Below are 57,671 nucleotides of genomic sequence, written 5' to 3'. Positions count from 1 at the left end.
CTGATTGCATGTGCAACACCATCAGTTTCACCCATGATGCTTGAGTACTTCTCACCCATAATTCCTTGAAGTTCAGGGAATTCGTCAACCATGTTAGTTACTAAGTCAAATTTATAAATATCGCTGGCACGTAATAAGTCTTTCTTTTCATCAGCTGATAATTCGAAAACATCTGCCAAGTAATCAGCAATTTGATGTACACGTTGCATCTTTTCGTACATCGTACCGATCTTAACGTGGAAGTTAACTGTCTTAAGTTTATTCACGTAATCAGCAATGCTCTTCTTTTGATCTTCTTTAAAGAAGAAGTCGGCATCTTCTAGACGAGCAACTAACACCTTTTCGTTACCAGAAACAACATTTTCGATAAATTCAGAGTTTCCGTTACGAACAGAGATAAAGTCAGGTGCTAGTTTGCCGTCTTTTTGGCGAACGTCGAAGTATCTTTGGTTATCTTTCATCGAAGTGATCAACACTTCTTCTGGGATCTCAAGATACTTTTCAGCAAACTTGCCGTGGAAAGTAGTTGGATATTCGACTAAGTTGTTAACTTCTTCCAAGAGGTCCTCATCAACATCAACGATCCAATCATTATCAGTCGCAATAGTGTTAATTTGGTCTCTAATTATATCCTTTCTTTCTTTAGCGTCAACAATTACGAATTGGCTACGCAATGTTTCGACGTAATCTCTGACGCTCTTGATATCAACTGTTTTTCCTAAGAAACGATGTCCTCTAGTAGAACGTCCAGCTTCAACATCAAGCACTTTGATTGGAACAATTTCATCATCTAATAATGAAACGAGCCAATGAATCGGACGAATATATTCAAAGTCATAACTATCCCAGCGCATTCTCGTTGGGAAAGTTAAGTCAGTGATCACGTCAACGATATCTGCTAGTACATCTTTAACATCTTTACCTGTTTCGTGTTTTTGAATGTAGGCATACTCAGTACCCTTTAATTCTTCAAAAAAGATATCATCAGCAGACATGCCTTGTCCGCGGGCAAATCCTTCAGCAGCTTTTGTCCAATTACCATCAGCATCTTGAGCTATTTGTTTTGAAGGACCCTTAGCCTTAACGTCAATATCTGTTTGTTTATCAGCGATGTCTTCGATCATGACAGCTAATCTTCTAGGAGTAGAATACTTTTCGATTTTTGAGAAAGAAATACGATTATCTTTTAAAAATGCGGCTGTTTTTTGAGCTAATTGATTGATACTAGGAGTTACCACGTGAGCTGGCATTTCTTCTAATCCAATTTCTAATAGGTAATTTTTAGTCATTTGCTTTCTCCTTTACATCTTTAGCATTCTTGCTAGCTAATAATGGGAAACCTAATTTTTCACGTTCATCAACGAAGGCAGCTGCCACTTTGTTAGCCATTCTTCTGATCCGTGATAAGTAAGCAGCTCTTTCGGTAACTGAAACTGCACCACGAGCATCTAACAAGTTGAATGTATGTGAACATTTCAAAATGTAGTCATATGCAGGATGAACTAATCCTAAGTCCATTAAACGATTTGCTTCTTTTTCGTAATCATTGAAAGCTTGGAAAAGCATATCTTGATTACTTTCTTCGAAGGAGTATTTTGAGTGTTCGTATTCTGGTTCTTTGAAGATATCACCGTAAAGTACTCCGTCACCCCATTCAAGGTCGTAAACTGAGTTAACGTCTTGGATGTATTCAGCTAAACGTTCCACACCATATGTGATCTCACTAGTTACAGGATGGCATTGAAGGCCACCAACTTGTTGGAAGTATGTAAATTGAGTAACTTCCATTCCGTCGAGCCAAACTTCCCAACCAACACCGGCACAACCCATTGATGGGTTTTCCCAGTTGTCTTCTACGAATCGAATATCATGTTCAAGTGGTTCAATACCTAAAGCACGTAATGAATCAAGATAATATTCTTGAATGTCTTCTGGAGCTGGTTTCATAACTACTTGGAATTGGTGATGTTGATACAAACGGTTAGGGTTCTCACCGTAACGACCATCAGCAGGTCTTCTTGATGGTTCTACATATGCGGCGTTCCAAGGTTCTGGTCCGATAGCACGCAAAAATGTATAAGGACTCATCGTTCCGGCACCTTTTTCCGTATCGTAAGCTTGCATTAACATGCAGCCCTTTTCACCCCAAAAACGTTGAAGTGTCAAAATCATATTTTGAATATTAAGCTTCTTTGTCATAGTTTCTCCCTCCGGACAGATAAAGACAAAAAAATCGTCCACTTGCAAACATAAACAATATGCTGCAAGGGACGATTTCTCGCGGTTCCACCCTTATTCAGAACCTAAGTTCTGCTCTTTTATTTATAAGTTTAAAGAAGTACGCCATAAAAATTGTGGCTTTCACCATTCCACATCGCTGTTTACATAAATATAATGATAGTCACTTTTCAATCAGTTGTCAACGCTACAAATGCCAGCTATCCATCTTATCGATGAAAGATTTACTTTTCGGATAATATCCCACCGATCCTAGATAGATCGCATCGATAGCTTTTTGAATCAAATGCTTATTTTCAGACTTTAATTCCACACTATGTACTTGGTCCAAATTGATCTGACTAAACATCCGTAAAAAATATAACGTTTGTGGCAACAAGTGCAGTCGATTGGGATCATTTGAGAAATGTTTCGAACAAATCAAACCACCTAAGACGACTGAAAAATCAAATTTTCCTTCAGTCTCACCACCGACAACGCAACGATTCATATTCGGTTCAACGCCAAAGACTTTGAGCAAGTGCATCTGCAAAATATTAACGATTATTTGTGCATCAAAGCCATTATCGATATAACGTAAGGCTTTAAAAACCGTCGTATACCAGTCGAGCGGTAATTTATCTTCCATAAATGCATTGTGGACTAAATCGAATAAAAAAGTCGCATATGCATTTAATTCGATGTCCAAAATAATTTGTTCAAATTGTTTGATATTGCTGGCAGAATTCAAATAAGACAGTCCGTCTTTTTTGACTAGCCCACTGTAGTCTCCGTAAGAAAATGGGATCACAGCCCCGGAAATTTTTGATTTACCGTTTTGAGTACCACGGACTAAAAAAGTTCGGAAGCCGTATTCCTTCGTCAAAATGGTTACCAATGCATCGTGTTCTCGATAGCGCTGGCGTCTGACGACCATTCCAAAAAAGTTACTAGTATTTCGATTCATTACTTAAGATCCTTCAAGGAGTATCCTGCCTTTGAAAGGAATAGTGGATCATCACGCCAGTTCTTCTTAACTTTGACCCAAAGCTTGAGGTTGATCTTTTCTCCCAACAAATGTTCGATCTTGATACGTGAACCAATACCAATATTCTTCAACATGCTGCCACCTTTACCAATAACGATGGCTTTTTGACTATCACGTTCAACATAAATGGTTGCTTCAACTTGTAACTTGCCACGTTCATTACGTTGATTCATCGATTCAACGATAACCGCTACAGAATGAGGAATCTCATCACGAGTATCTGACAAGATCTTTTCTCTAATTAGTTCACCCACGACAAAGTACTCAGGATGATCTGTGATCTGGTCTTCATCATAATACTTAGGTCCTAAAGGCAAATGCTTAGTCAATGAATCGATCAAGTCTTCAACGTTGTTTCCGTTAGTAGCTGAGATCGGAATAGCCTCGGCAAAATCCATCAAATCTTTGTATTCATCGATTTGTGGTGCCATTTCATCTGGATTGATCAAATCGATTTTGTTCAAAATCAAAAATACTGGAGCTTTCACATTATTGAGTTCATCTATAATGAACTTGTCACCAGGTCCAGCTTGTTGACCAGCTTCTGTCATGAATAAGACCGCATCGACTTCTTTCAAAGCTGACAATGCTGCTTTGTCCATGTATTGATCCAAGTCGTTATGTGGCTTATGAATACCAGGTGTATCTAAAAAGATGATTTGTCTTTCATCATCTGTATAAATACCTTGGATCTTATTCCGGGTCGTTTGAGCTTTTGGTGATGTGATTGCTACTTGTTCCTTGATGATCCGATTCATAAAAGTTGATTTCCCGACGTTTGGGCGACCAACGATTGCTACGAATCCTGAGCGAAAATTATTATCCATATTATTTATCCATGTCCTTATCACTGAATGCCAATGGCAAAATTTCTTTAAAGGTATACTCTTTAAAATTATTATCTTTATCGGCCAAATAAACTTGACTATCTGGTCCCATAAATTCACTCATCACTTGTCGACAAGCCCCACAAGGCTTAGACATTTCTGAAGTTGCATTGACAATGATTATTGTCTTAATTTGCTTGTACCCTTCTGAGACTGCTTTAAAAATCGCAGTTCTTTCGGCACAGTTAGTTAATCCATATGAAGCGTTCTCAATATTGCAACCAGTGTAGACTGATCCGTCTTCAGTCACCAAGGCTGCTCCCACCGAATAATTTGAATATGGTGCATAAGCTTGGTTCATTGCTGTAATTGCTTTTGAAAATAACGTTTTTTCATCGATTGTCAATTTGATTACCTCTTATTTTTGTAAGCCGTAGGCGCTTAATATCTTTTCTTGAAGTCCGATCATAACTTTCTCGTCTTCCGGTTCAATGTGGTCATAACCGTTGAGATGCAAGATTCCATGAACGATCGTATAACCTAATTCGCGGTCAAAAGAATGTTCATATTCATCAGCGTGTTCTTTAACGATCTCAACACTGATGAACAGATCTCCTAAGTCAACTGGAAGATCAGGGATTTGTTGCTCCAAATAATCCAATGAGTCTTCGCCGTCGTTGATAGCAAAACTGATCACATCCGTTGCTCGGTCAACATCACGATATTTCTTATTGATCTCGTGGATTTCATCTTTAGTCACAAAATGGATCGACAATTGTGTATTGTCGGCCAATTCCAAATCTGTGGCCGCAAAATCTGCCAAGTCTTCGACCCATTTTTGTCGAGCTTCATCTATTAAATTATCATCATTAAAAATTTCTAGATCCATAACTAACTCCGTTTATTTTTCTTTTGAATCAGTATCATCATAAGCATCGATAATCTCAGCAACAACTGGATGACGAACAACATCCGCTGAAGTAAAATTAACAAATTCAATATGTGGTAAATTTTGTAAAATCTTTTCGGCTTGAACTAATCCACTACGTCCATGACCAGGTAAATCGATCTGAGTAGCATCACCGTTAACGATCATCTTGGAATCAAAACCTAGTCTAGTCAAAAACATCTTCATTTGTTCTCTAGTAGTATTTTGAGCCTCATCCAAAATAACGAATGATTCATCCAAAGTCCGACCTCTCATATATGCTAAAGGAGCAACTTCGATCACGCCACGTTCCAACAAACGATTAGTGTGGTCAGCTCCCATAATTGCATAAAGAGCATCGTAGATAGGTCTCAAGTATGGATCGACTTTTTCTTTAAGATCACCAGGCAAAAAACCGAGGCTTTCACCGGCTTCAACAGCTGGACGTGTCAAAACGATCCGTTGAACTTTACCAGCTTTTAAAGCAGCTACAGCCATAACAACAGCCACGTAAGTTTTACCAGTACCAGCAGGTCCGATACCAAAAGTAATATCATTATGTCTAATTGCGTTTACATACTGTCTTTGACCAAAGTTTCTAACTCTAACAGGCTTACCACTAAAGTCTTTGATCAATTCTTCCTTATACAAGTCGTCAAAATAGTCTAAAGTGCCTCTCTCAGCCATTTTCAGGCCACTGACAATGTCGGCTGAGCCAAAAGTAATTCCATTGTTAGATAGCTTAATAAGCTTGCTGATCAGTGTATTAGCTTTACTAACGTCACTGCCTTCACCAACAATATCGATCGAATCACCAAAAGCATGAACCTTAACGTTCAAACCTTCTTCGATCAAATTCAAATTGCCATCATTAACTCCAAAAATATTGATCGCATCTTGCGGATCATTAATCTGAATAGTTTTCTTAGTTTGTTGCTCATTTTCAGCCAATAAATCACACCCCTGTCGTTACTTTGAATGATACCATAAGGTAGATGAAAACTTGTAGGAAAAGAAAAAAGAACACTAAGAAAATCAGCATTCTTCAGTCTTTTTTAAAAAAATCCATTAAAAAAACCATATCCAATGGATATGGCTAATTTATTAACGACGCTTCTTATTACGCTTACGAGCAGCCTCTGATTTTAACTTTCTCTTAACACTTGGTTTTTCGTAGAATTCGCGTTTTCTGTATTCTTGAAGTGTACCACTCTTTGAGACAGAACGTTTAAAGCGACGAAGAGCATCATCAAGCGACTCATTTTCATGAACGATAGTTTTTGCCATATGATATCCCTCCTTCCGATATTGAACGTAACTGCCTATTTCTTTCACAGTTCATATGTTATTATAACAAAAAGAGCTTAATGTTCAAACTATTTTTTCATTTTTTTAGGAGGAGTTTTCATGACAAAAGAACAAAATATCTTCATTTTATCCGATGCAGCTGGTGAAACCGCTGAAAAAGTGGCTCAAGCAGCCTTCACACAGTTTCCAACTTTAGATACTAAATACACGAAATTTCCCTTTATTAAAAATGATTCGACGCTAGAACACATACTGGACATGGCGAAAGAAAAGGATGCCGTAATCGTCCATACTATAGTTTCAAAAGACACGATCCATACGATCGAAGACTTTTGTCAAAAAAATGATATCACATATTACGACGTAATAAACCCAATAATTGGAACTTTTTCTCAAGTTAAGGGCGTAGAACCAATCAGAAAGAAAGGTTTAACGCACAATTTGGACTCAAATTACTTCGACATGATCTCAGCCATGGAATTTACACTAAATAATGACGACGGTCAAAATCCAAAAGGATTCTTAGAAGCTGACCTATTACTATTAGGGATCTCAAGAACATCCAAGACTCCCCTTTCCCTTTACTTAGCCAACAAGGGATTAAAAGTAGCCAACCTACCACTAGTACCACAAGCCCAGATCCCGGACGAACTGTGGAAAGTAGACCCAAGCAAAGTCATCGGGTTGACGACTGATACTAATGTCTTATTAAAGATCAGACGTCAAAGAATGCTAGCTTATGGCTTGGATCCTAATAATATGTATTCGGCTGAAGACGAGATCAAAAAGGAGCTCGACTTTTCGAATAATATTTACGATAAGATCGGCTGTTATGTTATTAACACAGCAGACAGATCAATTGAGGAAACAGCAGCACTAATAATGGAACAATTAAACTTCAACGGTTTTCATAAGGGGTAGCATATAGATGCTGCTCCTTTTTATTTTATGGTGGTAGTATGTTGGGTTGAGGTTCACTGCCGGTTCCGGGTCGGGGCGCTATATGGGATTGGAACGTAGCCGACATCGATTTGAACTACCCGGGAAGACCACCCGTGCATTTCAAATACGAGTCTTATTCTAAGCGGTAAACCGCTAAGAATAATTTGGCTACTGAACCCATATAGCGCCCCGCCCCTCCACCTAGATTTGAGCATCAATATGCTTTGGTGGATGGGTGGCTCCACTCTAGTAAATGCAAGTTGGCTGTATTTGTGCTCCTTATTTATCACTTGTCTATCTCAAATATCACCTTGATAGTAAAATCAAAAACGTAAAACCTTAGGACCAAAATATAAAATCCGAAATGATATATTGATTGTTATAATCTAACGAAATGGCAGCCGTTGATTTTATCACAAATATATATACAAGATCGGTAAGCTTCCCAATATCCTAGAACTTAATATAAATAGGTCTGAATGTTAAATCAAAACAGTTTTCAGATATAAAGATAAGTACCGTATCCCCCACCAACAAGTGATTTTTGTACTAACTTAGGTCCTGTGGGGGTGGAGGGAATTCGCCGTCAGCCGCGAAATTTTCGTTTGCACGGCATGGGCCGTGCTTACGAAAAGGTCAAGCTTTGAGATGTCCAAGGCGGTCTTCCTTGGATAGCTCAAAGTTGGCCCGCAGCGTTCCACGGCGCAATTCCCGGAACCCCCACAGGACCGGGAACAAACCTCCAACCAACATACTTCCTCAAAAAACATCAAACACAAACAAAAAAAAGCTAGCAAAAAACGCTAGCTTTTTTTTATTTTGCCATCAGCTTATTTTTCATCTCTGGATCAAACTGTTGGCTTCTTAGCATGTCGATTTCTTCTTTAAAGGCTGGGACTCCCTTTTTGTCGTTTTCATCTTTCTTGACGTATGGAGTCTCCATGATCTTTGGTACTTGTTCTAATTGTGGGTGATGTGCCACGTAATTTAAGGCGTCAAAGCCGATTGTTCCGAATCCTATGTCGTCGTGACGGTCTTTGTGTGAGCCTTGTTCATTCTTTGAATCGTTTAAGTGAACTACGGAAATTTTGCCGATTCCTAAGATGTGATCGAACTCATTTAGGACTCCGTCAAAATCGTTTTTAATGTCGTAGCCGGCGTCACTCATGTGACAAGTATCGATGGTTACTGATAACTTGTCATTTTTTTGACAGTGGTCAAAAATTTGAGCAATTTGTTCGATGCTGGTTCCTACTTCGGTCCCTTTTCCTGCCATGGTTTCGATGGCGATGCTGACGTTTTGGTTTTCGTCAATTATCTCATCCATCGCTTCTGCAATTTGCTTCAAAGCTACGTCTGGACCTTTGCCTAAATGAGCTCCTGGATGGAAGCTTAAAGCTTGAATTCCCAGTGCGTCACAGCGCTTGATTTCTCCTTGCATGAATTCGATCCCGAATTGTAGATTTTGTGGCTTAACGGTGTTGCCAAGGTTGATGATATAAGGTGCGTGACCAATGATGTTGTTGATTCCGTATTCCTCGAGTAATTTCTTACCTTCTTCGATCTTCATTTCTGAAGTATCTTTTCGGCGCGTATTTTGAGGAGCTCCGGTGAAGATCATCATCGCATTGGCTCCATAACTGTGAGCTTCTTGCGCCGATCCTACTAACATTTTTGGTGCCTTCATGGCAACGTGTGACCCTATAATCATTCTTGACCCTCCATTAATAGATATGTTTCTGATAAAATCTGCCCAATACTTTGACGGTGTCAGTGACACTGACAAAAGCGTGGGGATCTGATTCGTACATAGCATTTTCTAGTTCGTGTTGTTCTGCTCGTGAGATAACCGTGAACAAAATTGTTTTTTGTTGATGCTTGTAGGCACCTTCAGCATCGTGAACGATCGTAATACCACGACGCATTTCGTTTTGGATCTCTGTGATAACACTCTTTGGCTTTGAAGTGACGATCATAACTTGCAACTTTTGATCCTTGTTATAGATCATGTCGATCACTTGTCCATTAATGAAAATACTTACCGCACTGTATAAAGCGTGGACCCAACCGAATAAAAATCCGGCAAAAGCAATGATCATTAAGTTGAACATAATATTGATCGTACCAACACTCTTTCCGGTTCTCTTCCGTAAAACTATCCCAATGATATCAATACCACCAGTTGAGATTCCGTTACGCAATGCCATACCGGTACCAAATCCGTTGACTACCGCACCGAAGATCGCACAGACCAATGGGTCAGCCGTGATCTCTAGCGGTGGTATCCAGTGCATCATGAACGATGATAAAATGACGGCCACAAACGTGAACATGGTAAATTTGTGCTCGATCTTCGTCCAAGCTAAAACAAATAGTGGTGCATTCAGTACAACCAGCATAATAGCCGTTGAAATATGAAATGGGAACCAACGCTCAGTGATAGTTGAAACTAACTGAGCGGCACCAGTGATACCAGAACCATAAATTCCACCTGGCGTCCAAAACATATTAACGGCTATTGATACAGTAATTGAATATAAAAAAGCAACTGATAATTTCGATAAGCTTTGATGTCTTTCAATCAACTTATCCAGTTCATCCATGAAAAATTCTCCTGTTATTCGTTAATAATATACGTTGTAATCTTACCACAAATACCGAAGAATACTCACGGAATACGGTCACTTTTGATGTTTTTGAAGAAATGCGGCACGACCACCCATTTCTTCCATTTGATATCTTTCAGGATTCTTCTTGTAGAAATCTTGATGATAATCTTCTGCTACATAAAACTCTTTAGCTGGAAGGATCTGTGTGACGATCGGGTCATCAAATTCTCCGGATTCAGCTAATTGTTTCTTAGAAGCTTCAGCAATTTCTTTTTGTTCATCATTTGCGTAATAAATAACTGGACGATAACTGTCACCACGATCTTGGAATTGACCTGTTGCGTCAGTTGGATCAGCAACCATCCAATAAATTTCAACTAATTCTTTGTACGAAATAACATCGGCGTCATAAGTGATCTTGACAGCTTCAGTGTGTCCAGTGGTTTCAGTACAAACTTGTTCATAAGTAGGATTGGGAACATGGCCACCAATATAACCGGAAATAACCGAGATGATACCAGGTTGTTGATCAAATGGATGAACCATGCACCAGAAACATCCCCCTGCGAAAATCGCTGTTTCTTCCTTCATTATTTGTCCCCCTCATCAACAAATTGTTTGTATTCGCCATAGCCTTTTTCGTCCATTTGGTCATATGGGATAAACTTCAAGGCTGCAGAATTAATACAATATCTCAATCCACCTAATTCTTCAGGACCATCAGTGAAGACGTGGCCTAAATGAGAATTGGCTGATCCACTACGTACTTCTGTTCTTTCAATACCGATCGAAGTATCGCGGTTTTCTTTCAATTTAGCAATTGGCTGACTGAATGAAGGCCATCCACATCCAGCGTCGTATTTTTTAGCTGAAGAAAATAGAGGTTCCCCACTAGCAATATCAACGTAAATACCTTTTTGATAAAAATCATCATATTCCCCGCTAAAAGGTCTTTCAGTTGCAGCGTGTTGAGTAACCATGTACTCCATTTCATTCAGATCCTCTGTGTTTTTCTTGTATTCGTCTGCCAATTAAATCACTCCTTTGTATATAAAATAGTATAAACAACCACATATCGTTTACTAATATTTTGCTCATAAATCTTAAAAAAATTTCAAGCACTTTTCAGTAGAATACTGTCATGGCAATATATAATCCAAGAATATTTTTTACTAAAAAAGCACTCTGATTTTTTATCAGAATGCTTTCAATCTATTTCTTGTCTTCATCTGCTACTTCGATACCAAGTTCTTGCAATTGTTCGTCAGAAACACGAGCAGGTGCATGTGTCATTGGTTCAGTAGCATTCGAGTTCTTAGGGAAGGCGATGACGTCACGAATGTTACTCTTACCTGACAGTAACATAGCGAATCGATCGAGCCCGATAGCTAAACCACCATGTGGTGGGCAACCGAATGTCAAGGCATCTAGTAGATAACCGAATTCTGCATTGGCTCTTTCTGGTGTGAAATCAAGTGCTTTAAGCATCTTTTCTTGGATTTCACGATCATGGATACGGATCGAACCTCCACCTAATTCATAACCATTCAAGACGATATCATAACTTTGTGCGTATGCTTTGTGTGGGTCTTCTCCATCATTTAAGTAGTGCACATCTTCTTCGTTTGGCATTGTGAATGGATGGTGAGCAGCAGTCCATCTTTGAATACCTTCATCGTATTCGAATAGTGGCCAGTTTACGACCCAGCAATATGCGAATTCATTTTCATCATACAAGTGTAAGTTCTTAGCGATGTCAGTTCTCAACCAACCTAATGCGTCAGCAACGACTTTTTTACGGTCAGCAACAAAGAGTACTAAATCGTTGTTTTCTAGTCCTAAACGGTTTACTAAGTCTTCTTCGTGAGAAGTGATGAACTTAGCAACTGGACCTGTTAACTTATCGTCGTTGTATTTTACCCAAGCTAGACCTTTAGCACCAAAACGTTTGATGTATTCTGTGTATGCATCAATGTTTTTACGTGAATACTTGTCAGCGTTGTTCTTAACAACAATGGCCTTAACTTGTCCACCATTATCAATGGCACCTTTGAAGACCTTAAATTCTGAGTCAGCAAAAATATCATTTAAGTTTTGTAATTCCATACCGAAACGGATATCTGGTTTATCTGAACCGAAACGGTCCATGGCGTCATCCCAGTTGATTCTTGGGAATGGCAATTTAACATCGATGCCTTTTTCGTCCTTCATAACACGGGCAATCAAGCCTTCGGTTACTTCTTGGATCTCTTCTGCAGACATGAAACTTGTTTCAATATCGATTTGAGTAAATTCTGGTTGACGGTCACCACGAAGGTCCTCATCACGGAAACAATGAGCCAATTGGAAGTAACGATCAAAACCACCGACCATCAATAGTTGTTTGAATAATTGAGGTGATTGTGGCAAAGCATAAAAACTACCTGGGTAAACACGTGAAGGAACCAAATAATCACGAGCACCTTCTGGAGATGATTTACCTAAGTTAGGAGTTTCAATGTCAATAAACCCGTTGTCATACAAATATTCGTTTACTGAATGTTTGATTTGAGCTCTAGTTCTTAAGGCTTTTTGCATGACAGGACGACGGAAGTCTAAATAACGATATTTCAACTTAGTTTCTTCAGTTGTATCAATGTCGTCAGCAATTTCGAATGGAGGTGTCTTTGATTTGTTCAGAATTTCAAGTTTTTCAACTAAGACTTCGACCTTACCAGTCTTCATGTCTGGGTTGATAGCTTTTTCACCACGCAATTGAACTTTACCGATGGCGTTGATGACATATTCTGATCTCAATGTCTCAGCTTGATTGAAGATCTCGCCTTCATCATTATTGAAAACTAATTGGACGATTCCTTTATAATCACGAAGATCAACGAAGATCAAACCACCCAAGTCACGGCGACGTTGTACCCAACCGTCTAGAGAAACTGTTTGTCCAACGTATTTTTCATCGATATTTCCGCAATAGTCTGTACGTTTTTCCATTATTTTTCCTCGATTCCTTTAAGTTCTTCAGCTAAGTTTTCTAATGATACTGGATGTTCTTCCCCTGTTGCCATGTTTTTGACATTAGCTGTATCATTTTCCAACTCATTGTCACCAATAGTTACAGTGTATTTAGCATTCAAATTGTTGGCTGACTTAAATTGAGCTTTTGTTTTACGGCTCAAGTAGTCTTTGTCTGCTGAAAATCCAGCAGCACGTAAGCCGGCTAAGATCTTAATTGATGCCTTTTCGGCTTTTTCACCGATAGTAACTAAGTAAACATCTAAATCAGTCGTTAAATCTAGTTCGTTATCGATCAAAAGCAACAGTCTTTCAACTCCAAGTCCAAAACCGATACCTGGTGTTTCTGGTCCACCTAATTCTTCAACTAAGCCGTTGTATCTACCACCAGCTAAAACAGTTATTTCTTTGTTGTTGAAAGCTGGGTCTGTGACCATGAATTCAAAAATAGTGTGATTGTAGTAATCAAGACCACGTACCATTGTTGGATCAACTTCATAGTTGATATCAAGATCATCTAACAATGACTTCAAATATTCAAAACGTTGCGCTGAAGCATCGTTTAAATAATCTAAAATCGAAGGTGCATCTTTAACGATCTCTTTATCGTTTTTATCTTTACTATCTAAAATACGAAGTGGATTCTTTTCCAAACGAACTTTGGAATCATCGCTCAATTGGTCCTTAAACGGTGTAAAGTAATCGACCAAAGCTTGATGATAATTAGCACGTGATTCGGGATCACCTAAGGTATTGATAGCTACTTTAAGATTCTTGATTCCTAATTCGTTCAAGAATGCCAAACCCATGGTAATGATCTCAACATCTAATTCTGGAGAATCTGAACCAAATGCTTCAACACCAATTTGGTGGAATTGACGTTGACGACCAGATTGAGGACGTTCGTATCTAAACATTGGTCCCTTGTACCAAACTTTGTAAGGTTTAACATGTTCTGGTCCATAAAGCTTGTTTTCAACATAAGAACGAACAACTCCAGCTGTTCCTTCAGGACGTAGTGCTAAATGACGATCACCCTTGTCTTTGAAATCGTACATTTCTTTTGAAACAATATCAGATGTGTCACCTGAAGATCTTTCAAAAACTTCATAAGATTCAAAAATCGGTGTGCGGATCTCGGAAAAACGATAACGGTCAAAAACATCTTTTGCGACGTTTTCAACATATTGCCACTTACTTGATTCACCTGGCAAAATGTCCATAGTACCTTTCGGCTTTTGATAACGCATATTGAATACTCCTTTAAAAAAGTTTAGAGAGCGGAAGGCGACGTTCAGTTACTGAGGATTTAAACACATAGAGCACAGCGAGGTTGGTCAGCTGCTGAGTCTCGGAACTCGTTTCAGCATCCATGAGGATAAAGATAAAAAACACTATCCAATTGCAGAAAGTTTAGCAAATATAAATAGATAGTGCTATCTATACATCTAAATCAGTGCCTCGACCACCTGTGTTAACAAGAGGCTACTGTCACCTAGAGCTTGACTCAAAAAAAAAGCATCCTCGTCTAAAACGACAAGGGTGCTTTTTGGCACGGTACCACCTAGTTTATTTCTACAGTTAACGCCTGCCAAACGTTTGTGTTTCGTCACGAAGACATTTACTGCCTGGTCTCAGCTTACAGGCTCTCTGTGTAGTAAATTTGTTTGATTAAATAATATAATTCTAAATTAATCAAAAATTGCCCAATTGTCAAGTTTCTTTCGCTTAATGAAAAGGTTTTCTTGGTATTTTCACCCTACAATAAATATTTTTATTTGATAAATAGTCAAATTTTCTATAATTATTGCTAATTACGCGCAAAATTACTGGATTTTTTAGTAATATATTAAGTATGAGGAAAAGTAACTTATTTTTGCGACCTAAAAAAGGAATGTTTTACATGAAAAAAATACTTCTAATGGTTCTCGCATTTTTACGCAAATATAAAATCATTATCGCCCTCGCCTTTTTATTGGCGATCTCAAGCATTTCCACTGTGGCTCTTGCTAACGCAAACTCAGTGGTAGTTCAGTCTGAATCGGTCAATGTCCGCATCGGACCTGGCTTGTCGTATGCCAATATGGGACAAGTTAAAAAAGGTGATAAATTATCGATCATCAGCGAAAAGAATAAATGGTATGAAGTCCGTCTAGCTGGCGACAAGATCGGCTGGGTAGCTAGCTGGCTCTTAGATAATACGACCGTGAGTTCAACCGCTAATAAAGTCGGGATTATTAAAGTCCAAAATACCACCGTGTTCAAGAATGCTGATTCTTCAAGTGACGTATTAGGAACTGTTTCCCAATCACAGAAAGTCTCGATCATGTATCAAGAAAGTGATTGGACACAAATTTTATACAAAGGGACTGCTGGTTGGGTCAAGACTGAGTTCATTCAAGGAACTCAAGAAACATCTGGACCAGAAAGTGCCCATAAATCCAAGAGTAATAAAGATGGCGTTAAAACTGTCACGGTAACCCAACCAAGTACTAAACTTCGGATCGAACCTAATTCCAATAGTCGAATCGTTAAGAGCGTCAACGTTGGTAAGAGTTTCGACTACCTAGGAAAAGATGGTAAATGGTACAAAGTTCGTGATAGCGATGGATCAGTCGGCTATGTGGCTAGCTGGGTCGTAACAGTGACAGGAACCAAAAATCCAGTAAAATCCGCCGCAACTAATATTTCCGAGTCAACGATCATCATTGACCCTGGACACGGTGGCGACGATACAGGTGCCCTATCACAAAAGAAAACATACGAAAAGAACTTTACTTTAGAGTATGCTCAAGCAATTAAGCACGAATTACAAAAAACTGGTGCTAGAGTAATCTTAACTAGAAATGGTGACCAAACAGCTTCACTAGGACAAAGAGCTCGTCAATCAAGTAAGATTGAAGCAGACGCCTTCATCAGCCTGCACTTCGACTCAACCGAATCAGCAAGTGCCGGATCAGGGATAACCACGTATTATTACCAAAAGAACAAAGACGGCAAACTAGCCAAAGACATCAACGACCAACTAAAAAGCGTCCAAATCAAAAACAAAGGCACCAACCAAAAAGACCTTTACGTACTACACTACAACAGCCAACCTTCAGTACTACTAGAACTAGGCTACATCAACTCAAAATCAGACTATAAACACATCACATCTGAAAAATATAAAGAGCAAATCGCTAAAGCTGTTACTGCCGGATTGAAGAATTACTTTCAGTAAAACACAGAGAGTGGAGGCACACGGGTAGCTGCTGAGGATTTAGGGACTGTCGGCACCAAAGGTGCGGCGAAGCCGTGCCTGCCGACAGTTTCTAAACCGGAGGCCGCTGTGTGCCGGAACTCGTTTTCGCATCCTTGAGTATAAAACATAAAAGCACTATCCAATTAACTGCAATTTTAACCAGCAAAAAATGGATAGTGCTATTTTGTTGCAGCAAATTTAGCAATCCAAAATAGATAACACGATCCCCTGCACCCAAAATTCACACGTAACCAAAATAACAACGTTTAATTCAAAAAACCAAACAAAAAAAGCCCCCCAACAAAACTACGGGAAGCTTTTTGACTATCAAATTTCATAAAAGCCAAATTAAATCAAACCAACTCCAAAACCCCAACAAGATCCCCAACAACAAAATCCTGTCCAAATTCAGCATTAACATCCGAATACAAAACACACTTAGCTCCAACAGAACGGCCAAAATCGATATCGATCTGTCGGTCACCAACAACAAACAATGAGTCGGTTGACAATGAATATTTTTTCATCAAATATTTCAGCATGTTAGGATCTGGCTTACGAATAAAATCATCTTCAACACTGACGATTTCGTCAAAGAATCCATCGATCCCTAATTTCTTAGCGATGTCATAAATCGACTGATCACGATGAGTCACAATAAATTGTTGAACGCCCTTTTCTTGTAATGCTTTAAGTGTCTTCAAGGCATGGGGCATTAAAACGATATCGTCTTGATGTTGTTGTTCGATCAACTTGTAATCGTGATAAAAAGTTTTAACGTTTGCCTCAACGTTTTCCTTGGTGCTCTCTTCTTCAGTAAACAATTCTTCAACATAGTTTCTGATTGAAGTTTTTTTAATATCCTTAAAAATCGTGTCTCGTGAAAGATCGATTTTAAAATTATCTTTTAAAGACTTTTGAACTGCCGTAACCATACCTGGATAACTATTGGCTAAGGTCCCATCAAAGTCCCATACAATACTTGTCATATTATCGCTCCATGATGATGGTTACTGGTCCCATCATTAGTTATATCAATTTGCACATTGGCGCTGAGATCATCAGCTCGTATGCTCACCATCAGCATACAAGGTAAATTGAAAAATTGACAATATTTTGTCACCGATATTATTTATTAAGCATCGAACCTTCAAAGAGTATTATTTTTTCAATTTTGTTGGCTTTGAACGTTTTAAACTCATAATAAATCGTCAAATAATTCTCTTCATTTCCTTTGGTCAGTAAAGCCAAAAAGAAAGCTTGCTTGCCGTGAGAAACAGATGCGACTGAAGTTATAGTATCTGCTTCGATACTCAATTTCTCGAGCTCAGCTAAATTATCGGTCTCCGTCCCATCAAGCAAAGTTATCGAGATGTCATTTGCCGAATCAGCTCTTAACTCAGATAAATTTTTGGTCAAAAGATTAATGGAATAAGTTTCAACAAATTTATTCTTGGGAGAATTATTGCAATTTTCATTTGGAATAATCTTCATTTTACCGCTCCATGATAATGGTTACAGGTCCATCATTAGTCAAATCAATTTTCATATCAGCACCGAATTCACCTGTCTCAACTTCAAGATCATGGTCTTGCAAAGCTTGGTTGAATTGGTCATATTTCTTACTTGATGTTTCAAAATTACCTGCACCAGTGAAACTTGGCCGGTTTCCATGCTTGGTGTCAGCATACAAGGTAAATTGCGAAATTGACAATATTTTGCCACCGACATCTTTGATCGACAAGTTCATTTTGTCATCAGCATCTGAAAAAATCCTCATGTTAGCAATCTTTCGAGCCATATATTCAATTGTTTCATCTGTGTCTTCATCGGCAAAAGCTACAAGCAAACAAAATCCTTGATCGATCTGACCAAGGATTTTGTTATCAACCGTAACCTTCGCTTGCGAGACACGTTGGATAACTACTTTCATTATTCAATCGTCCTCTTTACTTGGTATACATCTGGTACACTATTTAGTTTTGAAATGATCTTATCAAGATGCTCTTTATTATTTACACCAACGGATACGTGAATGATTGCCATCTTATCACGATCAAGGCTTCCGTTGACGTTGTTTAATGCATTGGTAGTGGAATTAATTACTTGTAAAACGTCATTCAAGAGACCGTTACGGTTGAACCCGTAAATGTCTAGTTCAGCAATATAACGTTTATCCGAAGTAACATTTTCCCAACTAACATCGATAAAACGTTTTTTAGCTTCTTCGCTTTGAACGTTAGGACAGTCTGCCCGATGGATCGTCAAGCCCCTACCTTTAGTAATGTAGCCGACGATATCATCCCCAGGAATCGGGTTACAACATTTAGCTAAACGGATCAATAAGTTATCGATTCCTTCAACTGAAATACTGTTATTGGCATTGCTCCGTTCTTTTTGGATCTTGTTTTGAACGTGTTCGTTAGGAGTCTTACGTTCTTTGCTATCTTCTTCTGTGATAACTTTTTCTTCAAGCTCTTTACGTTCGGACTCTTTTTTGTTGTCAGGGTCTTCATTAATTAACTTATGAACCACGTTCAATGGTGACAGTTCACCATAACCCACGGCATTAAAAAGCTCTTCTTCATCGGTGTAGTTGAATCGTTTAACAACTTTTTCAATATGAGTCTTATCAAGGAATTTCTTCAGTGACAATGATTGGCTCTTCAATTCAGCTTCGATCAATTCATGTCCGAGTTGAATATTTTCTTCCCGATCCTTGATCCGGAAGTAACGTCTGATCTTGTTCCGAGCTCTAGTTGTATAAACTAGTTTGACCCAGTCACGGCTCGGCTTGGCGTTAGACGATGTCAACATTTCGATAATGTCACCATTTTTGAGTTGATAATTCAATGGCACCATTCTGCCATTAACTTTAGCACCAACTGAATGGCTACCAACTTCCGTATGGACTTGATATGCAAAATCTAGTGGCACGGAACCTTTCGGCAACTCAATGACTTCACCACGAGGGGTAAAAACATAAACCCTGTCGTTGAAAATTTCACCTTTAACCGACTTCATAAAGTCAGCAGCGTTGTCAGAGTTTTCTTGCAACTCCAAGATCTCACGGAAAACATCGATCTTTTGTTCATCAGAGTCAAGGTGAACCCCTTTGAAGTTACCTTCTTTGTATGCCCAGTGAGCAGCCACACCATATTCAGCCACGTCATGCATAGCATAAGTTCTGATCTGAACTTCTAGTGGTTGACCACCAGGTCCAATGATAGTTGTATGGAGTGATTGATATCCATTAGTCTTAGGGACAGCAATATAATCCTTAAAGCGTCCTGGAATAGGCTTCCACTTCGAGTGGATCGAACCGAGGACCGCATAACAATCCTTGACCGTTTCCACCACGATCCGGATAGCTAAAAGGTCATACAATTCAGAAAATTGTTTGTGTTTGTCACGCATCTTCTTATAGATAGAATAAATGTGCTTCGGACGACCGTAGATCTCGTATTTGATATTTAAGGAGTCAACACTAGTCTTGATATACTTGATAGCTTCAGAAATATATCCTTCACGCTGATCACGTTTACTATTCATCAAGTGGACGATCCGATAGTATTGTTGTGGATTGATGTATTGGAGTGAAAGATCTTCCAATTCCCACTTGATCTTGCTAATACCTAATCTATCAGCTAATGGAGCATAAATTTCTAAAGTTTCATTGGCAATCCGGCGTTGTTTATCCGGACGCAATGCTTTTAAGGTGCGCATATTGTGCAATCTGTCGGCTAACTTGACCATGATGACACGCAAGTCTTTGGCAGTAGCAATCAACATCTTCCGGTGGTTCTCTGCTAAAAGTTCTTGATGAGAACGATATTTGTACTTACTGATCTTAGTTACGCCATCAACGATCGTAGCAACTTGATCTCCAAATAATTCCTTAACGTCACCCAAAGTTACATTGGTATCTTCAACCACATCGTGCAAATACCCGGCAGCGACTGTGTAAGGATCCATGTGCAATGATGCTAAGATCTGAGCAACTTGTGTGGGATGGATAATGTAAGGTTCCCCAGTGGCACGTTTTTGTTCCTTATGAACATAGGCGGCAAAATTATAGGCTTTGTTCACAAATTCCACGTGTTCGTCATTCATGTATTGACGACAAATATCGAGCACTTCATCAGGAGTATAATCTTCTCTTTTTTTCACCCTGATCACTCCCTCTTCCTAACATAAAAAGCACTCTGCGAGTGCTTTTTCGGCTTATTAATTATTATCATGTATAAGTGATTAAAATTCAATTAATTAATCATCAAATAAGAAATAAATCAAAATACTTAAAACTAAATAAATTCCGGCTAAAAAGTAGCCATAGCGACCATACTTCACAAAGACGCTGATCACGAAAATAACTGGGAAGATCACCAAGTTATAAAACGAAAGTGAATATTTTTTAGAAAACCAGCCAATGAAACCAGCAAATAATACGTTAATAACAAAAAACAAGAATATGATCCGATTGCTGCGTCCTAAATGAAATAGGTTAAATAAGATCGGCATGATGAACACTAACACTACCGAGAGTAAAGCAATATAGGTCGTTTTTGATTTTTTAATTTCAGTCCAAAGATTCTTCAAATTTTATTCCTCATTCATTCGTAATTCATAATTATAGGATATCACTGATAACAAGTACAAAGGTGCTGTTTCGGCACGAAGGATCCGTGGGCCCAATCCTACAGATAAGTACCCGGCATCTTTTAGTTGATCGGCCTCTTCTTCAGCAATACCGCCTTCCGGTCCAAAAACACCCAGAATGGAGTCATACGACTTTGACAATGATTGTGCCAACTGGCTGACTTCCCCTTGCTTAGCTGACTCTTCATAGGCCAATAATTTCAAGTCATCGTCTCGAGCTAGCAAATCGGAAAATTTCTTGAAGTATTTCACTTCAGGGATCAGGCGTCGTTTCGATTGTTGAGCAGCGTTTTTAGCAATCTCATTCAATCGTGTTAATTTCTTTTCCACAACATTGTCCTTCCAAGTCATGATGGAATAACGCGAATTGAAAAAGATGATCTCAGATGCACCTAACTCAGTTGCTTTTTGAGTGATCCATTCGATCTTGTCTTTTTTTGATAAAGAACAAGCAATCGTGACCTTAACTGGCAGTTCGGTCGATGGTAACAAACTCTTTTTTACCGAAAAAATTGCTGATTTGTCAGCGATACTAGTCAGCGTTGCTTCAAAAAGTTGATTATTTTGGTCAACTAAATAAATCAAGTCACCAACTTGATGTCTCAGTACTGTAATTATATGTCGAAATTGTTCTTTGTCATCTAAAACAAACTCATTGTTTGAAATAGTTGAATTAACGAAGTATTGCTCCATTTTGTTCCTCGATATCTTTTTTACGTTTGCAGATCAAAGTTGACCATCCTTTTAAGTGGAAGGCTTCGATTACGTCAAATCCATGACCTTGCATTGACTCAGTGATCTGAGCTTCTTTTTCATTGATGATACCTGAAAGGATCACGAAACCATTAGGGTTTAAATGTGATTCGATGTCAGGGATGAAATCCATAATGATGTTGGCCAAAATATTAGCCACGATAACATCGACTTTTCCGTTAACACCATCTAGTAATGAATTTTCATAAACAGGAATATCTTTACAATCATCATTTAATTGTAAATTCATCTTAGCGGCTTCAACTGCTTCGGGATCGAGATCAAAGGCCTTGATGTCAGCTACACCTAGTTTTCTAGCTTGAATCGATAAGATCCCTGAACCTGTTCCAACGTCGTACAATGAATTGGCATCACCAAGGATCAACTCGAGAGCTTGCATACAAGTAAAGGTAGTTGGATGTGTTCCAGTACCGAATGACTTACCAGGATCCATGATGATCGTCTGTTCATTGTTCTTCGTTTCGTAGTTGACCCATTGTGGGACAACTGTTAAATAACGACTAATGTGAATGGGATGATAATATTCTTTCCAATTATTTTCCCAATCAGCATCATCCATAGTAGTCGTTTTGACGGCAACTTGACTCACATCAAAACCAAAATTGCTAAGCTTAGCAATCTCGGCTTTTAAATTAGTAACGATTTCATCTGAAAAATCGTCTTCGCTGAAATAAGCATTGATTGTTAAATGTGCTAAATTCCTCTGTTCGGGGTAGATTTCCCCGTACATACCCGGCTCTTTGTCTGAGGGAGTATTATTATCTATAATTTCTGTACCAGAGGCACCGACTTTCATTAAAACATCGGAAATTATTTCTTCATCAAAATCATTCGGTGTCTCTACACTAATCTTTATCCACTTCATCTAATCACTCCATAATCATCTTTAAGAGTACTAAATTTTCGTGATAAAAAAAAGACGTTGAGCAACGTCTTAGTTAATATTATGATCAATCGTTTGAATAAATGCCCGTCCCGACTCAGAGATCCTTTGTTGAGCAACACGCATTTGTCGCCGATCAAGCAGATTATGGCGGGTATCAATACACTTCAAAGATTCAACGAGTTCGATAAAATATAAATTTAACTTCTCTTCGAATAAAGTGTTAGTTAAATGCTCTTTTTCTAGAAATGAAGCACAGTGAACCCCATAAATCTTCAAGTTCAACAGAAAATTACCGACTAAACGGTCGTAAGTTTCATATTTCAAAGCTTCCCCACGGTCGATCAGATCCATCGTCTTGAAGTATTCTTGAAATACTGTTTGATACGTCAGAAATCTTTCCAAAAAAGCGTTTCGTTGTATAATAGCGGTTCTTCCAGTTGTAATCGTCATTAATTACTCCTCTCCAAATCGTTTAGTATATTTTATCACGAACTGCTCTTATAATAAATATTATTTTAATCTAATAATTATTATTGTTTATCTGAATCATCTTTTTTACCAGTAGCTTGGACCCTTCTTGAGAGATCATTTTTGAATAATCGTTGAGCCTGACTGAGTTTTTGAGGACTCTTCTTGATCTCCTGTGAGATCTTACTAAAATCATTATCAGCAGGATCACGTTCTTGCTTTTTGCGACTAAAAAGTCCCATTTAATATCGTCCTTTCGTATTTCGTTTTTCTATTATATAACAGTGTTTTCAAAATTGCTGAAAATATCCTTGATATTTTTTCATAAATTTTGAATCTACCAACGCACATAATTTTTAACATTTGTTATGATATTAGTAATGAGCTTTAATTATTAATTTATGAGAATACCTGGTGAATCAAATGAGCAAAAAGAAAAAAGTTATAAAGACGTTAGTTGAAAAGATCCTCGACAAGGAAAAAGTTGACTACGTCCCTATTACCTTCGCTACCCAAGCCGATGGCGATACCCAAGAATTAGTCACCGACAAGAGTATGCGCGACGGTATTAAAATCTACAAGACACTAGTTTTAACGGGAAACAAAACCGGCCCCATCGTTGGTATGGTACCTCTAGACAAACATATCAGTTATAAGAAACTAGCCAAGTTATCCGGCAACAAAAAAGTTGGCATGGTACCACTGAAGGACTTAGTGAAGACTTCTGGATTTGAACACGGAGCTAACAGTCCAGTCGGTATCCATTCACTCCATAATTATCCAATCTACTTCGATAATGAAGCCGACGAATCAGAAAAGATCATCGTTTCGGCTGGAAAAATTGGTTACTCTGTCATTATTGAGCCACATGATTTAGCTAAAGCTGTTAATGCCAAATTTGGTGACTTTGCTGTTGCTGAACCTGAAAAGTAAAAAACTGGATTAAAAAAGCAATGTTCGCCTGAACATTGCTTTTGTTGATTAATTGACTTTTTTCCGACCCTCAGGCGTGTAACGTGCCTTTTGACGAGCAAGACGGTTCCTCTTATATAGATAGTAAATCACGCCAGCGATGATTAAAACGGCAATCAACGGAAAAACAACGTGAATGAATACAAAAAATAATACTGCAGCAACTGCTATGATCAAGACCCATTTAATTAGTCTTAAAAATGTATCGAGCAATTAAGATTCTCCTTTTATTTTAGGTTGAATACATCATGATTGATTTAGTTATCTAAGTCAAGTAAAAAAGGTTGCTTTTTTATAAATATCCTTGTATAGTAGTCAACAGTCGCTACCTCTTAGTAACACGGAACATAAAGGAGGTGTGAATATTGATGAAATACAGAATTCTTTTAGATATGAAAGATCAACTATTCACAGCAGTAGATGTGAAAGATTCCAATATTTATGGTAACGGTACTACCATTGAACAAGCAATCTCTAACTTAAAACATAAACAAGCTGCATAATTATTGAGTGCTCTCTGTTGAGAGTGCTCTATTTTTTTTTGAATTTTTTGTGTTCTGAAGTTTTTTAAACGGAGTTAATGTTGTTAATACGTTTTTCTTTCATGTTGAACGAGGTACAGGGTCATGCCACAATCTCGTTTTGAATGTTCCGAACGAGAGATTTCCTGTATAGAAACTGTTGGTGGACGGTGTTTTGCAGATATCGAATGGTATTTTCCATTTTTGTCTGCTAAACTTGCTGGATTAAAATAGCACTATCCAATTATTGCTGGTTAATATTGCAATGGTTTGGATAGTGCTTTTTATTTTTGTACTCAAGGATGCTGAAACGAGTTCCGAGACGCAGCGGCCTCCGGTTAACACATGTGTCGTGGTACTGCTTTACTTGTGGCAAATAGTGCTCTCTCTCATTGCATACTAAATTTGCAGCAGCTTGGATAGTGCTTTTTAGCTTTATCCTCAAGGATTCTGAAACGAGCTCCGCGAGGTAGCGGCCTCCGGTTAACACATGTAGTCGCGGCACGGCTTCGCCGCACCTTGTGCGACTACACGCGTTAATCCTCAGCAGCTGACCACCTCGCTGCGCCCTCTACTTCTTTTTATCCGAGGTCAACGATATGGCAATCAGCATTAATCCAATCCCACCATAAATGATTGAGTTTGTATCTGAAAACCATTTGAATATGAAACTTAATATTCCAACTACTAATAGGATTACACCGATCCATTTGTCTATCTTCATTAGTAAATTCATTTTATATCACCACAATTCTTTATACTGTCGATTAAGCTTTAAATATGCCCATTTTGTCCTAAAAAATATTATACTAAACGTAATTAGTTTTATTATACAGAACATTGGAGGTTTCCTAAATGGACAAAGAGCAAAGATTATCAATATTGGATGATTTGATTAAACTTGAGACTGTAAATGGTAAGGAAAAATTAGTTGCTGACTACTTGAAAAAACTTTTTGATGAGAATGGTATTGAATCAGAACTCAATAAAGTTGATGACGACAGATACAATTTGATTGCTACGATCAATCCCGAAAGTGATGGGCCTGTTCTTGGTTTTACAGGTCACGAAGACGTAGTTGATCCTGTTGAAGCGGACAAGTGGAATTACGGACCTTTTAATCCTAAACACATTGATGGTAAGGTTATCGGTCGTGGTGCTGCTGATATGAAGAGTGGTTTGGCTGCTATAGCAATCGCCTTGATCGAGCTTAACGAAGACAAAGACTTTACCAACAAGATCAAATTTATGGCAACTGTTGGTGAGGAGCTTGGTGAGATCGGTGCTAAACAATTATCTGAACAAGGTTACGCCAATGACTTGAATGCTTTGATCGTTGGTGAACCTAGTAATGGTTCTTCCCAAATGGCCATCGATAAATTAGTCGGTAGTGGTATGTTGAGCATCCCTCAACCTAATCCTGATAAATTTGGTCGTCACTCATTCTTCTCTGCCCACAAAGGTTCAGTCGACTATCGTGTAATCTCACATGGAAAAGCTGCTCACAGTTCCATGCCAGAAGCAGGGATCAATGCCATCGACAATTTGATCAAATTTTATACTGCTCAAAATGAATACTTCAAGACAATTACTAACTATTCAGATGATGCGTTAGGAAGCACTAAACCTGCTGTCACAATTTTTAAGGCTGGAGAACAACCTAACACTATCCCCGACTATGCTTATTTAGGTGTCAAAGTTAGAACCATTCCTGAATTCGACAACAACGAGATCCTCGACCAAATCAAGACCTTGATCGAACAAATGAATAGCGATGATCCTAAGATGAATCTTGAATTAGCTGTCGACTCCAGTAATATGCCCGTCAAGACGGATTTGAACTCCAAGTTAGTAACTATTAGCCGCGACGTTTACGAAGACGTCTGGGGGCAAAAGAACGTGGTTGTCGGAGCACCTGGTGGTACTGATGCTTCACAATTCGTTGGTGCTAACTCTGATATCGATGTTATCGTCGCCGGACCCGGTAATGAAAGTGCTCACCAGATCAACGAATTCGTTTTTGAGGATGATTACTTACAATACATTACTATTTACGAAAACATTGCGAAGAAATATTTTGAATAATTACGATATAAACCAAAAAGCCCTAATTGTAGCCCGCAATTAAGGCTTTTCTTATGCTTGATTTTGTTCGCTTAATTTGCACTTTCAATATATAAAAGTGATAAAATTTTATTATTACTTTTATACGGAGGATTCAAATGAGTTCAACTTTTATTAGACACGCACAACTCGCCGATTTAGATCAAATAATGACTATAATCCACCAAGCACAAGCAATGCTAAAAGCAGACGGTAGTCCCCAATGGCAAAACGGTTACCCTGATGAGGAAACTTTGAAAAACGACGTCATGGCTCAACAATGTTTTGTACTGATGGTTGGTCAAAAAGTTGCTGGAACGGCTACTTTGATCGTGGCCGATGATCCTAATTACCGTGAAATTTTTAATGGCGAATGGAAAGTCAACGACCAACCATATGCTACGATTCATCGGATCGCTATCAGCAAAGACTTTGGTGGTCAACATCTTGGAAAACTCTTCGTTTCCAATTTGATAAGTCATTCATATCAAAACGGTGTTCACAACTTCCGGATCGACACTCATCAGCTCAATCAGAGAATGCAACATTTGGCTGAAAGTTCTGGCTACATCCACCGTGGCAAGATCTATGTTAGTGAACCTGCTGATAATCACGAAGATAATGCCCGTTTGGCCTATGAATTGAACTTGTAAAAAAAGAGCAACTTAACGTTTGTCGTTAAATTGCTCTTTTTTTGATATCAAATCGGTATATTAAAATTTGTTTTTTAAGAATTTACTTGATCTTTTCTCATCGTCAATTGAATCCGATGGCGAGCTTCATCGACGTCTAAGACCCAAACGGTCACAATGTCACCAATGGTAACCTCAGCACTTGGATCACTCACATAGTGATCGGCAAGCTGAGAAATGTGAACGAGACCATCTTGTTTAACGCCAATATCCACGAAGGCACCAAAGTCGATGACGTTACGGACAGTTCCTTGTAACTCCATACCCGGCTGCAAATCTGCCATAGTCAAAACGTCTTGGCGTAATAATGGCGCCGGCATGCTGTCACGCAAGTCACGTCCGGGTTTACTGAGACCTTCGATAATATCCTTCAAAGTTTCTTGTCCGATATCCAGTTCTTCTGACCATTTTTTCCGGTCGATCAAACTCAGCTGTTGTTGCAATTTTGGTGTTCCAATATCGTCATTATCAGCTTTAATACCAGCTAACAGCTTACGCGTAGCCTTGTAACTTTCGGGATGAATATCCGTATTATCTAACGGATCACTTCCGCCAATGATCCGTAAAAAGCCGACTGACTGTTGATATGCCTTTGGTCCAAGTCTAGGAACATCCTTGAGAGACTGACGATTGTTGAATTGTCCATTATCATTGCGGAAGTTGACGATATTTTTGGCTGTCGTCGATGTCAAACCAGAAATATGTGTCAACAACTCAGGACTAGCAGTATTTAAGTTGACTCCCACTTGGTTAACAGCCGTTTCGACGACTCGATCCAATTGTTCGTCGAGTGATTTTTCAGGGACATCGTGTTGATATTGTCCAACTCCAATAGCTTTAGGATCTACTTTGATCAATTCTGCCAAAGGATCTTGTAAACGACGACCGATACTAACGGCTGAACGTTCTTCAACGTGGAGATCAGCAAATTCAGCTCGAGCATTTTCACTGGCCGAATAAACTGAAGCTCCTGCTTCGTTGACGATCACGTAATAAACGGGATGATCTAACGTCTTCAAGATCTCACTGACGAATTCTTCTGATTCACGACTAGCGGTACCGTTTCCGATAGCAATCATTTCCACGTGATAGTCTTCCAATAGTTTTTTAAATTCCGGTCCAGCTGCCTGACGCTGTTTTTCACTTGCCGGTTTGTGAGGATAAATCACTTGTTTCGTCAAAAAGCGACCATTCTCATCCATGATAGCTAGCTTGCAGCCAGTCCGATAGGCAGGATCAAATCCCATGACTACTTTGCCCTTTAGTGGAGCTTGCATCAACAAGTGATAAAGGTTTTTTCCAAAAATTTGAATAGCATGATCGTCCGCTTGTTCAGATATTTGTCGACGCAATTCACGCTCAATGGCTGGTCCTAAGAAACGCTTGTACGCATCCGCAAATGCCTCTTTGATCTTGTTGACTGCTGCTCCAACACGTTTTCCCACTAGTTGAAAATCGCAGTGATTCAAAATAGTAGTATTTTCTAAGACGATGCTAACGGTCAGAATCTTTTCTTTTTCACCACGATTAATGGCCAAAACACGATAAGGTGGGATTTTCTTCAAGGATTGTTGGAAATCATAATAAGTCTCATAAACTTGTTGCTCATCGTCATCCTTAGCACCACGCTTAAGTTTACTTGTCAACTCACCGTTGTTCCAAGTATATTTTCGGATCCATTCACGAAAGTCTGCACGCTCACTAAAATTCTCAGCCAAGATCTCGTGAACCCCGGCCCAAACTGAAGTTAAATCGGGTAAATCTTTCTTAGGATCGATAAATGACTTAGCTTTTTCATCTAGGCCAGTATCTGGAAAAGTCATCAACCATTTTGCCAACGGTTCCAAGCCAGCTTCTTTAGCAATAGTAGCTTTAGTACGACGTTTTTGTTTATATGGCAGATAAAGATCCTCAACTTGTTGTAAAACAGTCGCGTCTTCCAAACTCTTTTTTAGCTTAGGAGTAAGTTTGTCTTGTTCATCGATCAACTTCAAAACTTCGGTACGTCTTTGATTGAGTTTCATCAAGCGATTAGTTTCATCTTCAATTTCACGAATGGCCACTTCATCCAAAGTTCCCGTCCGTTCCTTACGATAACGAGCAATAAATGGCACCGTATTACCTTCATCCAATAACGAAAGCACCGCTTGGATCTGATTGACCCGATACTGACCTAATTGTTGATGAACCGGACCCGCCAATTCAACCATGCTGTTTTCATCTTTTGTAACCATACAATCCTCCATAAAACTAGAATCCTGTAAAAAATATTCCTACACGATAATTTGATTAAACACGACCAATTTTTCCAGCCGTGACACTGTTGACAATTATACCCGAAGACAGTGGGTTATGAAATAATCTGTGGTTATGACTAAGAATGTTTAAAAAAATGTTAAGAGAGATTTTAGTAGTCATAATGATATTTTGATAAAAAAATAAATAACGCAAAAAAAAATAAACCAGCTAGTGATTTATTTTCATCAAATAAAAATAATTAGTCGTAGTTCAAGTGTTCGTCTTTATCTAAAGCATCAATAGCCTTGATCTCATCATCAGTCAAATTAAAATCAAAAATATCGATATTAGCTTTGACATGTTCAATGTTTGATGACTTAGGGAAAACAACGTAACCTGTATCTATTTGCCAACGCAATACTACTTGTGCTGGACTCTTGCCATGATTCTTAGCGATCTTATTGATTGTTTCATCTTCAAGGATCAAGTGACCGTGACCAATTGGTGAGTATCCTTCATTGACGATACCGTTGGCCTTATCAAATGCACCTAATTTTTCTTGAGTCTTGTATGGGTGACGTTCAATTTGGTTGACCATTGGTTTAACAGTTGCCATTTCGAAAACCTTATTCAATTGTTCTTCTGAGAAGTTAGAAACACCAATCGACTTAGCTTTGCCATCTTTATAGATTTTTTCCAAAGCTTTCCAAGTATCCAAACTCAATTGGAAGTTGTCCTCGTTTGGCCAGTGGATCAAGTAAAGATCCAAGTAATCTAATTGAAGGTCACTGAGTGTTTTGTCAAAAGCAGCCAAAGTGCTTTCGTAACCTTGATCATCGTTCCAAACTTTTGAAGTGATGAACAAATCTTCTCTTTTTACGCCGGAATTTTTGAAAGCCTTACCCACTTCAACTTCGTTGCCGTAAATATGAGCACAGTCGAAGTGACGATATCCAGCATCGATAGCAGCTTGAATTGAAGAAGCTACATCAGCCTTGTCTAATTGATAAGTTCCAAATCCCATCATTGGCATAGTAACGCCATTACTTAATTTTTCAAATTGCATAAACATACCTCCTCTTTTTATTAAACTATAATTCTTAAAATATTGAAAATATTATCCCCTGCTGTAGTTAAAATCCATCATTAGTAACTAGGAGTTTTGAAGCAATAAGCTCTTAAATTGTTTGATCAATTCGGGATGCTCAATGCAGGTCGTTAATCCTTTATTAGACTCAAAACTATAATCACTACTGATCCACATTTGACGGTCATCAACAATTACACAATTAGGTAAGTTGTTTTCGTAAATTGTACATTTCAAGTTCTTATCTTGAATGCGTTGTAGTGGATACTGACTATAAATATGAACACTGCAATTATTGACCAATAAGTTAGTGACACGATCATCCAGAAATTTTTTCAACTTCCCTCCCATGATAACTATATGGTGAGCTCCATCTAACCCTTTGATGAGTGGACTTTGATAATTGCCTTCAAATATTTTTAATCCCGATTGGTGAGTCTTTTCATCTTCAACTAACTCATAACCGAGCTTTTTGTATACTTGTTTTCTTTTACGAAACATCCGCAAGAACATTGGCACAAACATATCGACATAATCGATGACTCTGAGATCATTTTTGTTTTCAAGGTCCCGATGCAGTCTTCCTAAATATTGCTCCAAGTTACCGTGAAAACTATACGGCATTGCTAAGATCATAGTATCCATGCTTGCTATATCCAGTCCTTCACCACCAACGTACGGCGTAGCAAGGATCGTATAAGGTTGATCATCTTGATTGATTTTTTCAATCTCTTGAGCCCGCTCTTTATTGGATATACCTCCATATATTCGATATAAATGGTCATGTGGCAACTTATCGTACAGTTGATCAACGTGCGAAACTATGCTCGTCATCACGATAGTATGGCGCTTTTCTTTTAAACAGTCTTCAATATCCTGGATCAACATGTTATCTCTAACTTCATCTTTTTGAATAGCCAATCGATTCTCAACAATACTATTATTAAGCGCGTTAAAATCTGTTATCCCAAAATTGGTGAAACGAGGAATGATCGATCGTTTGACCGTTAGTAAATATCTCGGATCAAAAACATCGGTTTGGTATCTGATTGGACCAAATCGAAGTGTCAAAATCTGTTCTTGTCCATCTCTTCGGTAAGGAGTTGCCGAAAGCCCATATAAGTATTTACTGGCAATTTTATTGATGACTTCATCATAAGTAAATGCGGCATCGTGATGGACTTCGTCACTGATGACCATTCCATATTGATTTAAAAAATTTTCAGGATCATCCATTTTGCTAATTGCTTGAATTGTTGCAATATCGACTAAACCACTAGGATTTTTCTTTTGTCCAAAATATGTTCCGATTGCTTTCTTTTGTTTTAACCGGCCAGTTGGTGTGTATTCCACAATCACGGGTTCACTTTTTATTTCTAGGAACTCATTTAATTTGTCTTGCCACTGTTGTGCTAAGACTTTATTGGGAACTAAGATCAAAGTACTCAACTTATTAGTAGCAATCATTTTAGCTGCAATAACGGTTTTTCCGAATCCTGTCCGCGCCGATAAAATCCCAGTTGGATTTTCTGCTATCGCATTAAATGCGGGAAGTTGATTTTCATACAATTTCCCCAGAAACTTGATTTTCATTTTCGTCCCTGAAACGGTTTGATCATCCCATTTTATTTCATCTACCATCTTGTTCAGATCATCGACTAATCCACGAGGTAAAATCAAGTTTTCCTGATCCTCTTTAAACAAAGTTATTACACGTGGAGTATTATTCACTGGCATTCGAACCGCCTGTAATTTAAAAAATTCTGGATTGTTGAATGATGACAACCACTTCAAACTCAAAATTTCTTTACTAGTTAAGTCAGCTTTCTTGATATAAATAGCGTCTTTCAATACGACTGATAAAGATTTTTTAATTTTGTAATCCGTTAACGTTTCTTCATCGTCTCTAAGATTTTCAACCGAAAGTTCTGAAGTATTTTGAATTGACTCAATTGTTTTTAACACTTGATTTGATCCAACTGTTTGCACATTTGCCAAAGCTTGCCATTGATCATTAAAAGGCATGAAGTCCTCATCTACAAACAGGCTTTTTCCATGAGTCAAAGCTTGTCCTTCCAAAGGTGCTGCTATAAGGTTTCCCACTTTACCTTGCCCTATTTGATCTTGTGCCGGAAACATTCGGTCGAATGCGGAAAAAGGTAGTCTAGGGTCAGCTTCCTGAGTTAATTTTAGTAATAAATCACCTAATTGCCTTGCTATCTTAGCTTCGATCGGTACATCAAAAAATATCCATATATGACATCCCTTGCCTGACTGTGATAATTCGATAAGGGGTTTAAATTGAAATGTCTTGCATTCCTTAATAAGCGCCTGAGTTAGCTCTTTCCAATGCTGATTGGTATGATGTTCATCAATATCAAAAGCTAGAAATTTAGTCGTATTTTGTTTACTTAAGGGATATATTCCGATAGCTGAAGCATTATTATCGCTTAAATGACGAGCAATAATATCATCGGTCAGAGGCAAAAACTTATTTCTCATTGGTCGACCGTTCATGAAGGGACTCGCTGGTGCATATGCTTTACGATTATATTTTTTACTAAAGTATCTGTTTGCATACACATCTGTTCTAATTATGAACCGCTGTTTGAATAAGTGGATTTTTCCCGATAAATCTAGCCGTGACTGATTGTTATTTTGTTGATTACGAATAATTGCCGACAACTCTGAAACGGGCATCGAAAAATAATTTTGAGTATTTGGAATACGATAAACGGCAATTTTGCCTTGGTTTTGGATGCTTTGATCCATTGCAACGGCAACTAACTCATATTGTTGACCATTCATGATGAACTGTTTCATAATTTTGACCCCATTAAGCATTTCTTATGTGACGTTACTTATAACATAACACAACCATTAATTTTATTAGACTGCACACAAAAAGGCCACAACCTAAAAGTCATGACCTTCTGTAAAGTATTTAATTAAACTTCCAATTCGTCAGGAACTTCGACACCGAATTCAGCACCGACTTGTTTCATTTCTGACAATGTTTCATCGTCGATCGAAACGCCTTGAACTTTGTTTTCATCATAATGCTTGTACTCACGATCACCAGGGATCATGATTTTTGTTCCTGGTAAATGTTTCAAGTTTCTGATTCGGTCAAACATCTCACTGACATTCTTGGTCAAGACGTCGAGATCGCCGAACAGTGATGGATCGATGGTCATGAAGAATTGACTGAAATCATGCTTACCTGTGTTCGTGTCAGCTGACAATGAACCTTGAGCAAGGATACCGGTCAACATTTCGATGATCAATGAGTTACCGAATCCTTTGTAGTTAGAATTTGATTCTTGTTGACCAACAAGCGTTAAGACCCCACCACCAGGACGATCTTCAGAAAAAGCAATTGTAGCCAAATTATCTTCGACTGTTTTGGCATCATGTAAGACTTCTCTGTTTTCATCAACAGCCCAGTCACCGGGTATTTGTTCACCCTTCTTAGCCAAAACTTGAATCTTACCACTAGAAACTACTGATGTTGCGCCATCAAAGACGAAAGGATGTGGTTCAGCTGGGAACGTGAATGCAAAGGCATTGGATCCCAAGAAAGCTTCGAGTGAATTCGTTGGAACGACCAGTGGCCGAGTATTAGTCGTGGAAATACCGATCAAGCCTTCTTTGACTGCCATTCGAGAATAATATCCAGCTGTACCAAAGTGATTAGAGTTGCGAATAACACCCATTGATAAGCCTAATTTTTTAGTTTTTTCAATTAATTTATTCATAGTAAAAGCTGAGGCAATTTGGCCCATACTCTTATTGGCATCCACTAAAACACTAGTTGGTGTTTCCTTCAAAATTTCTGGCTGTTGGGTTGGTTCCAAGGTGTGGTCCTTGATCATCCGAGAATACCAAGCTAGTCGCTGGATACCGTGGGATGAAATGCCACGCAAATCGGCATCGACTAAGGTATCTGCCAATAATGCTCCATCTTCTTTAGTGAAATGTTGTTTTTGAAAAACTGCTTTTAAAAATTTACGTTCCTCTTCTGCTTTGATCCGCATAAAAATCCCCCTGAGATTATCTTTCATGTTTTCGTGTTAACGTCACATTAATTTTATTCTAATTTATAATAGCGTTAATAAACAAATTATGTCGCTTTTAATGAGAAAATTCAAGCAAGTAGAATATGTAATATTAGAAATTAAATAATCTAGAAGTCTTGCCTATCCTTGAGTAAGTCAGCCTCTTAGCATAAAATTAAAGAGGTATAAGTATGAGGAGGATTTACAATGTATAACGCAGCAAATGATCGTTATGAAAACACTCAAGTACGCCACGCTGGTGACACAGGCCTAATGTTGCCACCTATTTCATTAGGTTTGTGGAGAAACTTCGGAAGTGCTGATCCGATCAGTGATCGTCGCGATGTGATCTTACACGCTTTTGACAAAGGTGTTTTTCACTTCGATGTAGCTAACCATTACGGAAATGGTAAAGTTGGCTTTGGCTCAACAGAAGAATTACTCGGTTCCGTTTTAAAAAACGATTTGAAACCTTATCGAAATGAATTAGTCATCGCTACTAAAGTGGGCTATGAGATCCATGATGGTCCTTTTGGAACAGGCACTTCTAGAAAAGCTGTCCTTCAAGGAATCGATGATTCACTAGAAAGACTTAATTTGGATTACGTAGATATTTTCTACGCTCACCGTTACGATGACCAAACACCCGTTGAAGAAACTTGTCGAGCACTAGATTCTGTCGTTAAGTCTGGTAAAGCCTTGTATGTTGGAGTTTCCAACTATGAAGTTCCTGAACTCAAACGTGCCATTGCTGAATTCAAACGCTTAGGTACACCTTTCGTCTTAAATCAATTGAGTATGAATTTGTTAAACGATCACGTTGAAACTAGCGGAATCGCCCAAACACTCGAAGACAATGGCATCGGAGCTATTGCTTATGGCCCTCTTTGTGAAGGGTTATTATCAGATAGATACTTAAATGGTATTTCTGATGAATACAGCATTCACCCAACAAATGCTAAATTATTAGAGCAAGGAAAAGATGCCCTAGTTAAAAAGCTAAACGACTTAAATGACATTGCTCAAAATAGAAATCAATCACTAAGCCAAATGTCACTAGCTTGGCTACTAAAAGATCCTGTTGTAACTAGTGTCTTGATCGGTACAACTAACAACGATCACTTAGACGACAATTTGAAAGCCTTAGATAACCTTGATTTCACTAGTGATGAAATCGATGCGATCAACAAATTGATCAAATAATTTTTACGGTTAAATTGAAAAAGAGCTCACTGGAAAAAATTCCAATGAGCTCTTTTTTGTATCTTAGTTGTTACTATTATGCTTCTAAAATGAATTTCTTGATAGTTTCGGCAACAGCAGAATTGTTATTATCTGCCTTAGTAATGTACTTAACTGCCTTCTTAACTTCATCGATTGAGTTGGCAACACCTACGGGCATACCCACAGCATTCAACATTGCTAAGTCATTGCCATTATCGCCAATCGCAATGATTTCTTCTGGTTTGATGCCCAAAATATCACCTAATTGGACGGTCGCAGTTCCTTTGTCAACTCCACCGGGATTGATCTCAACGTACATCCCTGAAGAATAAGTAACGGCTAGTTTATCAGCAGGGACTACCTTTTCAACATCTTTTTGCATTTGTTTACGTTGGTCCATCGTAGGCAATTGCATGATGATCTTCATGACATTGTCATCTTTGAAGCGGTCAAAGTTGTCGTCTTCCATGATCTCGTATTTAACACTGCGGCTTTCCAAATACTTGGCATCTTCATCTGATAAATGATAAATGTAGCAAGACTCTTTCGTATAAACGTGGGTCGATGCAATTGGATCAGCTGAAGCTACATCAAAAATCTTCTCAGCGATATCAAAAGGCATTTCATTGATAGCGATGGCACGGTTGTCCTTGTTTTCTAAGATCAAGCCACCGTTAAAAGAAATTGCGTATTGCTCGGCCTTATCCTTGAGATCAACAGCACTCAAAGTATCTTGGAATGAAGTGTATCCCCGACCAGAGTTAGCCACGAATTTAACTCCCTTTGCGGTAGCTGCTTTGATTGCAGCAATATTTTCATCAGTCAGCTTCCCTGCATCATTCAATAAAGTTTCATCTAAATCACAAACAATCATTTTGTACATTATTTATACCTCGTTTAATTCAGTCTGATATTTGGGCGTCCCCTAAACTAATCAAATGTTTCCATCGTCTTAAATTTTACTAGACCAATCGGCTTTTTCCAATGAAATCAACTGATTATTTAATTTTAAAAAAAGAGACGGCTTTTCGCAGCCTCAATCGTTTAATCTAAAAATTTCCAAAAGACATTTTTATAGTGATTCATCACGAAAAAGCTGACTAGAATGAGTATGATTGCTACCACTCCATTAGTCATCCAAGGCTTGGAAACAGCGATAATCATAAATGAATAGGCACCAAGGATGAGTAAACCAACGATCATCACGATGAACATGATCAATATCATCATTAAATTTCCGCCACCACGCGTGAATAACTCAGTTATATTAGTCCAGTTAGTGAGTCGCAAGCGATAATCGCGATAAAAATAATATTGCCCCGCCAAAAATGAACCCCAAACGGATCCTAAGATACAAGATAAGGACATGACGATGCCAAAATTGTAAACAAAGCCCATCGTAATGATCAAAATTGCGTTGATCAACAGCTGAGCAATGAAGCCGAAGAAAAATTTGTTTTTCAAGTAATATTTTTTGGAAATTGGCAACGAGCTAATATATTCAAAATTGTCGCGATCAAGCGAAAGCAAGTTGGAGATCAAGGATGATTGGTTCATGGTAATACCACTCATAAACATGCCACCAACGAAAAATACTCCTAACCACTTAATGCCTAATTCTGAACTTATTCCGCTAAACGAGAATGAAAATATAAAGACAATTGGCACCAAAATTGAATTAGAAAAAATTTGGATCAGTAAATTTGGTTCTGCCAGTAATTTAAAATTGTAAGACCTTAAGCTGCCAGCTAAAGAAGTTGAACGCTTCCTTTTAGATTTAACTTTGGCTTTTTCGACATTAGAATTTACATTGATCATTTGCGACATCAATGATGAAACGACTGACTTTTTCAGTAAGAAGATCAAGCCAATTGTTACCACGAATAAAACAATCCAATGAATGATACTTCCCATAGCAAGCGGATGAACAAGTAAATTGAATAGTGGAGCAAACAAACCAATAACTGGAAAGGTTCTAATACCGGAACTGCCGCTATCCATTTGATTATTCAAAAACATCATGCCGACAACAGCGACAACAATCGTGATACCTAATAAAATATTCAAGATCATTTGTTGATGTTTTTGGAAGAATTTGGTTTTTGAAAGAAGTAACACTACGAAGGTACATCCTAGTTCGATCAATAAGGTGATGATCACAAACAAAACTAAAGCCATGATCACCGCTACTACGATCGGTATCTTTGCATAAACACCAGTTATAGCGAATAGCATCAACAACGGTAGTGTAAATGGAAAAATATTTATCGTGACAATAATGATTTTACTAGCAAAAATATCCCGTTCGGAAAATGGCAACGGTAAATAATCTTGCAGATCTTTTTGAGCAAAAAAGACGTTGGCGATCCCAGTCATACTTTGGGATATCCCTAAAATTAAAAACAGCGCCACAAAGTATGTGAACAAGCCCGGGGCTTTGGTCATGTCAGCAGCCATCATGCTCATTCCATAAAAGAGTACGAATATAATGGCTAAGAACAGAAAGTTTCCGATCAGTCGTCTAGTCAAAGCGGAGCCAGTTTTTCCCTTCTCACGATATTTATTTGTAGCCTGTGGGTTCAAAAGACGTAAGTTAACTGAAAGTAGCGCTTTTAGTTGTTGTTTATTCATGACCGCCACCTTCCAGTTCATCCATGATCTTGCTATCTGAACGTCCGGCCATTTCTAAATACACTTGCTCGAGTGTTTTATTTTCATGTTGATTCAAAAGATCTTGGACTGAACCGTTGTAGATCAACTGACCTTTTTTCAAAATAGCGAGTTCGTCACAAAGTTGTTCTGCAGTATCAAGATTGTGAGTTGAAAAAATAACCGTCTTCCCCTTTTGGGCATGATCTTGCATCAGCTTTTTCAAATCAAATGCTGCCTGTGGATCCAGTCCTTGCATGGGCTCATCCAAGATCCAAATGTCAGGATCAGTCATTAAAGCACCAATCAAAATTGCCTTTTGACGCATACCATGAGAGAAGCTACTTAGCGTTTCATCGACATGAAAATTCATATCAAATAAAGTAATTAATTTTTGGAGTCGCGATTGAACTGCATCACGATCCAATTGATAAGCCGCAACCAGCAAGTCCCAGTATTCCGTCGCTGACAATTGTAAGAAAATGTCTGGAGTATCAGGAACGTAAGCAATTTTTCTCTTGATCTCCTGACGATGTTCAGCCAAGTCTAGACCGTCAACAGTAACTGTGCCACTGGTAGGATTGTGGATACTAACTAAAGTTTTAATGGTCGTAGATTTACCAGCACCATTATGACCCAAGAATCCGAAAATTTTCCCCGGTTCAATTTTCAAATTCAAGTTTTGCAAAGCCTTCTTGGTACCGTAATTTTTTGACAAATTAGTGATTTCGATCATATTTGAGCCCCTATCTAAATGTGATGTATCAACAGTATAACAATGACCCTGATTTTTTACTTAAAATACACACATAATATTCCAAAAATTTAATGATTATTCAACGGTCAAAATAAGATAACTGTTAAAGCGGTTACATTATTGATATAATGGTACATGTGAAGCATTTATCAATAAAATGAGGAGTTGAATATCGTGGAAGAAATTATGGAAAGACCAGCTACCACAGAAAGCTTTGATCAATTAATTGAGTTTTCCGAAACTAACAAAAATGAAAAAATTGAGCTGTTAAAAGAAACCTATTTAGCTCCGATCATAAACCAGGAAAAATATAGCAACATCCAAATAGACTACAGGCAAACGCAGGATTATCTAGAAGCAATCTTCACCGACCCTATCAATCGCCACTACATTGTGGTGGAAATAAACCGAACAGATAGCTCCGACGAAGTAGTAGAAAACTTCACCCGTGGTCACAAAGTTGCAGTCGAAACTTTCGCCACAGAAGTATACGAAATGAAATGGGAAAATCACGAATAATCAAAAAAGGTTACGAGAACGCAAAAATGTTCTCGTAACCTTTTAATTTGAAAATATATTCATCTTTTTAATTACCAATGAAACTAAGGCAACTATTAAACATCCAACTCAGCAATACTTTTTTCCACTTGCTCATTACTACGGAACTCGTCGTAGCTCGTGTCAGCGCGATCCACGATCCCGTTCTCAGTCAAGTAGATCAAACGATTAGCAACCGTTTGAATAAACTGGTGGTCATGAGATGCAAACAAAATAGCACCCTTGTAGTCGATCAAAGCGTCGTTAAGAGCAGTGATCGATTCAAGATCCAAGTGGTTAGTAGGATCATCCATCAACAGCACATTTGCTTTCAATAACATCATTTTCGAAAGCATAACACGGACTTTTTCCCCACCGGATAAGACGTTGACCATCTTCGTTACGTCGTCTCCTGAGAAGAGCATCCGGCCTAAGAAGCCACGTAAGAAAGTGTCGTCATCTTCACCCTTATCAGCAAATTGTCGCAACCAATCAATGATTGGTGTCTCTTCATTGAACATAGCGTTGAAATCTTTAGGAAGATAAGCACGACTAGTCGTTACTCCCCAAGTGATCGTACCTGAATCTGGCACCAACTCACCCGTTAAGACCTTGAACATAGCTGTCGTAACCATATCGTTCTTAGCTAAAAAAGCGACCTTGTCTTCACGACCGAGGGTGAAGTTAGCATTTTTCAAAATTTGTTTGCCATCAATTGAAATCGACAAGTCAGAAACTTGTAATAAATCATTACCGATTTCACGGTTAGGTACAAATTTGATAAATGGGTATCGTCTAGAACTAGGTTGGATATCATCCAAGGTGATCTTGTCCAACATTTTCTTTCTCGAAGTGGCTTGTTTGGACTTCGAAGCATTAGCTGAGAAACGTGCAATAAACTCTTGCAGTTCTTTGATCTTTTCTTCCTTCTTAGCATTTTGGTCTTGCTTCATTGATTGTGCTAATTGAGAAGATTGTTGCCAAAAGTCGTAGTTTCCGGCATAAAGTTGAATCTTGCTAAAATCAAGATCAGCCATATAAGTACAAACCTTATTTAAAAAGTAACGGTCATGGGATACGACGATAACAGTATTTTCAAAATTGATCAAAAATTCTTCTAACCAATCGATCGAATCAACATCTAAACCGTTAGTAGGCTCATCTAATAATAAAACATCTGGTTTACCAAAAAGAGCTTGAGCCAGTAAAACCTTGATTTTTTGTCCAGCAGTTAAGTTAGACATCTTTTCTTGGTGGAGACTTTCAGGGATGTTTAATCCTTGAAGCATTTGTGAGGCTTCACCTTCAGCTTCCCAGCCACCCATTTCACCAAATTTACTTTCTAACTCGGCAGCTTTCAAACCATCTTCTTCATTGAAGTCAGGTTTCATGTAAATAGCATCTTTTTCTTGCATCACTTGATAAAGGTCAGTATGACCCATGATAACAGTTTCCATAACTGTGTAATCGTCATAATCAAAGTGGTTTTGCTTTAAAGTGGCTAAACGTTCGTTAGGTCCTAAAGTAACCGAACCAGTCGAAGGTTTGATGGCACCTGATAAAACCTTCAAAAAAGTAGATTTACCAGCACCATTTGCTCCAATCAATCCATAACAGTTACCTGGAACAAATTTAATATTTACATCTTCAAACAATTTCCGGTCTGCAAAATGTAAACTAACGTCACTAACAGTAATCAAATAAATAATCCTCATTTCTAAAATATCGTTAACTAGCATTATATCAGCTATTAGATAGCAATGCATTCATAAAAACTTAGAGAGCGCAGCGAGGTTGGTCAGCTGCTGAGGATTTAAACACAGAGAGTGGAGAGACGCGGTTAGCTGCTGAGGATTAACGCGGGTGGTCGAACAAGGTGCGGCGAAGCCGTGCCTCGACCACCTGTGTTAACCGGAGGCCGCTACGTCTCGGAACTCGTTTCAGCATCCTTAAGGATAAAGATAAAAAAACTCTATCCAATTGCAGCAAGTTTAGCTAACAAAAATGGATAGCACTATCTAATTGTGTCAAGTTTACTCAGTAAAAATTGAAAACACTATTCCATATTACAATAAGCAGTGCTCCAAACCAGAGACCACTGTCGCCTGGAGCAACTTTTCGCATCAATAAAACCAAATATAAATAATACAAACTTATTCGCAACAAATTTAAACAAAAAAAATACGCCCCACCAAAACCCAAGTGAAGTCGTATTTAAAAATTTAAGCTTTATCAAAACTACCATGAATAGTAACTTTCATACCAGGTTGAACATTATTATAAAGCCATTGTAAATCTGGATTAGACAAGTGAACACAACCGTGAGATGAAGGCTTGACACCTAAAGTCTTTGCAATCGAATCAACGTAGTTTCCATTTTCATCAGTTGGTGTACTGTGGAACAAATATTCACCATGATTCAAAAACGATACCCAGTGATAAGCACCTAGCTTAAGTGGTGCTGTGTAAAAATATTCACCATGTTCTGGTTCAATTTGGTACGTTCCTCTTGGGGTCGCATCTTTTTCACCGGTTGAAGCGTACATTTCATAAAGTGTCTTCTTGCCATCTTTGATGTACACGCGTTGTTTTGCGATATCAACATCGATATAAGCTTCTGGATGATCCTTTAAAACTGGATAAGGCTTAGTCTCGGATGAATCCTTGTAAGTAAACTGAGCCAATGGGACCATCTCGGCATCGTCACCCTTTTTGACAGTGTCAGATTTTTTGTTGGTATCTTTCTTAGAATCGGTATTACTGTCGGCCTCTACTTTTTCAGCATTAGGATGATTGCTCTGAACTAATTGCGTGATGTTCAGTCCAACTGAAACTAACAATAAGAAACTTAACAAGATGATTGGATAAAACTTTTTAACTTTCACGAATTTATTTCCCCTATTTTTAACATATGTCTTTCAGTATATAATTCCTAAAGTTAACGTTCAAGTCATCAGTTTAATAATTATTTATAAGTGTATGGGATATGCGCCATATTTGGGACTTCATCCCAAGGTACAGGATAACCAGCTCCATGAGCACAAAAAACAGAATCAGGGGTATTTTCTAAATCGCTAACAGGATGATAGTCGGTCTGTTCGACAACCTCTGCAGCGTTGTGGCAAGCTTGATAGCCAGCAACGACCAACTCTAAATCTCCTTGACCATGCGTGTAAGAGCGTAAAGTTTGGGGATATCCTTGCATTTGAGCCACGGGAGCGGTCCCCGTTAAAGTTGCTAGTTCTCCTTGATTTGTGGGTGTATCAAAAGTACCGGACATTTTTTGAATATCATTCATTGCTCGGCCAACTTGATCTTGGGCAACCGTCATTTTAAATCGATACCATGGTTCTAATAATTGGCATTTTCCTTTAGTTTTCAGCATCATCAAACCTTGGCGCACAGCTCGCCAAGTCGCCTCTCGAAAATCACCACCGACAGAGTGAACATTACTAGCCTTACCTGAAATTAAGGTGATCTTCATACCCGTTATCGGACTACCGGTCAAGACCCCTATGTGTTCTTTAGCGGCCAGATTCGATAATACTTGATGTTGCCAATTTTTTCCTAGATAGTCCAAGTCACAGTTAGTTGCAAAATTAATCCCTGATCCTAATGGAGCTGGTTCTAGTAGCAAATGCACCTCAGCGTAATGACGCAGTGGTTCAAAATGACCGACCCCCTCGACTTTTTCTGTGATCGTTTCTTTGTACAATATTTGCCCCTCAGTGAAACTGACTTCAAGGCCAAATCGTTGTTGCATAATCTGTTGCAAGACTTCCAATTGAACTTCACCCATGATTTGAACACGGATCTCCTGCAAATGTTCCGACCACTTAACGTGTAGTTGTGGATCTTCATCTTCCAGCATTCTTAAAGCCGTCAAGCAAGCATGCAGCTTATCGTCAGAAACTTGGACAGCATAATTTAAAACTGGTTGCAAAATTGGCGCAAGAGCATTTATTTCATCACCTAATCCTTGTCCCGGAAAAGTATTCGTCAATCCGGTGATGGCACAAACTTCACCACTAGAGACCTCGGACGATAATTCAAATTTTGTTCCATTATAAACTCGTAATTGATTGGCTTTTTGTTGATCAGCAATCGTATCTTTTGGTTTGATGACACCACCGGTGACCTTAACCCAAGTCAGGCGTTCACCTTTTTCATCGTGGGAGATCTTGAAAACTTTAGCAGAGAACTCGGTTATGGAAGTTGCTTGAGCAGTCCATTTCGACAAACCGGCAATAAATTCCTCGACTCCTTCATCTTTAAGTGCTGATCCAAAGTAAGTTGGAAAAACTAAGCGCTTTTGGATCAATTGTTGAATCGTTTGGTCGGTCAGCGTTTCATTAGCCAGAAATTCATTTAAAGTTTCATCATCAGTAGCAGCAATATTTTCAATGACATCATCGTTTAACTCAGAAAAATTTTGGATTCCCGAAGCAAACTCTGTTTGCAGTTGTTGTAAAACTTCTTGTGGTTGAGCCGTTGCTGCATCTGCTTTATTTATAAAAATGAATGTGGGAACGTTATATCTTTTCAAAAGCTCCCATAATGTACGAGTGTATCCCTGAATCCCATCAGTCGCTGAAACCACTAAAATAGCATAATCAAGCACGTTTAAGACTGCTTCAGTTTGGCTGGCAAAATCCATATGTCCCGGCGTATCTAGCAAAGTTAATTTCAACTCATCGAAATCCAGTTCGGCTTGATGAGAAAATATCGTGATACCACGCTTTTTTTCCAAAGTGTCTGAGTCTAAAAAAGCGTCACCATCATCAACACGACCTAACTTTCGAATAACGCCTGATTTAAAAAGCATTGCCTCGGACAATGTAGTCTTACCAGCATCAACATGGGCAACAATTCCAGCAACGATGGATTTCACATTTAACAACCTTTCTATTTGTGTTCAATAATTAATATGATACCAGTATTGGTAAAAATATTATTAAAAAACTCTGTTTTTGTATTGAATTACCAGCATAGGTGTACTCTCACTGCTGGCACCCGCATATCTCTCCGATTAGCAACCCTCAATAAATAAAACCTCATCGCAAATTGCAATGAGGTTTTATTTTTATATTTAAGCATTGAGCTTTTTACGCCGAGCGACGATTTCGGCCAAATCTAAGGACATCAATCTTACTTCTGCTTGGGGGAATTCCCGAGCAATCGAAGATAGATCCGATGGTGTTGGATAATTTCCTTGATGACTCAAAATATCTTCGGTATCGTCAACCGCACTTTGAATCGACTTTTCTTCGTTACTATCCTTTCCAACTGCACCAGTTACATCTGGCACATTGACAGTATAGACTCCGTTATTGGCGTTGGACTTAAAAATTACACATGGATAATCAATGCTTTTTTCCAAAATATCCGCTACCTTTCCGTCAGCATTCATCACTAACTATGAGATTCCGAGTCAACACTAGTTCTATTTGAAGTAAAATTCAAGTTTTGACTACATGTATCCCTCAGCTTCTTTACGATCAAGCCAAAAATGGATGCCTCCAGTAGAGTCTTGCCAACGATCAGGATTAAAGTTTTCCGCAACGACGTAATGCCCAGTCTTGTAAATGAAATTCTCATCAACATAAGAAACAGCTTCATCATAATGTTCCCCAGTATACATATCCTCGATTTCCATGACTTTAGCCTTATCACAACGACAAGAAGATGCCGTTGCAGAAGTCCGACGAGCATCAGCTGGGATCAGTAATTTCACAATCAAAGAATTGAAACACTTCTTATAACCTAAAAAGGCACCCTTCTCAGGACAATACATTTTAAAAAACTTAGTCGAATCATCAGACTTGATACCGTCCAAATTAGCATGGTCCAACATCGAATGTTCCATATTTGCCCCTGAAATATCAGCGTTATGCAGATCACAGCCCCTCAAATCAGCACCGGTGAAATTTACATTTGAAAGATCAGCATACGAAAAATCACAGTTACGAAAGAGACAATTATAAAAATTTGTTCCAGCTAAGTCGGTATGAGAGAAGTCGTCGTTTTCAAACTGAACTTGCGTAAAGTCTTTACCTTTCATGTCTGAGTGATCAAAGTCTTTGTCAGCAATCTTTTCGATCAATTTAGTCACCTTCTTATGTTAATTTTATCACAATTATTTTGGGGTGAGATAAGGATGTAAGAGATGACAGCTGTTGGTTAGTTTGGTATTTTGGATAATTAATTGTTTGTTGGATGGTATTTGATAGTATTGGATAGTGGTAGTAGTTTGTGTTGAGGTTCACTGCCGGTTCCGGGGCGGGGCGCTATATGGGATTGGAACGTAGCCGACATCGATTTGAACTACCCGAGAAGTTCGCTCGGGCATTTCAAATACGAGTCTTATTCTAAGCGGTAAACCGCTAAGAATAATTTGGCTACTGAACCCATATAGCGCCCCGCCCCTCCACCTAAGTTGGACAATCAATTCTCTTTTTTTTTGAGTTTTACCGACATTTTTTTGGTTAAATCGGCACTTTTTGAGCTTCCTATTTCTCACTTGTCTATCTCAAATGTCATTTTTATAGTAAAAGCAAAATCACAAATTCCAAAAGCTCAATAATTTTTACTTATCGATGATAACCTCCAACAAAATTGATAAGATCAGTAGGCCAAACGTTATCCTAGGACTCAAAATAGATAGGATTATAAATAAAAACCAAAACTACCCACAACTACATAGCTAAGTGCCGCATCCCCCACCAACAAAAAGAGTTTTGTACCACCCTAGGTCCTGTGGGGGTGGAGGGAATTCGCCGTCAGCCGCGAAATTTTCGTTTGCACGGCAAAGGCCGTGCTTACGAAAAGGTCAAGCTTTGAGATGTCCAAGGCGGTCTTCCTTGGATAGCTCAAAGTTGGCCCGCAGCGTTCCACGGCGCAATTCCCGGAACCCCCACAGGACCGGCAGTGAACCACACCCCAACATACTTAGCATAAAAAAATCAAACCCAAACAAAAAAGACGCTTCGCAACAAAGCGTCTTTTTAACAAACCTTAATCTTTTGCATACTTGTATTTGTTTTTATATGTTACTTTTTTGCCAGCAGGCAACACAATATCGCCGAAGTCCTTATGGTTAATAGCATCTGGTAACATTTGTAGTTCCATAGCTAGTGAACTATATTCGTGAGCATCTTGCTTCTTACTGTCTTGAGGATTGGCTGTGAAAATCACCATTCCGTTTCTGTCAGAGTACAACTTAACGCTTCTTCCGTCTCCGCTAACTTTGGCAACTTCTGACTTTGACTTGCCTGTTACGTAGCAGTCATCAAATTCGATTTTTTGATTTTCTGCGTACAAGTCTTTTAGTCCTTGAGCGATAGTTCTTGGTTTTCTAAAATCATAGCCTGATGTTACTGGTAATTTTCTGCCAGTTGGTACTTTGTCACCGTAAATGGCCAATGATTCATCTGCGTTGATTTGTAGTTCTTGTTTAGAAACATCTGTGGTGTCATCTAGTACGTTAAAGTAGACGTGGCACGTTGGATTGAATAGTGTGTCTTCTGTACTTTCGCCAGTATATTCAATTTCTACTTCGTCATTTTTTGTCAAAGTATATTTGATCGTCAATGTTAAGTCGCCAGGGAAATTGTCTTCCGCACTTTTCATAACTGTGGTGAAAATGACTGCGTTGTTCTTTTCGTCGATCTCACTGTCAAAGTTATGTGTTTGAATTCCCTTGTCGCCACCGTGTAATAAATTGTCCCCTTCATTAGCAGGTAGCTTGAATTGCTTGCCATTGATCGTAAATTTAGCATTGCCGATTCGTCCGGCAACTCTTCCGACTGTTTTACCTACTTGATAAGGATTATCAACGTAGCCAGAAACGTCATCGTAATGTTCGATCAATGAATGTGTCGTTCCATCCTCAACAACTTCAAAATTTTGCCAAGCTGCAGCATAACTTATCACGCTGATTTTAGTTCCGTTCTTATTTTCAATGGTAAACAATTTGACATCTTCACCGTCAACTTGACCAAAATTTTGTTCCTTAATCATTAACCCTCTCCCACTTCCATAGCTTTTTTGATGTTGGCTAACGTCAATTCTGAAGTATTCGTGAAGTTAATGTCTGCTTCTGACAAGACATTTACATCCCCGATACCAATTGAAGTTTCTCCCGCTGAATTGATCGATTCAACACCTGCTTTGGCATCTTCAACTCCGATACATTGTTCTGGAGTTAGGTCTAAGACTTCTGCGCCACGTGCAAAAATCTCAGGATCTGGCTTACCATGCTTCAAAGTTGCTGGATCGACTTTTTCAGGGAAGTATTTTGCTAAGCCTAATTGCTCCAAAACTAATGGGGAATTTTTCGATGCTGATGCTAGTGACAACTTATAATTATTTTCTTCCAAACTAGCTAGAAAATCAGCGATACCAGGTAAAATTGCTGAAGAGTCCATCCCTTTTAATAAGTCCAGATAGTTGGCATTTTTCTTAGCAGCATACTTTTCTTTTTCTTCTTGGGTATAATCGTTTTCTTTACCACCAGTTTTTAAGATCAATTCGAGTGAATCCATGCGACTGACACCCTTTAAGTTGTCAGCTAATTCATCACTCCATTGAACGCCTAATTCATCTGCCAGTTGATGCCATGCTTGTGAGTGGTAGACAGAGGTATCAGCAATAACACCATCTAAATCAAATACGAAACCTTTAATATCCTTGAATTTAACCATATATATCCTTCCTTTCAAAAAAGGTGCCCGAATTATTTAAAACCCAGACACCTAATAACTAATTAGTTTGTAATGAATCCAATGTAACTGTCTTGTCATTTACTTTAATATCAAGTGGTTCACCTGAGATAAGTTTGAAGTGATTTCCGTCTTTATCAACGGATACTTCGATCACGCGACCTCTGAATACTTGTCTAAATGAATAGCTGTCCCACTTTTGTGGTAAGAATGGTTTGTAGCTCAAAGTATCGTCATGAACTCTCATTCCAGCAAAGCCTTGGACCATAGCGATCCAGCCACCAGTCATTGAAGTAATATGCAATCCATCTACAGTGTCATTATTATAGTTGTCTAAGTCTAGTCTAGCTGTTCTTTCATATAATTCAACCGCTTTCTTTTCATAATGTAAGTCAGCAGCGACTACTGAATAAATTGCTGGAGATAAACTCGACTCGTGAACTGTCAATGGTTCGTAGAAGTCAAAATTGCTCTTCTTTTCTTCTGGTGTGAAGTCATCGATAAAGTCATACATGATTTGCAAAACGTCACCTTGCTTGATGTATGGCGAGCGCAAGATCTTGTCCCATGACCAATTTTGATTGATTGGACGTTGATCTTCTGGAATAGCTGAAACAGGTTGGAGATCCTTGTCCAAAAAGCCGTCATGTTGAACGAAGATGTTCAAGTCTTTGTCATATGGTAAGTACATCCGATCGACGATATCTTGCCATTTAGCTTTTTCTTCATCGGATACATTTAATTGCTTAGCTTGTTCAGGAGATACTTCCTTAAGAACTTTCAATGTGTATTCCAATGTCCAACGTGCTAAGTAGTTAGTGTTCCAGTTGTTGTCGACGTTATTTTCGTATTCATCAGGTCCAGTTACGCCGTGGATCATGTATTGATTGTTGCGTTCACTGAAGTGGACCCGATCTGCCCAAAATCTGGAGATCTCGGTCAATACTTTTGAGCCTTCATTTAAGACGTAAGACTTGTCACCGGTATATCTAGTGTAATTGTAAATAGCGAATGCAATATCACCATTACGGTGGATCTCTTCAAAAGTGATCTCCCATTCATTGTGGCATTCAATACCGTTGAAAGTAACCATTGGATATAATGCACCCTTGAGACCTTGTTCTTGAGCATTAACGTATGCTCCATCCAATTGTTTGTAACGGTACATCAAGAGGTTTCTGGTTACTTCTGGTTTCGTAATTCCTAAGTATACTGGAACTGCGAAAGCTTCAGTATCCCAGTATGTTGCCCCACCGTATTTTTCACCGGTGAATCCTTTTGGTCCAATGTTTAGACGTGCATCATCACCATAGTAAGTGGTGAATAGGCCAAACAAGTTGAAACGCATGCCTTGTTGAGCCTCATCGTCTCCTTGGATCTTCACATCTGATTGTTCCCATCTTTGAGCCCAAATGTTTTCGTGTGCCGTAAACAATTCATCATATGACACGGTGGAAACTTTTTTAGAGAGGTCATTCATTGCTTTAATTAAATCGTCTTGTGTGTCGTAATCACGAGAAGTTACAACGATGACACGTTTTTCAAAACTAGCTGTTTCATCTTTGTTTAGAGTACCAGCAAAAGTAGTCGAAGTTTCAAAATCGGTCATTTCGTTGCCAACTGGTGCCAGACTAGTTACGTAGTTTGCTTGCATACCAGACGTAAATCTTGGCGTACCGAAGTCATTGGCTTTAGTTTCAGCAACAACGCTACCAGCAGCAATGTCTTTAACTTCCCAGAAGTGTTCGTCGTAGTTAGCATCTTCGTTTTTAACGTTAGCATCGATCGATGAAATCACCTTGATGTCGACAGGATCATTAGAAAGATTTTCGATTGTAACTTTTTGAACGGAAAGTTCCTTTTGTGCGACACTCAAAAATCTTTCAAAATTGAATTTTACTTTGGCATCGCCTTTTTTAACGATGAATGAACGTGTTAAGAGTGCGTTTTTCATATGGAGATTTAATTCAAAATCACTGATTTCATCTTTGGCCAAATCTAGTTTTTCGCCATTGATCTCGAAATTCATTTTGATGAAGTTAACGGCATTGATGACCTTACCAAAGTATTTTGGATAACCGTTTTTCCACCAACCAACACGAGTCTTGTCGGGGAACCAAACACCACCTAGGTAAATGCCTGGTAAGCTGTCGCCAGAATAATCTTCATCGAAAAAGCCACGCATTCCCATGTAGCCATTACCTAAACTAGTCATCGATTCTTGTAGTCTTTTGTCTTCAGCCTTAAATTCGTGTGTTGAAACGTTCCAAGGTTGAACTTCAAAAATTCTTTTCATCGTGATTCTCCTTTTTTAATTAAGCTTTATAAGTTTCTTTAATGAATCCAACTGATAATGCACCTACTGCCATGATGATACCTGATAGTAAGAACATGTGTGGTTGTGAATTTCCTAATAATGGGAACAAGGCAAAACTTAGTAGTGAAGCAACGATCTGTGGTAAACAAATCGATCCGTTGAATAAACCTAAGTAAGTACCCATGTGTTCGCCTGAAAGTGCGTTAGTGATCATAGTTAATGGATAAGTGTTCATTGCTGCCCAAGCCATTCCGACTAAGACGAATGAGACGATCAAAGCGTATTGACTGTGAATGAAGAAAACTGATAAGAAGCCAACAGCTCCGAGAATCAAACTTGCTGCATAACCTAGTTTGTGGTGATTGTTAGGAACTTTAGCTAGTACGTATGACCAAACAACAGCAGCAATCGATTGAACAGCTGCTAAAACACCGTACCAGTTACCAGCAGCTTGATATCCGGCAGAACTAGCATTAGAAGTGTTCCAAACATTAACTGAAATGGCACCAGCTGAATAAGTCCAAAGATATTGGAAAGCCATCCAGCAGAAGAATTGAACTAATGTTACTGTCCAGAATACTTTAGGAGCTTTCTTGAGAAGATCTAACCAGTTACCACCCGTTTTATTAGCGTCTTCAGAAATGCCGTGATACTTAGCGTAAGTTTGTGGATCGTATTCTTTAACTCTGAAAATTGTGATGATTGTTGAAATAACTAAAATTGCGGCACCGATGTAGAATGACCAAACAACTGACTGTGGTACAACACCCTTTTTAGCGGTGTTAGCGATCCCTAGTGCTGTGAACAAGAATGGGAAGATTGCGGCGATAACCGCACCAGTGTTTGATAAGAAACTTTGAATACCATAGGCATAACTCTTTTGGTCATCGTTGACCATATCACCGACCATCATCTTGAATGGTTGCATGGCAACGTTTGATGATAAATCTAGAAAGGCAACAGTAATTGCACCAAACAATAAAGCTGCCATGGATCCGTAACCAAAGCCCATTGAACCTGAGTTTGGCAATAAGAACATAACGATTGCGGCAACTACAGTACCTAAGATCAAGTAAGGCAACCGTCTTCCACCTAATTTAGGTGCCCAAGTTCTATCTGAGTAATATCCAACGATCGGTTGAACGATCAATCCGGCCAAAGGTGGCAAGATGAAGAACCAACCTAAGTTGTTAGGATCAGCTCCGATAGTTTGGAAGATACGGCTCATTTGCGAGCTTTGTAAAGTAAAGGCCATTTGAACGCCTAGGAATCCCAAACTAAGCATCCAGATAGTGTTCGAAGATAGCTTTGGTAAACCAGCGCCATCTTGTTTTGTCTCTTTTTTATCTGACATGATGTTTCTCCCTCGTTTCGTGGTATGAATTAATTTATGACATTAGTATAAAACCGCTTTCAATTTAATGCAACCGTTTGCATTAAAAGAATGTGATATTTTTTACATACTTCAAAGAGATATTTCAAAATAATTGTTGATATATCAATCTTTTTCCCTGTAGATAAATTACGAAAAAAAATTTAAAAATTTTTGCGAATAAAAAAAGCCAGCTCGAAAATGAGCTGACTAATTCAGACGATTTTATAGCCGACTAGGAGATGTTTCTTTTCATCGATCGATTGATCCTCACGATCACTGAACAGCAGTAGTGTCGCCTTTTTCCCCATCTCTTCGGGGAATAGATCAACGGTTCGATAGTTACGATCGAGTAAAACCTTCGGCAATGAGTTATTAAAACCCATGATTTCAACTTGCTTGAGTGGGTAAACTTTTTTAAAACTATCGATGAAATTCATGGCATTGATATCATCAGTTGCCACTGCTCCATCGATCTGGGGATGTTCAAAAATTTGTGATTCCAATGTTGTCGAATTTGACTGATCGACAGTAAATTCCTGGTAATCCAAATTATGCTCGGAAACGACATTTTGGAAGCCGGTAAATCGTTCCTTTTCAAAAAGCCAATTTTCCGGTGAATGAACGAAGGCTAAATGCTCAGGTTGACTTTGTTCGAGCAAGTATCTCGTTGCCGCTGCACCTGCTTCTACGTTGTTGTTGTTGACATAATAATCAGTCTCAACTGTCGGTTGACCGATCACGACGAATCTTAAATGATTTTCACGTAAGAATTTGGCAATTGGATCATTGGGTTGAGAATACAACAAAATAAACCGCTTGATCTTACTTTGGTAGATCATCGATTTCACATTTTTTTGCAAGTCATCGAGCGTTTTAGTGATAGCGACAGACAAAGCGTAACCACGCTTGATCAGTTCATCGTTAACACCACTTAAAACTTTGATATAAAAAGGATTACTCTGTACCGCATGTCCATCTACTGGAAAAATCACACCCACGGCTGAAGCTTCGCCGGTAGTAAGATTTTTTGCATTGTAATCTGGCATATAGCCTAACTGATCGGCTATCGTTTGGACCCGGTCGATCGTTTTTTTACTGATATGTGGATTTTTATTCAGTGCTCTCGATGCAGTCGAAGGAGAAACACCAGCCTGTTTGGCAATATCCCTAATTGTGACCAATTCACACACCCCTATAAATAAATCATTTAATACAAGTTTACTGTATAAAACTATATTAGTTAAGCAAATGATAAATAAAACCATTAAAAAACCGCAAAGTTCTGCACCTTGCGGTCTAAAAACTATTTAAGCTACAACTTTTTTGTGAAAAATGTGACGTCTGACCCAAGGAATTACCCAGTGATCTAATCCAATCTTACCGGCGTTATAACCAGCAATCAGGATGAAGTAACTTAGAAAAATGTACATTGGATTGACTGAAATTGAACCCGAGAGCATGTATGAAAAGTTCATAACCACCCCGAAAAAAGCAGCGGCAGTGGTTAAACAGCCAAATATCAATCCTAGACCAACTAAAAGTTCACCCCAAGCTACCAAGACACTCATTCCTTGAGCGTGAGGCAATATTGAACTGATCATATCGTTGAACCAAGGATAGACCACATCTCCAGAAGGACCCTTGACTGGATTCTTCACCGCAGCTTCCAGCATCCCTTTAGTTGCTGCACTGGCTCCGTTTGTAACTTTAGCAAAGCCAGCCAAAGTCCATTCAACTCCTAGGTAGATCCGCAAAATCGTCAACAAGACAGTTGCGATTTTATTGTTCCGTAAAAAATTAACCATAATGAATTCCCCTCTTTTATTGATTTTTTCATTATAGTTAAACGATTACAAAATAAGCAAATGATTGTTCTCGTAATTATTTATTATTTTCAAATTGATCAAAAGAGATGCCATCGTGATAGGCAAAACTACGTGCCGCCAGGTATTTCGTGTACTTGGTATTAGTTTGGTCTTTAACAGAGATTTGTTTACGGACCCAACCCTTGTGCAATCTTCGTTGTTTGAGAAATCTGACATCTCTTAAATCTTCCAACTGGTAATCGACAAACTTGAGTGACTTTCTTTGGGCATCGGATCGATTTTGATTAGCCTCCTCGCGGTTTTTTACGGCAACTCCGTCAGGTTGACTATTTTTATATTGAGTAATATTTTCCTGCTCCAATTGCTGCATAGTTTTGCGGTCGATTTTACCTTGTTGCAATTCTTGTTTCAGTTCCTGATTGCGACTAGCAACTTGTTGCCAATCATCTTTCCAATCCAAATAATCTTCACGATAATCTTGAAAAATTTGATGATTAGTTTGATCGACTCTTTGAGCAATATTAGCTCTTTTGTCGGCAACATCGTTTCTTTTGATACCATACGTTTTAACTACGGCAGAAAAGACGATCTCATCACCATCGAACAGTTCTTTTCCCAATTTAAAAACTTCTTTATTGGCAGGCACCCAAACGTGATCAGCAATGTCAGGTTCAACAGTTCTGCCTCTTTTATCAGTCAATTGTAGATCCACCAGCAATAAAACTGGACTAAATCCACCCGCACGGATCTTCTTGTGCGTGAATTTTTCAAAGGTTGCACTGAACCAAACTCGTTGATTAAAATATTTTGCTAATTTTGTTCGTTGATCTGCCATAAAATCGCTTCTTTACTAGAAATTGATACTTTCATTTTCGCACAAAAAACAAGTTAGTATAAATTTTTTTGTTTTTAGGAGAAAGATTATTTGTATATAAATAAAGTCAGTGCTAAATTGATCAAGTACTAAAAAGCAAACACACCGAAAAAGTTGATCAATCAACGATGTATGCGCTTATTTTTGAATAAAAGAGGGGTCAAGATGACAGAAATTAATGGTTACACACAAAGTGATAACGAGAAAGAACTAGATATTCTCAATTTACCTTCACTAGAGGCAGAAGCAAAGAAGATCATCCCTACCGGTGGTTTTGGTTATATTAGCGGTGGTTCTGAAGACGAATGGACATTATCTGAAAATACGAAAGCATTTAATCACGTCCAAATCGTTCCTAGAGTTTTAAGCAATATTGAAGATCCACAAACTGACACGGAGATATTTGGAATCAAAGTTAAAACGCCTATTATGATGTCTCCAGCTGCCGCCCAAGGCTTAGCACATTCTCAAGGTGAAAAAGATACGGCTAAAGGCATGGCAAAAGCTGGTGCATTAATGTCACAAAGCACTTATTCATCAACATCGATTGCTGACACAGCAAAAGCCGGTGCTGGGTCACCACAATTTTTCCAACTTTACATGAGTAAAGACTGGGAATTTAACGAAAGTCTTTTGACAGAAGCTATGAACGCTGGTGCAAAGGCAATCATCTTAACTGCTGATGCCACAGTCGATGGCTATCGTGAATCAGACATAATCAATAACTTCCAATTCCCTATCCCAATGGCCAACTTAGAAAAATTCAGTACTGGAGATGGTAAAGGTAAAGGAATCGGTGAGATCTACGCGGCAGCAGCTCAAAAAATCAGTCCAGCTGACGTAAAACGGATCAAAGATTTCACGAACCTACCAGTTATCGTCAAAGGTGTCCAAAGTCCAGAAGATGCTCTACTAGCTATCGGTGCGGGTGCTGACGGAATCTACGTTTCTAACCATGGTGGTAGACAACTAAACGGAGGTCCTGCTTCATTTGATGTCCTAAAGAGCGTGGCCGATGCCGTAAATCACCAAGTACCGATCATCTTCGATAGTGGTGTTCGCCGAGGATCACACGTCTTCAAGGCTTTAGCTAACGGTGCTGACATGGTTGCTCTAGCCCGTCCAATCATTTACGGATTAGCCCTTGGTGGCGCTGATGGCGTTTATTCTGTCGTTGAACACTTGAATGATGAATTCAAGACCATCATGCAATTGGCTGGAACCAAGACAATCGAAGATGTTAAAAAAGCTAAATTACTGAGATAATTTCAAACAAAAAGACAAGAATTTCGATTCTTGTCTTTTTCTTATCCATTCAAATTAAAATTCTTGTTGAGCAAAGCATTTTTAGAATAGTCATCTTCGGGACGAAATCCCTTGGCTAATAAATCATTGACGTAGAGACGGTTGTAGAAAAACGAAAAAATAATTCCGACTACAGAAAATCCGAATCCCAAAGTTGGAACGGTTACAACCATTTCAACCAGAAAAATAATGGCCGCCCACTTCCAGTCTTCACGAAAGACTGCTGGGAAAAAACCGAAGAAAAATGTTGTCCAGGAAAAACCTAGTTTGGCTTTCTTTCTCGTATTTGTTTCCGGGTTTACTAAGTTGATTATCATGGAATATCCCCCTCACTAAGCATTTACATCAAGCTTATCATATTTTTAATAACATAAAAGATTTGGTGGAGCTGCGATAAATTATATTATTATAAATTATCGCTTTGGCATCTTCGATAAACGATATCTGTTAAAATGATTTTATAATACTTTTTATACATTAGTATTTAGGGGGGATTTAAGATGAAAACAACAAAATTAGTAATAGGAATATTGATGATCTTACTATCAATATTCATCGTGATTCAAAGTATGGCTGCCGGATTATCAAATGCGATTGAAAGTAATAACAGCACAAGTGGCTCAGGTGGAATCATAATGGCATTTGCCTACCTTGTTTCTGGAATAGTTTACTTGGCAACCAAATCAAAAATACATCTAGGTGGAGACATCGCGAATGCCATCATTTTAGTACTATTTGGACTAGTTGCATTGACTACAGCTGATAGATCATTTGGTGATTTATCAGTCTGGATCTGGCTAGGAATGGTTATTGGACTTGGATTTTTAATTTGGCATATATTGCAAAACAAAAAATTAGAAAAAAGTACAAACCATTCAGATAATTTAAACAACGACTCAAATTTGAATAATCAACAGCAATATGATCCATATGGCCAACAATCACCTCACCATTCAATGACTCGGTCTGAATTACACCGCAATCGCAAAAAATAGGAGGATGTCAGATGGAAACTAGAACTTCAAGACATTCTCAAAATAGGCAATACAATCATTCATTGATCAAAAAAATGTTATTTTGGATACTGATTCTTTTATTCTTTGTTGCATTGTTCAATCTCATCAGAACGTTTGTGACAACCGAGGAACAAATTTTTCTCGATGTTGATGACACAACTGCTAGGTTAAACAAAGATAGTGAAGCAACATTAGACTTTCATACAAATAGCGGAAATAAATATTCTGTAACAGACTTATCGACCGGAAAAAATATGGGTTCAAACAAAGCGAAAACTGGAAATGAAACATTAACTTTTTATGATGCTGGAAAGTATAAATTAACCGTATTTTTAAATGGACAAAAACAATCAAAAAAATTACGAATTAAACCAAAGAATATAAAACAAAAACATGCAAGAACGATTAGTAAAGAAGAATATTTTGATGAAAATACTGACGATACACAATTAGACGAGGCGGAAGATTCTGCAAAGGTTTT

The 57,671-nt window shown here is 38.5% G+C and carries 56 protein-coding genes (2 of these 56 cut by a window edge); 11 read left to right on the top strand and 45 right to left on the bottom strand.

The genetic code is table 11. The features are described 5' to 3' along the window. From glyS to rpsU, 8 genes are all read right to left on the bottom strand, one after another. On the bottom strand, window positions 1-1,289 hold the 5' portion of the coding sequence (glyS, locus tag EKM69_RS03900) for a glycine--tRNA ligase subunit beta (RefSeq protein WP_125708321.1). It extends 781 nt beyond the left edge of the window; 1,289 of the gene's 2,070 nt are visible here — the first part of the coding sequence; it begins with the start codon at window positions 1,287-1,289; the stop codon falls past the left edge of the window. Continuing rightward, the gene (glyQ, locus tag EKM69_RS03895) at window positions 1,282-2,199 is read right to left on the bottom strand and encodes a glycine--tRNA ligase subunit alpha (protein ID WP_125708319.1); all 918 of its coding nucleotides are present in this window, start codon (window positions 2,197-2,199) and stop codon (window positions 1,282-1,284) included. Before glyQ ends, glyS begins: the two co-directional genes overlap by 8 nt. Window positions 2,200-2,425: 226 nt before the next feature. Beyond that, the gene (gene recO / locus EKM69_RS03890; protein WP_125708317.1) at window positions 2,426-3,184 is read right to left on the bottom strand and encodes a DNA repair protein RecO; all 759 of its coding nucleotides are present in this window, start codon (window positions 3,182-3,184) and stop codon (window positions 2,426-2,428) included. Then, a complete protein-coding gene (era, locus tag EKM69_RS03885) occupies window positions 3,184-4,092 on the bottom strand; it encodes a GTPase Era (RefSeq protein ID WP_125708315.1) in 909 nt (302 codons plus the stop codon). Before era ends, recO begins: the two co-directional genes overlap by 1 nt. A 1-nt stretch (window position 4,093) precedes the next feature. Continuing rightward, window positions 4,094-4,498 (bottom strand): cytidine deaminase, encoded by a 405-nt coding sequence (locus EKM69_RS03880; protein ID WP_125708313.1) that lies wholly within the window; start codon window positions 4,496-4,498, stop codon window positions 4,094-4,096. A gap of 12 nt (window positions 4,499-4,510) precedes the next feature. Then, window positions 4,511-4,981 (bottom strand): rRNA maturation RNase YbeY, encoded by a 471-nt coding sequence (gene ybeY, locus EKM69_RS03875; RefSeq protein WP_125708311.1) that lies wholly within the window; start codon window positions 4,979-4,981, stop codon window positions 4,511-4,513. Window positions 4,982-4,993: 12 nt separating this feature from the next. After that, window positions 4,994-5,971: a PhoH family protein gene (locus EKM69_RS03870; RefSeq protein ID WP_125708309.1), complete on the bottom strand. Its 978-nt coding sequence runs from the start codon at window positions 5,969-5,971 to the stop codon at window positions 4,994-4,996. A 153-nt stretch (window positions 5,972-6,124) separates the two neighbouring features. Further along, window positions 6,125-6,307, bottom strand: coding sequence for a 30S ribosomal protein S21 (rpsU, locus tag EKM69_RS03865; RefSeq protein ID WP_010623558.1), 183 nt, complete (start codon window positions 6,305-6,307; stop codon window positions 6,125-6,127). Window positions 6,308-6,427: 120 nt separating this feature from the next. On the opposite strand from rpsU, the gene EKM69_RS03860 reads away from it, so the two are divergent. Beyond that, window positions 6,428-7,249: a pyruvate, water dikinase regulatory protein gene (locus EKM69_RS03860; protein WP_125708307.1), complete on the top strand. Its 822-nt coding sequence runs from the start codon at window positions 6,428-6,430 to the stop codon at window positions 7,247-7,249. A gap of 835 nt (window positions 7,250-8,084) precedes the next feature. Here the strand turns inward: EKM69_RS03860 and EKM69_RS03855 are convergent. From EKM69_RS03855 to hisS, 6 genes are all read right to left on the bottom strand, one after another. Next, complete coding sequence (locus EKM69_RS03855) at window positions 8,085-8,981, bottom strand: deoxyribonuclease IV (RefSeq protein ID WP_125708305.1); 897 nt, start codon at window positions 8,979-8,981, stop codon at window positions 8,085-8,087. Window positions 8,982-8,994: 13 nt separating this feature from the next. Continuing rightward, window positions 8,995-9,873, bottom strand: a complete 879-nt coding sequence (locus EKM69_RS03850) for a YitT family protein (RefSeq protein WP_125708303.1) — start codon at window positions 9,871-9,873, stop codon at window positions 8,995-8,997. Window positions 9,874-9,951: 78 nt separating this feature from the next. Next, window positions 9,952-10,470 (bottom strand): peptide-methionine (S)-S-oxide reductase MsrA, encoded by a 519-nt coding sequence (gene msrA, locus EKM69_RS03845; protein WP_125708301.1) that lies wholly within the window; start codon window positions 10,468-10,470, stop codon window positions 9,952-9,954. Next, window positions 10,470-10,910, bottom strand: a complete 441-nt coding sequence (gene msrB / locus EKM69_RS03840; protein ID WP_125708299.1) for a peptide-methionine (R)-S-oxide reductase MsrB — start codon at window positions 10,908-10,910, stop codon at window positions 10,470-10,472. The genes msrA and msrB overlap by 1 nt, the downstream gene beginning before the upstream one ends. Before the next feature lie 181 nt (window positions 10,911-11,091). After that, window positions 11,092-12,867 carry an aspartate--tRNA ligase gene (gene aspS, locus EKM69_RS03835; RefSeq protein WP_125708297.1) on the bottom strand — a complete coding sequence of 592 codons (1,776 nt, stop codon included), beginning with the start codon at window positions 12,865-12,867 and terminating at the stop codon, window positions 11,092-11,094. Beyond that, window positions 12,867-14,138, bottom strand: a complete 1,272-nt coding sequence (gene hisS, locus EKM69_RS03830; protein WP_125708295.1) for a histidine--tRNA ligase — start codon at window positions 14,136-14,138, stop codon at window positions 12,867-12,869. Before hisS ends, aspS begins: the two co-directional genes overlap by 1 nt. Before the next feature lie 653 nt (window positions 14,139-14,791). On the opposite strand from hisS, the gene EKM69_RS03825 reads away from it, so the two are divergent. Further along, window positions 14,792-16,111 (top strand): N-acetylmuramoyl-L-alanine amidase, encoded by a 1,320-nt coding sequence (locus EKM69_RS03825; RefSeq protein WP_125708293.1) that lies wholly within the window; start codon window positions 14,792-14,794, stop codon window positions 16,109-16,111. Between the two features lie 374 nt (window positions 16,112-16,485). Here EKM69_RS03825 and EKM69_RS03820 read toward each other — a convergent pair whose 3' ends face one another. The 9 genes from EKM69_RS03820 to EKM69_RS03780 form a co-directional block, all read right to left on the bottom strand. Next, window positions 16,486-17,121 (bottom strand): HAD-IA family hydrolase, encoded by a 636-nt coding sequence (locus EKM69_RS03820; RefSeq protein ID WP_125708291.1) that lies wholly within the window; start codon window positions 17,119-17,121, stop codon window positions 16,486-16,488. Between the two features lie 139 nt (window positions 17,122-17,260). Further along, window positions 17,261-17,626: a hypothetical protein gene (locus tag EKM69_RS03815; RefSeq protein WP_125708289.1), complete on the bottom strand. Its 366-nt coding sequence runs from the start codon at window positions 17,624-17,626 to the stop codon at window positions 17,261-17,263. A gap of 1 nt (window position 17,627) precedes the next feature. After that, window positions 17,628-18,065 carry a D-aminoacyl-tRNA deacylase gene (dtd, locus tag EKM69_RS03810; protein ID WP_125708287.1) on the bottom strand — a complete coding sequence of 146 codons (438 nt, stop codon included), beginning with the start codon at window positions 18,063-18,065 and terminating at the stop codon, window positions 17,628-17,630. After that, window positions 18,065-20,302 (bottom strand): RelA/SpoT family protein, encoded by a 2,238-nt coding sequence (locus EKM69_RS03805; protein WP_404825391.1) that lies wholly within the window; start codon window positions 20,300-20,302, stop codon window positions 18,065-18,067. Before EKM69_RS03805 ends, dtd begins: the two co-directional genes overlap by 1 nt. A gap of 96 nt (window positions 20,303-20,398) precedes the next feature. Beyond that, complete coding sequence (locus tag EKM69_RS03800; protein WP_125708285.1) at window positions 20,399-20,731, bottom strand: hypothetical protein; 333 nt, start codon at window positions 20,729-20,731, stop codon at window positions 20,399-20,401. A 3-nt stretch (window positions 20,732-20,734) separates the two neighbouring features. Then, on the bottom strand, window positions 20,735-21,484 hold the full coding sequence (locus tag EKM69_RS03795) for a 16S rRNA (uracil(1498)-N(3))-methyltransferase (protein ID WP_125708283.1): 750 nt from the start codon (window positions 21,482-21,484) through the stop codon (window positions 20,735-20,737). After that, the gene (gene prmA, locus EKM69_RS03790) at window positions 21,465-22,430 is read right to left on the bottom strand and encodes a 50S ribosomal protein L11 methyltransferase (RefSeq protein ID WP_125708281.1); all 966 of its coding nucleotides are present in this window, start codon (window positions 22,428-22,430) and stop codon (window positions 21,465-21,467) included. The genes EKM69_RS03795 and prmA overlap by 20 nt, the downstream gene beginning before the upstream one ends. A gap of 69 nt (window positions 22,431-22,499) precedes the next feature. Further along, window positions 22,500-22,901, bottom strand: a complete 402-nt coding sequence (locus EKM69_RS03785; RefSeq protein ID WP_125708279.1) for a hypothetical protein — start codon at window positions 22,899-22,901, stop codon at window positions 22,500-22,502. Window positions 22,902-22,981: 80 nt separating this feature from the next. Beyond that, window positions 22,982-23,161, bottom strand: a complete 180-nt coding sequence (locus tag EKM69_RS03780) for a hypothetical protein (RefSeq protein WP_125708278.1) — start codon at window positions 23,159-23,161, stop codon at window positions 22,982-22,984. 181 nt (window positions 23,162-23,342) lie between these two features. Between EKM69_RS03780 and EKM69_RS03775 the strand changes: the two genes are divergently transcribed. Beyond that, window positions 23,343-23,852, top strand: coding sequence for an aminoacyl-tRNA deacylase (locus EKM69_RS03775; RefSeq protein ID WP_125708276.1), 510 nt, complete (start codon window positions 23,343-23,345; stop codon window positions 23,850-23,852). A gap of 48 nt (window positions 23,853-23,900) precedes the next feature. On the opposite strand, the gene EKM69_RS03770 is transcribed toward EKM69_RS03775, so the two are convergent. Then, window positions 23,901-24,104: a hypothetical protein gene (locus EKM69_RS03770; RefSeq protein ID WP_125708274.1), complete on the bottom strand. Its 204-nt coding sequence runs from the start codon at window positions 24,102-24,104 to the stop codon at window positions 23,901-23,903. Between the two features lie 155 nt (window positions 24,105-24,259). Here EKM69_RS03770 and EKM69_RS12580 point away from each other — a divergent pair, with 155 nt between their 5' ends. Then, window positions 24,260-24,394 carry a hypothetical protein gene (locus tag EKM69_RS12580; protein ID WP_263853848.1) on the top strand — a complete coding sequence of 45 codons (135 nt, stop codon included), beginning with the start codon at window positions 24,260-24,262 and terminating at the stop codon, window positions 24,392-24,394. A gap of 589 nt (window positions 24,395-24,983) precedes the next feature. Here EKM69_RS12580 and EKM69_RS12465 read toward each other — a convergent pair. Further along, on the bottom strand, window positions 24,984-25,136 hold the full coding sequence (locus EKM69_RS12465; RefSeq protein WP_225423830.1) for a hypothetical protein: 153 nt from the start codon (window positions 25,134-25,136) through the stop codon (window positions 24,984-24,986). A gap of 131 nt (window positions 25,137-25,267) precedes the next feature. On the opposite strand from EKM69_RS12465, the gene EKM69_RS03765 reads away from it, so the two are divergent. After that, complete coding sequence (locus tag EKM69_RS03765) at window positions 25,268-26,497, top strand: M20/M25/M40 family metallo-hydrolase (protein WP_125708272.1); 1,230 nt, start codon at window positions 25,268-25,270, stop codon at window positions 26,495-26,497. A 137-nt stretch (window positions 26,498-26,634) separates the two neighbouring features. Beyond that, window positions 26,635-27,168, top strand: a complete 534-nt coding sequence (locus EKM69_RS03760) for a GNAT family N-acetyltransferase (RefSeq protein WP_125708270.1) — start codon at window positions 26,635-26,637, stop codon at window positions 27,166-27,168. 74 nt (window positions 27,169-27,242) lie between these two features. Here the strand turns inward: EKM69_RS03760 and EKM69_RS03755 are convergent, their stop codons facing one another. The 4 genes from EKM69_RS03755 to EKM69_RS03740 form a co-directional block, all read right to left on the bottom strand. Beyond that, the gene (locus EKM69_RS03755; protein WP_125708268.1) at window positions 27,243-29,441 is read right to left on the bottom strand and encodes a Tex family protein; all 2,199 of its coding nucleotides are present in this window, start codon (window positions 29,439-29,441) and stop codon (window positions 27,243-27,245) included. A 263-nt stretch (window positions 29,442-29,704) separates the two neighbouring features. Next, a complete protein-coding gene (locus EKM69_RS03750; RefSeq protein ID WP_125708266.1) occupies window positions 29,705-30,511 on the bottom strand; it encodes an aldo/keto reductase in 807 nt (268 codons plus the stop codon). 87 nt (window positions 30,512-30,598) lie between these two features. Further along, window positions 30,599-33,355 (bottom strand): DEAD/DEAH box helicase, encoded by a 2,757-nt coding sequence (locus EKM69_RS03745; RefSeq protein WP_164505839.1) that lies wholly within the window; start codon window positions 33,353-33,355, stop codon window positions 30,599-30,601. A gap of 125 nt (window positions 33,356-33,480) precedes the next feature. After that, on the bottom strand, window positions 33,481-34,569 hold the full coding sequence (locus EKM69_RS03740) for an Ldh family oxidoreductase (RefSeq protein ID WP_125708263.1): 1,089 nt from the start codon (window positions 34,567-34,569) through the stop codon (window positions 33,481-33,483). Window positions 34,570-34,797: 228 nt separating this feature from the next. On the opposite strand from EKM69_RS03740, the gene EKM69_RS03735 reads away from it, so the two are divergent. Next, window positions 34,798-35,793 (top strand): aldo/keto reductase, encoded by a 996-nt coding sequence (locus EKM69_RS03735; RefSeq protein WP_125708261.1) that lies wholly within the window; start codon window positions 34,798-34,800, stop codon window positions 35,791-35,793. Window positions 35,794-35,869: 76 nt separating this feature from the next. Here EKM69_RS03735 and EKM69_RS03730 read toward each other — a convergent pair whose 3' ends face one another. From EKM69_RS03730 to EKM69_RS03720, 3 genes are all read right to left on the bottom strand, one after another. Further along, window positions 35,870-36,697, bottom strand: a complete 828-nt coding sequence (locus EKM69_RS03730) for a Cof-type HAD-IIB family hydrolase (protein WP_125708259.1) — start codon at window positions 36,695-36,697, stop codon at window positions 35,870-35,872. A 161-nt stretch (window positions 36,698-36,858) separates the two neighbouring features. After that, complete coding sequence (locus EKM69_RS03725; RefSeq protein ID WP_125708257.1) at window positions 36,859-38,445, bottom strand: LTA synthase family protein; 1,587 nt, start codon at window positions 38,443-38,445, stop codon at window positions 36,859-36,861. Then, window positions 38,438-39,199, bottom strand: coding sequence for an ABC transporter ATP-binding protein (locus tag EKM69_RS03720; RefSeq protein WP_125708255.1), 762 nt, complete (start codon window positions 39,197-39,199; stop codon window positions 38,438-38,440). Before EKM69_RS03720 ends, EKM69_RS03725 begins: the two co-directional genes overlap by 8 nt. Window positions 39,200-39,394: 195 nt before the next feature. Between EKM69_RS03720 and EKM69_RS03715 the strand changes: the two genes are divergently transcribed. After that, on the top strand, window positions 39,395-39,739 hold the full coding sequence (locus tag EKM69_RS03715; protein ID WP_125708253.1) for a hypothetical protein: 345 nt from the start codon (window positions 39,395-39,397) through the stop codon (window positions 39,737-39,739). A 95-nt stretch (window positions 39,740-39,834) separates the two neighbouring features. Here the strand turns inward: EKM69_RS03715 and EKM69_RS03710 are convergent, their stop codons facing one another. The 12 genes from EKM69_RS03710 to EKM69_RS03655 all read right to left on the bottom strand — a co-directional run bounded on the left by EKM69_RS03710 (window position 39,835) and on the right by EKM69_RS03655 (window position 54,830). Next, on the bottom strand, window positions 39,835-41,457 hold the full coding sequence (locus EKM69_RS03710) for an ABC-F family ATP-binding cassette domain-containing protein (protein ID WP_125708348.1): 1,623 nt from the start codon (window positions 41,455-41,457) through the stop codon (window positions 39,835-39,837). A gap of 522 nt (window positions 41,458-41,979) precedes the next feature. Continuing rightward, the gene (locus EKM69_RS03705) at window positions 41,980-42,642 is read right to left on the bottom strand and encodes a L,D-transpeptidase (RefSeq protein WP_225423829.1); all 663 of its coding nucleotides are present in this window, start codon (window positions 42,640-42,642) and stop codon (window positions 41,980-41,982) included. An 80-nt stretch (window positions 42,643-42,722) separates the two neighbouring features. Beyond that, window positions 42,723-44,648, bottom strand: coding sequence for an elongation factor G (locus EKM69_RS03700; RefSeq protein WP_125708343.1), 1,926 nt, complete (start codon window positions 44,646-44,648; stop codon window positions 42,723-42,725). A 198-nt stretch (window positions 44,649-44,846) separates the two neighbouring features. Continuing rightward, window positions 44,847-45,167, bottom strand: coding sequence for a hypothetical protein (locus tag EKM69_RS03695; protein WP_164505838.1), 321 nt, complete (start codon window positions 45,165-45,167; stop codon window positions 44,847-44,849). A 60-nt stretch (window positions 45,168-45,227) separates the two neighbouring features. After that, window positions 45,228-45,869, bottom strand: a complete 642-nt coding sequence (locus tag EKM69_RS03690; RefSeq protein ID WP_225423828.1) for a pentapeptide repeat-containing protein — start codon at window positions 45,867-45,869, stop codon at window positions 45,228-45,230. A 902-nt stretch (window positions 45,870-46,771) separates the two neighbouring features. Continuing rightward, window positions 46,772-47,776, bottom strand: coding sequence for an aldose epimerase family protein (locus EKM69_RS03685; protein ID WP_125708249.1), 1,005 nt, complete (start codon window positions 47,774-47,776; stop codon window positions 46,772-46,774). Beyond that, window positions 47,776-48,459 (bottom strand): beta-phosphoglucomutase, encoded by a 684-nt coding sequence (pgmB, locus tag EKM69_RS03680; RefSeq protein WP_125708247.1) that lies wholly within the window; start codon window positions 48,457-48,459, stop codon window positions 47,776-47,778. Before pgmB ends, EKM69_RS03685 begins: the two co-directional genes overlap by 1 nt. A 58-nt stretch (window positions 48,460-48,517) precedes the next feature. Further along, entirely contained in the window at window positions 48,518-50,773 is a 2,256-nt protein-coding gene (locus EKM69_RS03675; protein WP_125708245.1) for a glycoside hydrolase family 65 protein, read from the bottom strand. 19 nt (window positions 50,774-50,792) lie between these two features. Next, window positions 50,793-52,148, bottom strand: a complete 1,356-nt coding sequence (locus EKM69_RS03670) for an SLC45 family MFS transporter (protein ID WP_125708243.1) — start codon at window positions 52,146-52,148, stop codon at window positions 50,793-50,795. A gap of 233 nt (window positions 52,149-52,381) precedes the next feature. Next, on the bottom strand, window positions 52,382-53,350 hold the full coding sequence (locus EKM69_RS03665) for a LacI family DNA-binding transcriptional regulator (RefSeq protein WP_125708241.1): 969 nt from the start codon (window positions 53,348-53,350) through the stop codon (window positions 52,382-52,384). Between the two features lie 126 nt (window positions 53,351-53,476). After that, window positions 53,477-53,974 carry a DoxX family protein gene (locus tag EKM69_RS03660; RefSeq protein ID WP_125708239.1) on the bottom strand — a complete coding sequence of 166 codons (498 nt, stop codon included), beginning with the start codon at window positions 53,972-53,974 and terminating at the stop codon, window positions 53,477-53,479. A gap of 76 nt (window positions 53,975-54,050) precedes the next feature. Continuing rightward, window positions 54,051-54,830, bottom strand: coding sequence for a hypothetical protein (locus EKM69_RS03655; RefSeq protein ID WP_125708237.1), 780 nt, complete (start codon window positions 54,828-54,830; stop codon window positions 54,051-54,053). A gap of 204 nt (window positions 54,831-55,034) precedes the next feature. Here EKM69_RS03655 and EKM69_RS03650 point away from each other — a divergent pair, with 204 nt between their 5' ends. Further along, on the top strand, window positions 55,035-56,135 hold the full coding sequence (locus EKM69_RS03650) for a lactate oxidase (protein WP_125708235.1): 1,101 nt from the start codon (window positions 55,035-55,037) through the stop codon (window positions 56,133-56,135). A 41-nt stretch (window positions 56,136-56,176) separates the two neighbouring features. On the opposite strand, the gene EKM69_RS03645 is transcribed toward EKM69_RS03650, so the two are convergent. Then, a complete protein-coding gene (locus EKM69_RS03645; protein WP_125708233.1) occupies window positions 56,177-56,491 on the bottom strand; it encodes a DUF2628 domain-containing protein in 315 nt (104 codons plus the stop codon). A gap of 183 nt (window positions 56,492-56,674) precedes the next feature. Here EKM69_RS03645 and EKM69_RS03640 point away from each other — a divergent pair, with 183 nt between their 5' ends. Both EKM69_RS03640 and EKM69_RS03635 read left to right on the top strand, forming a co-directional pair. Continuing rightward, a complete protein-coding gene (locus EKM69_RS03640) occupies window positions 56,675-57,169 on the top strand; it encodes a hypothetical protein (protein ID WP_191988680.1) in 495 nt (164 codons plus the stop codon). 11 nt (window positions 57,170-57,180) lie between these two features. Next, window positions 57,181-57,671 carry the 5' portion of a hypothetical protein gene (locus tag EKM69_RS03635; RefSeq protein WP_125708231.1) on the top strand. 388 nt of this gene lie beyond the right edge of the window, so 491 of the gene's 879 nt are visible here — the first part of the coding sequence; the start codon lies at window positions 57,181-57,183; the stop codon falls past the right edge of the window.

The sequence above is a fragment of the Companilactobacillus zhongbaensis genome (genome assembly GCF_003946515.1).
In the GTDB taxonomy this organism is placed as follows: domain Bacteria; phylum Bacillota; class Bacilli; order Lactobacillales; family Lactobacillaceae; genus Companilactobacillus; species Companilactobacillus zhongbaensis.
Note: the sequence above shows the minus strand (reverse complement) of the source record. Positions and strands in the feature narration are given on the sequence as shown.

What these genes read in the sequence shown, in the direction of transcription:
- glyQ (WP_125708319.1), bottom strand. Translation starts at nt 2,199, where the DNA reads ATGACAAAGAAGCTTAATATTCAAAATATGATTTTGACACTTCAACGT.
- recO (WP_125708317.1), bottom strand. Translation starts at nt 3,184, where the DNA reads ATGAATCGAAATACTAGTAACTTTTTTGGAATGGTCGTCAGACGCCAG.
- era (WP_125708315.1), bottom strand. Translation starts at nt 4,092, where the DNA reads ATGGATAATAATTTTCGCTCAGGATTCGTAGCAATCGTTGGTCGCCCA.
- ybeY (WP_125708311.1), bottom strand. Translation starts at nt 4,981, where the DNA reads ATGGATCTAGAAATTTTTAATGATGATAATTTAATAGATGAAGCTCGA.
- rpsU (WP_010623558.1), bottom strand. Translation starts at nt 6,307, where the DNA reads ATGGCAAAAACTATCGTTCATGAAAATGAGTCGCTTGATGATGCTCTT.
- EKM69_RS03860 (WP_125708307.1), top strand. Translation starts at nt 6,428, where the DNA reads ATGACAAAAGAACAAAATATCTTCATTTTATCCGATGCAGCTGGTGAA.
- EKM69_RS03855 (WP_125708305.1), bottom strand. Translation starts at nt 8,981, where the DNA reads ATGATTATAGGGTCACACGTTGCCATGAAGGCACCAAAAATGTTAGTA.
- EKM69_RS03850 (WP_125708303.1), bottom strand. Translation starts at nt 9,873, where the DNA reads ATGGATGAACTGGATAAGTTGATTGAAAGACATCAAAGCTTATCGAAA.
- msrA (WP_125708301.1), bottom strand. Translation starts at nt 10,470, where the DNA reads ATGAAGGAAGAAACAGCGATTTTCGCAGGGGGATGTTTCTGGTGCATG.
- aspS (WP_125708297.1), bottom strand. Translation starts at nt 12,867, where the DNA reads ATGGAAAAACGTACAGACTATTGCGGAAATATCGATGAAAAATACGTT.
- hisS (WP_125708295.1), bottom strand. Translation starts at nt 14,138, where the DNA reads ATGCGTTATCAAAAGCCGAAAGGTACTATGGACATTTTGCCAGGTGAA.
- EKM69_RS03825 (WP_125708293.1), top strand. Translation starts at nt 14,792, where the DNA reads ATGAAAAAAATACTTCTAATGGTTCTCGCATTTTTACGCAAATATAAA.
- EKM69_RS03820 (WP_125708291.1), bottom strand. Translation starts at nt 17,121, where the DNA reads ATGACAAGTATTGTATGGGACTTTGATGGGACCTTAGCCAATAGTTAT.
- EKM69_RS03815 (WP_125708289.1), bottom strand. Translation starts at nt 17,626, where the DNA reads ATGAAGATTATTCCAAATGAAAATTGCAATAATTCTCCCAAGAATAAA.
- dtd (WP_125708287.1), bottom strand. Translation starts at nt 18,065, where the DNA reads ATGAAAGTAGTTATCCAACGTGTCTCGCAAGCGAAGGTTACGGTTGAT.
- EKM69_RS03795 (WP_125708283.1), bottom strand. Translation starts at nt 21,484, where the DNA reads ATGGAGCAATACTTCGTTAATTCAACTATTTCAAACAATGAGTTTGTT.
- prmA (WP_125708281.1), bottom strand. Translation starts at nt 22,430, where the DNA reads ATGAAGTGGATAAAGATTAGTGTAGAGACACCGAATGATTTTGATGAA.
- EKM69_RS03785 (WP_125708279.1), bottom strand. Translation starts at nt 22,901, where the DNA reads ATGACGATTACAACTGGAAGAACCGCTATTATACAACGAAACGCTTTT.
- EKM69_RS03780 (WP_125708278.1), bottom strand. Translation starts at nt 23,161, where the DNA reads ATGGGACTTTTTAGTCGCAAAAAGCAAGAACGTGATCCTGCTGATAAT.
- EKM69_RS03775 (WP_125708276.1), top strand. Translation starts at nt 23,343, where the DNA reads ATGAGCAAAAAGAAAAAAGTTATAAAGACGTTAGTTGAAAAGATCCTC.
- EKM69_RS12580 (WP_263853848.1), top strand. Translation starts at nt 24,260, where the DNA reads ATGAAATACAGAATTCTTTTAGATATGAAAGATCAACTATTCACAGCA.
- EKM69_RS12465 (WP_225423830.1), bottom strand. Translation starts at nt 25,136, where the DNA reads ATGAAGATAGACAAATGGATCGGTGTAATCCTATTAGTAGTTGGAATA.
- EKM69_RS03765 (WP_125708272.1), top strand. Translation starts at nt 25,268, where the DNA reads ATGGACAAAGAGCAAAGATTATCAATATTGGATGATTTGATTAAACTT.
- EKM69_RS03760 (WP_125708270.1), top strand. Translation starts at nt 26,635, where the DNA reads ATGAGTTCAACTTTTATTAGACACGCACAACTCGCCGATTTAGATCAA.
- EKM69_RS03755 (WP_125708268.1), bottom strand. Translation starts at nt 29,441, where the DNA reads ATGGTTACAAAAGATGAAAACAGCATGGTTGAATTGGCGGGTCCGGTT.
- EKM69_RS03750 (WP_125708266.1), bottom strand. Translation starts at nt 30,511, where the DNA reads ATGCAATTTGAAAAATTAAGTAATGGCGTTACTATGCCAATGATGGGA.
- EKM69_RS03745 (WP_164505839.1), bottom strand. Translation starts at nt 33,355, where the DNA reads ATGAAACAGTTCATCATGAATGGTCAACAATATGAGTTAGTTGCCGTT.
- EKM69_RS03740 (WP_125708263.1), bottom strand. Translation starts at nt 34,569, where the DNA reads ATGCGGATCAAAGCAGAAGAGGAACGTAAATTTTTAAAAGCAGTTTTT.
- EKM69_RS03735 (WP_125708261.1), top strand. Translation starts at nt 34,798, where the DNA reads ATGTATAACGCAGCAAATGATCGTTATGAAAACACTCAAGTACGCCAC.
- EKM69_RS03730 (WP_125708259.1), bottom strand. Translation starts at nt 36,697, where the DNA reads ATGTACAAAATGATTGTTTGTGATTTAGATGAAACTTTATTGAATGAT.
- EKM69_RS03725 (WP_125708257.1), bottom strand. Translation starts at nt 38,445, where the DNA reads ATGAATAAACAACAACTAAAAGCGCTACTTTCAGTTAACTTACGTCTT.
- EKM69_RS03720 (WP_125708255.1), bottom strand. Translation starts at nt 39,199, where the DNA reads ATGATCGAAATCACTAATTTGTCAAAAAATTACGGTACCAAGAAGGCT.
- EKM69_RS03695 (WP_164505838.1), bottom strand. Translation starts at nt 45,167, where the DNA reads ATGAATGCTGACGGAAAGGTAGCGGATATTTTGGAAAAAAGCATTGAT.
- EKM69_RS03685 (WP_125708249.1), bottom strand. Translation starts at nt 47,776, where the DNA reads ATGATTAAGGAACAAAATTTTGGTCAAGTTGACGGTGAAGATGTCAAA.
- pgmB (WP_125708247.1), bottom strand. Translation starts at nt 48,459, where the DNA reads ATGGTTAAATTCAAGGATATTAAAGGTTTCGTATTTGATTTAGATGGT.
- EKM69_RS03675 (WP_125708245.1), bottom strand. Translation starts at nt 50,773, where the DNA reads ATGAAAAGAATTTTTGAAGTTCAACCTTGGAACGTTTCAACACACGAA.
- EKM69_RS03670 (WP_125708243.1), bottom strand. Translation starts at nt 52,148, where the DNA reads ATGTCAGATAAAAAAGAGACAAAACAAGATGGCGCTGGTTTACCAAAG.
- EKM69_RS03660 (WP_125708239.1), bottom strand. Translation starts at nt 53,974, where the DNA reads ATGGTTAATTTTTTACGGAACAATAAAATCGCAACTGTCTTGTTGACG.
- EKM69_RS03655 (WP_125708237.1), bottom strand. Translation starts at nt 54,830, where the DNA reads ATGGCAGATCAACGAACAAAATTAGCAAAATATTTTAATCAACGAGTT.
- EKM69_RS03650 (WP_125708235.1), top strand. Translation starts at nt 55,035, where the DNA reads ATGACAGAAATTAATGGTTACACACAAAGTGATAACGAGAAAGAACTA.
- EKM69_RS03645 (WP_125708233.1), bottom strand. Translation starts at nt 56,491, where the DNA reads ATGATAATCAACTTAGTAAACCCGGAAACAAATACGAGAAAGAAAGCC.
- EKM69_RS03640 (WP_191988680.1), top strand. Translation starts at nt 56,675, where the DNA reads ATGAAAACAACAAAATTAGTAATAGGAATATTGATGATCTTACTATCA.